Origin of the sequence: Pseudomonas sp. MF6751 (assembly GCF_016613265.1) — a bacterium.
Lineage (GTDB): Bacteria > Pseudomonadota > Gammaproteobacteria > Pseudomonadales > Pseudomonadaceae > Aquipseudomonas > Aquipseudomonas fluorescens_BV.
The window spans coordinates 1-55,831 of the sequence record NZ_JAENSV010000030.1 but is presented as its reverse complement, the minus strand read 5'-3'; the positions used below and the strand labels follow the sequence as shown (position 1 = coordinate 55,831).

The window sequence follows — 55,831 nt, the reverse complement described above, 5'->3', positions numbered from 1 at the left end:
GGCTGAAGCCTTGAGCTTGACTGAGTTGAATGATGGCGCGCTCTTCGACGCTGAGTTCGGAATAGGACATAGGGGCAGCACCGTACCGGAAAGGTCAGGTGTTGCACTCAGTTTTCGCGGCCGCCCTGAATTTCTTGGCTGACCTGAGGAAGTACCTGAACTCGGTCAGCGTTGTTTTAGCTAAAAAGGAAAGAAAAGGGAAGTCGCGGGTACCCGCTGACAAGGATCTGATTAGTCGTATCGAAAAAGCAGCTGTCGATAAAGTATGGACACATTTCGAAATGCTTGGGTATGCCCTTGCTTCTGTGGAGAAAGACAACAGAGGCTGGGATCTCGAAGCAGTCAAAGGAGATGAAATTTTGCACCTTGAAGTTAAGGGGCATATCGGGAATGTCGTTCAGTTTGAGCTTACGCCTAATGAATATTCGCAAATGAAGTCCAAGATGATGACTTATCGAGTCTGCATGGTAAGAACCTGTCTAGGAAGTCCCGAGTTATCGATACTGGTTCCCAAAGAGCACGAATGCGGTTGGATGCTGGAAAGTCAGGATCATGCAGTGAAAATAGCGCTAACCGAAAAGATAGCGGCGAAGGCTGGAGAGATAAGTGATGCCTCGCCGTCGATTGGGTGATCAGCCTTTGACGTAGGTCGGATAAAGGAGGGGGCGTGGAAAATATCTGTAATGAGTACGGTCAGTTTAAGTGTGTGGAGTGCGCGGATGCAGTCTGGCAAGAGTGTGAGGCTCTAGGGCTTGCGGCTGAATATCTAAAGATTGATACACCTGGAGAGAGAGGTAACGAAAAACCACTTAAGTTAAATTGGGGACTGTATGGGACATTGACTGATGTAACTCTCGCCTCATGGATGAAAACTGATCGTATCGACAGGTCTGTTTCGGAGGCCACGCTACATTATGGTGTGGATGTGAATGGCGTAGTATATGACAATGTCTTTCCCTGCGGTATCGCTAGATCCGCCTGGGAAAACATTTTTTGTAGTTTGCTTGAGCTCAATGTCGGTGTTGTAAAATCCACAGGGCGGTAGGTCGATTGTAAATTTCTGTACAAGTCGGAGACCTTGGGCGCTAGCGCCATACGCGGTTAATTAGTTTATCTATTTAAATAGATTCGCCCAGTGATTTCGGGGCCTGTAGATTAACGAATTACCCGAACGGGACACTAGGCTTGGGAGGATGCCACTTGAGGCAGCGTGAGATACAGAGCAGCGAACGATGAGAAAGAGCTACACGATCAATCAACCAGCCGATGCGGTTCCAGGCTTGTTGATACTGATTCAACTGGCAGCTTCATCCACACCTCGATCTCCTCCACGAATTGCGCGATCCGCTGAGCCAAGCCAGCTGCATAGAATATCAAGCCTTGCCTGTAAGCCACATACAAGTCATTGCTATCGTCCATTCCCCTACTTGGGTCTCCAAAGACATGCTCGGGCTCAAAGCAACCATCCATACCAACAGGCTCTTTGCCAAACAGATCATGGATTAATCGGGCTCTTTCAGCCAATTGCAGCCAGTGAAGGGCATGCTCTGGAGAGAGGTTTGCAGCTAATGGGAGAGCTAAGCGGATGTCATGGATTCGTGAATCAACACACCACAGCATCACCCTTAAGCGAGCAAAATCTTGAGCACTGAATTCTAGCTTTTCACACTTTCTTAGCAGCTCGTCAATTAGCTTTTTGGTGTTCTGGGACTCAAGCAGCGATAAATCATTATGGCTAATCAGATCTTCGTGGCCGAAAGTCCGGATATTTACATACGAGTCCACCACAGATGCCAGAATGTAATTCAAAGTGCGCAGTGAGTTTTTTTCCCGGTGATGCCTCGGAAAAATCTCAATGAAGATGTAGAAGATGTAGGCCGCAGCGATACCGGTCATAAGGTCGCCGACGATGTCCTCGAACGCTTTGGACTGGAGGGCCGAAATCAAGCATGCCCAATCAGGCGATGCCATGAAGGCAGGGACGGGAAACTTAATCTTTACTACCAAGAGCAATGTGACGCTTGCCAGAAACCCATAAAACAGCTTTCTTTCCCAGCGATCTTTCCACCACCACCTGAGCATTCCTTTCTCCAGAACGGGCCCAGTAGGGCTCATTTGCAATGAGACTGACATCGTGATGTCCGCCCTGCCCAGTCGGCCCGCTGGGCTACCCGGCAATTATATGTGCTCCAAGACCTAGCCGAGTAAATTGCTTTGGGTCGACGTCTGTCAGTCAGGGTTGCGAGAGTTTTAGTCATTCCAACGCGAACGAATAATAAATGTACTGCCGTGACATTGCGCTGAACTTCATTCAGGCTTCCACGGTAAAGGCACTGGACGGCGCATATGCCCCAGGCTAGGCGCTTACGATCGATCCAAGGATCAGAGGTAGGTCATCCTCATAGACTCTGCGCGCGCGAGACCAGAGCTGACTATCAGGCAGTGCGGTCATAGGATCCGATGTCGGGGTGTCAATATGAATAAATGGCAACATAGCCCCAAGCGCGCCCCGAACCCAAGGTGCTGCAGGCGTCCGGCAAACTCGTTCCGAAGTCCGACGCCAAGGACGATAATGTTCGCACATTTTTAGCAGTATGCGATCGCCCCGCCCATGAATCTCATACTCGAACGACGCATCTCGGAAACCTGTAAACCAATTTTTTAACGTGTTAATCGCAGGACTTTACAGTTCAAAAATTTGGTTTACAGGCCAGAGTTTTCAAAGTGCGTACAAGGTCAGCGAATGCGTTTCGCTAGAAATATGACGGTGGCGGACGCTGCAGACGCCTGTTGTCCGAGACGGATGGAATTTCAGACGGACTGATCCCAGCAAAAAAGCCCTATTGGTTTGACGTCAAAGCGTAAGCAGCAGCCTGCGGCTGCAAAGGAAAGCGATTTCTCCTTGGCCCCGGCCCATGGCACCTGGTAGAGCGCTCTATCTTTCAACGTTGGAAGGATCAGCCTGATCGGCGTTAGTCTGAGGTGTGACAGGGGAGGGATGTTGTCGAAAAACTTGGATGCCAGAAACGAGGAGGCCCCGCAGAGCGGGGCCATCACATAACCTAGTCTCGTCACCGCTTCGTGTAGCGCGGGAGTGGAGGTTCCTAGGGCTGCATATTCAGTGTAGCGAAACGGTATCGTTTTCGAAACCCCAGATTGGGATTTGAGAGCCAGAATTTTTCGGTGCTTTTCTATGCGGGCGAGCTCAAGCTTCGCGCCTGCGAGGCATGGTGGCGGGAGTGTAGGCGCATAGACAGGTATAGGGAAACGACACTGGCAAGAAACTCAAACGCCAGAAAAGAGGAGGCCCCGAAGAACGGGGCCGTCACATAACCTAGTCTCGTCACCGCTTCATGTAGCGCGGGAGTGGAGGTTCCTAGGGCTGCGGGGTTAGATTACCAGCCCCGGCGAGCACGTCAACCCCCAACATGGGAAATGAAAGCTCAGATCCTGACCTGGGAAACGACAGAACTTGGACGCGCCGGCACCAGGCCAACCTCCACAATTGCCTTTGAAATCGTCTCCGCTGGCCTGCGCGCCCCTGACTGGCTAATGTGTCGGCCACCCATGGCATTTTGCTTTCCGCTCGCGAATCCTGCCTGTACCATCGCACCCGCATGTGACATTTCACGGCGCTAAAGGGAGCTTGCGGGTAGATGGTCTGGCAAACGTTGGAGGCGAAGCTCTCCACTCCAAGAATGAGCCGCTACCTCAAGGGGCATCAGGGTAATCAAGATCACGCGGCTCAGGCCTATGTGCATAACATGAGGATCGCGGAGTCTCTGGTTTCGATCTTTCACGTGCTTGAAGTGGCGCTACGTAACGCAGTTCAGCGCGAAATGGTGCGTGAGTACCAGCGCGAAGACTGGTTTGAAGAATTTGATGGCAGTACAAACGGTGACCTCGCCTCCAGCTATGAGAAGGTGACAGAGGCACGGACATCTCTGAGGAAACGAGGGGTGACCGCCAATGCGGACGATATCACCGCCGAACTGAGCTTCGGCTTTTGGACATCATTGTTCAACCGGAAAGCCTTTCCGGACGTATCGAAACCTCTCATGCGGGTTTTTCACCACGCTCCCAAGAACTCTAAGAAGGCAGATGTCATCCGCAGCCGTCTGAACAATGCTAGAGATTTACGCAATCGATGCTTCCACCATGAGCCACTTTTGTGGCAACCGATCTACGAGCTGCATCGTGACATCACGGAGATTGTGCAGTGGATCGATCCTGGCCTATGCGCCTGGCTTAAAGCCCATGACCGATTGCCGTCAGCAGTAGTCGACTGGAACAATTGGAAGGAAGCCGCTAGGCGCGCGGCTGCCCACCCCGCTCCCGCCAAAGCAGCCGCCGCTACTGAACCTAAGGCTGAAGCTAACTCGGAGGTGGGTACAAAGGGTCAAAACGCTCAGGTCGAAAGTTCAGTAAAAGATGGTGAGAAAGCGCCGGCAGCCAAGCCTCAAAATGAGCCTCGGCACAATAAGCAAGTGGTGAAGATTTCCGTCAGAGTGAAAGCGGACGCTCAACAAAATTCAAGTGCAAACCTGGCGCCGTAGCGCGAGCCTGCCAAAGTTCGACGAGTAGGAATTTCGCCAGTAAATGAAGCTGCCAAAGATCCGCAGCCTCAGCCCACGGGCGAAGCCGGTGCACTGCCAGTTTTGCGGCTTAAACGCAATAAATCGGACGATTGACTGATGAGAGTGTTAATCAACAGGCCTCTGGGACAAGGTTGAGAATCTCCTGAACGCCTAAGATATCCGCAGCCGGGCCTTAAGGCTTGAAGTTATCGTGCTTGAGGGCCGCCCAGGCTGACCTGTGCCACTGACCATGCACACAAACAATACCCCACAGGGAAAATATGAATTTCACACCAACTCAATATGAGATATTGATACAAGAGCTACATCAAAGACTCATAGATGACGAAGGGTTTTCGGGAGTCCAAGTCAAACACAATGTTACGATTAAAGGAAAAAGTGGCGCAAATCATCAGATTGATGTTTGCTGGGAATTAATCATTGCTGGAGCAAAGCAGCTATTCTGCGTCGAATGCAAATATTGGAAAAGCCGTGTCAAAAAAGAGCACATCGCTAGCTTCCAAACAAAGCTGCAAGACCTAGGAGGCGCCAAGGGTATTTTCGTTACAACAGAAGGCTACCAAGAAGGTGCAAAGTTACTCGCCACAGAGTATGGAATAATACTAATAAGTACGAATATCGAAATGGCCACTGCCAATGCCACGCTCGAATTTCTGGCTAGGCAGCAGGAGGATATAATAGTTGATTTCGAAGATTGCGACGAAGAAGCTCACGCTCATATTGAAATCATCCAGCAACAAAGCCCGAATGAAGTTAGAATCTTTGACGAAAACACGGAAGACGCAGGAACATTCTCTGATTTATTAGAATATCTCTCCCGCGATGAAGAGGGCCACTATTCTGAGCGTATCAAAAACTTCTACATTCTTGCTGCAGGGAGACCAGTCAAAATACAAAACATACGATTTTATCAGAAGATCACTAGATTTCCGGGAATGGAACTACATGGAACCCATGAGTTCGCAAAGGTGGTAGCAAAATACATATTAGAGGATCGGGAGATTTCAGCATCACTGTCTTCCCACAGTGGAGCCTCAACTTGAGCAATCTCCTCATCAACAATAAAGACCTCTTGTAACTAATGGTTTTCAGGCGCAGGGCGTGAATGGCAGCACTGCTGCCCTAAGGCCGGGCGAACCAGCCGACACCATTGAGGACGATGAAGAACGCATAAGAGCCAAGAGGCGACTGATGCGTAATCGGCAAGCGGTCAAAGCCCCAGGTTAGCGTTAAGACGTTGGTCGCGGACTGATGCCAGGCCTTGCTCCATAGCAACGCTTCCGGCCCCGAACCTGAGCCACCGCCGACGGAGAGTTCCAAGTCTGCAACAGGCCCACCTGCTTAGGCATACATGCCGTGATCCATTCGCAGCAGCTCGCCATGGACATCCGCGTACCCTGTAGATGTACACAGCATCCTGCAGGGTGCCTGACGGCCTACCCCTACTGCAGATCTTGCAAGCCATCGATGCGCCTTTCTTCGGCTTCCAAACACTCCAAGCGCGATTGAGAAGACATGGTCGTAACGCGCCTGAAAACAGCAATGTCTAGCACTCCAGCAGCCGATTGGGGAGCGAACGCATCGTCCGACAATCCTAAGCTCATTCATGCTTCACCCTTTTGCGATACTGGTCTCGTCGCCTCTTGTACTCTGTGTCGGTAGCATCCCGGCGCCCTGTACAAAGGCTTCAACACATAGCGATGGTGCCGGACAGCCATGGTCTGCACGCATGCGGTCGATAGACACTCACTATCCTGGCTTGGCTGTTGGTTGAAGTCATAGTGGTGCGCATCGTAGCGGCCCTGATCCACGCCTGGGGCTACCAGCGCGCTTTCAAGCCTCGTTCTAGGCACTAAGCCTCCCAACCCACTGACCGTTGGCACGCATGGACAGGGCCACCTCCTAGCTCGGCCCATCAGCTCAGACGCAACGCTTACCATCGAATTGAAGATCTGCTCGCAGCTACCTATCACTCAGCACTGATCGTGCAAAATGGGAAAGATTGGAAGCCCCGTCTCCATTCCTGCGCAATAGGTAACCCTTGATACCGACCTGGCCAGGCCCATCCCGATCACACCTTTCTGAGTCGCCAATCATGACGATCTGTCTCTGACCGCTGAGCTCATTTTCTGGCCGGACATTAAGCAGATCGCAGGTGTGCTGATAGATGCCGGCTTGCGGTTTCATAACACCAATGCGATAGCTGAAAACATAGGCCCCAAGGTGGGGGAAAATCCTTTCCACTACGGGGCCGTAAGCCATTGCCAGGTTTGAACATACGGCCAGTCTCACCCCCGCAGCTTGCAGTAGCCCAACGGCCTCAACCGCGTCTGGATAAGGCTGAATGCTTGCCAGCTCTTCCTCCAAGCATTGATCAAGAAATGCGAGTTGGGAGGGCGAGATCTTGATACCAAAGGCCAGCGCAGCCTCGCTTAGAGAAAGGCAACGGGTCATGATCGTTCGAATGTCATCAGCGCGAGGCAAGCGGCCTTGGCGTCGCCCCTCTCGAAGCAACTGTCGAAACGGATGTGTCGGCTGCTGTATCTCGACCAGCGTTCCGAAGGCGTCAAAGATAACGGCATTGGTCTTCATCTGAGTTTCCTTCGCTGTTCAGCGTCCGCAAGACAGCCAGCCACTCTAACGAGAATCAAGTTCAACAACCAAAAAACCAAGCTACCGAAGAGTAACGCCAAATTTTGAAAATTCATCCACCAGCGTTTTTCGACCCAGCATTTTAGGAAGCTTGAAGACGTTCCTGTACCCATACCACAAAAACATAGGAATAATGACAAGCCCAACTCCAAAGGTCGCCGTTGCAGCAATAATCCCAGCTGGAACCGCTGCTAGCGAAATAACCACACCCTTTACCAAAGTCGACCTTGCAATAATTCGCAGATCATCCAAGTCGCACTCAACTTTCCCACCAGCCTTCTCAAAAGCGACAACAATTATCGATTTCTTTGAGGCATGCTTATAGTACCAAGTTCGCGGAACATCAGTCGCCAAAGCACCATGCTTCGCAAGGTACTTCAGCATCACAACCTCTTTGAAATAGAGCGTAGCGCCGTGCTCATCTTCATATCTAACACGTCGATAGAGAGCGTCTAGATCACCGCTCGCTTGAGCATCATAGTTCTTAACAGTCAATGTCAATTTCTTTAACTCGGACATGCTTCTTCCCTTAAACACACATTAACTATTAATGGATTAGATGACGGTGGGCCTAATGAAGCAGGCTGAGACAGCGGCCTCGACGACGCGGGGGCACTCAAGCGGCGGCACGCAATCGGCTGACCATGACGTAATGATCGTTGCCTGACACTGTCCGCAATAACGCCATGCCTTCAACCTCCGCTATCACCTCACTAGGTGGTGTGACAATTGTCATCCCATCAACCAGTTGCCCTGAAAGATCGCCATACACATACGCAACGAAACGATCGCCAACTTCAGCTGCATCTACCAGGTACGCGTCCACTAGTGCACCCCAATCATGGGCCTGCGCGATCGCCAACTTAGCTGACACCAGACTGGGCAGTCGTATTACGCCCTCAACCATCCAGTCTTGGGAATTCAGACAACTCATGGATTCTCCATCACGTTCGAATTTGAAACCTACTCACTTACTGAAAAAGCTAAACGGCGGCAGCCCAATCAGTCTTCATACACTGACAACTAGGTCTGGCCGAAAGCCAGTTTCTTCGGTGGGATAACCACGAGGATTACTCACAAACCGGACGCCATTAACAACCTCATCCACAGCTTCGTGGGTATGGCCAAAGATCCATAGATCGATCTTGAAATCCATCAGGCCATCCCAATTGTTTCCATAGGCTGCTCGCAAGTGAGGATCGGCTCCTTGGTCACTCACGAACTTCATAAGAGGCGGATGGTGAGTCACAACTACACGCTTACCGTTGAATGGCAGCGACAGCTGAGCCTCTAACCAATCCTTCGTCTCTCGATTTCTCGCGATCAGGTCGTCAGGGCGCAAACGCCGATACTGTTCACCGACACGGATAGCGCGAAAGTCATTCAGTGAGTCACGAGCACACCAAGAAGCAGCTACTGGGTCTCCGGTCGCGGCCAGGCTTGTCCAAGCCGTAGCACAGAGAAACTGCACATCACCGTACTCTAAAACCTGATTTTCCAAGACGTGGACGTGCGCCTCAGCAGCGTCAAGCAGCTTGCTGTGAGTTCGATCTATATTCCCGCTGTAGTGCTCATGATTGCCCATGGCGTAGACGACAGGCGTGCTGAAGGCCAGGCTGGCCCATCTGGCCCCCCTGGACTTCACGTGGATGTCGCCGGCTAATACGACCACGTCACAGTCCACCACAGGGGGGATGAAATCGGCGAACTCACAATGTAAATCAGACAGTATGTGAAGCTTCATCCCTAGCCTGCTGACGTCGACTTTCTAATAAATTGATCACTCCCTGGCCGGTCGCCCGGACGCGGCGAGGCTGTCATCTGTAGGCCCACGATAAACGATGATCGCCATTATTGCCAGCTTTCGATATTTATCGACGAATGGCGCTGTGGCCCTATTCTTCGTTTTGAGCGCTCAGCATGCAGAACGAGATAGCAGCAATAGTCCGAGCTCTGCGCGACCTTCGAGGATCGGCCCAGGAGGAGCTCGCCGAGATCAGTTCCCAAGCCAATCTGTCGCGATTGGAGCAAGGGAAAACGCAGGTCTCTTTGGTCAAGCTGAGCAAGATCGCGCTGACCCTAGATTTCGACCTCGTGGCTCTGGTCGCACTGTGTCAGGCCCTCCAAGATGGGTCATCACCTATCGATGTCATGGCGAAGGCTTCGAAGGATTTGGAGGGCTTCATAGCCGAGGGAGGCTTGCAGGGCCTGAAGAGGCACTGGGACGCTGGTGAAGGGTTGGTGAAGCGCACGCGAGGCAAACCCAGCAGTCCAGACCGAATCCGAGCTGTGCTAGAGCTCAAGGCCAGTGGCATGTCGAAGGCGGAGGTGAGTCGAGCGCTGGGTTTGCCTGAAGCGACTGTCAGGCGTTACTGGCTCAAAGAACTGCCTGGCTAGAAAGGGAGTTGTGGGGTACGAGCAGAGAAGCTCTCCACTTGTCCGATTCGATTTAGCGCGGCGGCAGATCAGTGAAGCGCAGCCTAGGATAGATCCGCCTTTCCTCAGCGCATTTGGAAATCTGGAAGAACGCTGACAGCAGTGCATCTTCCGAAGGGCAGTGGCGGGTCATGACCTCGAACTCGTTGTAATCGAACGCTAGGACGCGGACACCGACCTCATCCATGAACTTCAAAATCATGGTGCTGTATTCATCGTAGTTGTCGATAAAAAACTCTCTGACCACGACAACTCCCACTAGGGGGCGTGCAGCAAGATCAATGTCCAAGGGCGTGCCGTCCACAAGCGCCAAGGCTGGATTGCCTTCTCGCCTGATCGTTGAGATAGCACCGCGTAGTTGCTGAAGGCCGTTCTTCAACTGACCTGTAGCCTTCTTTCGCTTTCTCTCAAGCGTAGTGTTCAACGTCGCTGGGGTATTGGGACTGTCCTTCGCCTGCAGCAGTAAAGTCACTTCATCGCCCATCACCACTACGTCAGCCAGCTCTTCGCCATCGGAGACCTTCAAGGGGCCATGGATGATCCGCTCGGAGGTATATGCCCGCTGGAGCAGATAGATAATATCCAGCTCCTGAAACGTACCCGGCTCAGTGCGCTCCAACTGTGTATTGGAGAAGCCTTTGGAGCCTCGAAAGTCCTGGCGGGTAAGGTCGGTGATCAAATAGTCCGAAGGGAACAGATCCTCCTCTAGGAACACCGTTGTGGCATGAGCGTCGTCCTCATAGGTCGTGAGGCTGAACCATCTGTCCGCCTGCTCATACATCTTGGGCCAGTGATCTGCACCAATGGGGCTGAGTGTACCGAGCTCCTTGCGGAGCTGACCAAGCTTCGCCTGGGCCTTACAACTGAACAGCTCACGGTTGTGCTCGTCGAAAAAGCACACACTGAACTCGTCAGGGAGGCTCCGCAGTGCCTCGGTGAGAGGGTCACCAGGGATGAGTGGGGTTTTGATCAATAGCGGGCTTTGTGGGTCATCAAAGCAGGCTGTGAGAAGCGTAAGCCCCATCGTTTCGCCTGCCTTGTATGGCGCGAGATAAAGCTTCAATTCACGCCTTTGCTGAGCGGCCAGGATCAGCTCTTTCCCTGCCTTGATTACCAGAACGAAGCCTTCAGGGCCATCAACGATCCATAATCCACGGGCTAAAACAGCGATTTGCTGAAGCGCTTGTGGTTTCATGATCGTGAGGTACATGTGAACTCCTTGGCGGTTGCCTGATTGCGTCCTGCACAACCTGAAGCCTAAAGCGATGAGGCTAGGCCTAGACTTGCCATTCAACACCCGCATCCTGGCCAACCAAGAATGGCTAGCCAGGCATCGACTCAGTTAAATCGATACAGGAGCGGGAATATGAGGATGTGGGTCATAGCCTACAATCTCAAAGTCCTCAAAATTATAATCATAGATGCTCGTTGGCTTACGCTTGAACACCAACTTTGGCAGAGGGCGCGGCTCACGGGTCAGTTGCAGTTTTACTTGCTCAATATGATTCAAGTAAATATGCGCATCACCCATGGTAACTACAACTTCGCCAACTCCCAAATCGCACTGCTGTGCGAGCATATGTGTTAGAAAACTAACTCCAGCCAAATTATAGGGATTTCCGAGCAGTAGATCTGACGACCGAATATATAGATGCGCCGACAACTTATTGTTGGCTACATAGAATTGATAGAGCAAATGGCATGGTGGCAATGCCATCTTCCCGTTTCGCGCATTCTCTTGTGGGCTTACCGACTCATCCGGAAGGTACTCAACATTCCACCCGTGGAAAAGAATGCGACGACTGTTTGGGTTCGTTTTGAGCGTGTTGATGACGTAGTCAATCTGATTGATGGTCTTGCCGTCCTGGGTAGGCCAGGCCGTCCACTGCTTGCCGTAGATCGGGCCGAGGTCACCGTCTTCAGTCGCCCACTCATCCCAGATGCTGACACCGTGCTCCTTGAGCCATTTGGTGTTGGTGTCACCATTCAGGAACCAGATCATCTCGTTGATGATGCTCTTGAAATGCAGCTTCTTGGTGGTGAGCAGCGGGAAGCCATCTTCCAGGTTGTGGCGGAATTGGCGACCAAAGACACTCAGCGTGCCTGTGCCGGTGCGATCGCCTTTCTCGACGCCATTCTCTAGCACGTCGGCCAGCAAATCGTGGTACATCTTCATTTCGGTTCCTCAAGGTTCGCGCTGACCAAATCCAGCGCGTCACGCAATTTCAAAATTTCAGTCTCTTGCTCTTTGATCTTCTTACGCAGCTCATCCGCGACCTGGACGAAGTAGTCCCTAGATTCGCGGACAGTGTCCAATCTCTTATCGAGCGTTGCACAAGAGTTCTCAGATTCCTGATACCTATTGAACCAATAAAGCACTTCCACTCGACTCTTTTCAAGGCGTTGCATCAGAATCGTCTTGGGATCCTGCTTTTTCTCAGCCTTGACCCTCTGAGCGAGCACTGCAATGCGGCGGTTGTCCTTGATCGCCTCAAGCCGCTGCGCCGGGAAGTCGCGCTGCCGGATAGTGTTGCGATGAATGCCGGTGATACGGCTAAGCTCCGCCATCGTCGGCTTCAAATTCGGATCAGAGGCGATCTGCATAAGCCCCTGCGCTAGCAGCTCAGTGTTCCGGTCGTAGTCGAGCTTATTCTTGGCATCAAATGCCTGGCCTGTCATACCTCAACCTCCTCGCCCAGATGCTCCAACACCCCCTTGGCCTCCTCCATCGCCGCCCTCAACTCTTCCTCCGCACCTGCAGAGTTCGGAGAGCTCAACGCCAAGCTGTTCTGCACATAGATCTCCCGCCATTTAGGGGCATGAGCCTTGGTGACCACGGCGTTCTTGCACCGATTCGGATTGCAACGAAGTGATCCGATGCAGGGCAGAGACTCGTCAAATACCTCGCGCTGACCGCCATAGCAGAAGCCTTGCCCCACATTGATGATCGCCATGCGCTTCTTGGCCATCTGGGCGATGATTTGCTCTTTGGTGTAGCCAGCCGCCATGTACCCGCTGAACACCTTCTTCATCCGCGCCTTGTGGCTCTCCGCATTGGGGCCGGCGTAGTTCGCGTCAGGATCGCAGTAGCTCAGGATGTACTCCTCCTCTGCCATTTGCGTCGGCGTCTTGCTAGATGATCGCCCACCCTTGGACAAGATCTCAGCGATCGCTCCGTACCCAAGCGTCACGGCACTGAACGCCTTGTTCTGGCCAGCACCACCGATGAGGTCACCAAAGTGCTTCAACTGGTGAGAGATGAACGGAAGACCAAGCTCTGCCCTGGCCATCTGGTAAGCCAGCGTGTGTCGCAACGTGTAAGGCGAGAACTCCAGCGACTCGAATTCCTCATCCGTCAGAATCTCCTCGAAGAAAGCTCTGAACTGGTGAGTGATACCAAGCGAGGACATTGAGTTAGGTTCGGCGTCCTGCGCGACGGTATCCACACTGGAGAACAGGTAAGGATTCTGCTTCACCTTAGCGATGAGGCAAGCAGCACGAATAGCGTCACGCACGATGGGAATCGCGATCCACTTGTCGTCGAACAGCTTTGCTAAGCCTTGGCGATGTTTGATCACGTTGCTGATCAGCAACCAGTAATCGCTCTCCTGCTCCATGCATGACTCGACCAGGATCTCTGAAAGCTCTGAAGGCCGCATGCCTGTGTACTGCGCCACAAGATAGCAGGCACTGTACGAGACGAAATTGATGTACCGACGAAACTCATCGTCCAATTTCGCACTGGTGAGCTTGACCAAGGTTACAGGTGCCTTGAAATCATGCTGACCAATTTCCGACAGGTACTCAGATCGAACCTCATCTAACGCCTCAGCCATCGCGCCGGACTCGTAGCCTTTCCTGCGGAGCCGCAGAGCTACGTAGAGATCGAAGTTGTACCGCGACAGCTCCTGGGCCCTTGCCAACGAGTAACCACTAGCGTTCTGGCGAGTCAGGGCGACTAGGTCATCGACAGGCTCTCTGAGGGTGCTCAGGAAGTCGACAACCGCGAATGACGCCTCGCGAGAAGCTTTCTCGAATACATCGTTCGGCAGAATCCGGTACGTTCGCTCGGAAGCAGGGACATGCTTGAGTACCCTGGCCCAAGCCAGTGACTCCAGTTCGACGTGGGCTAATGGCTTATCGAAAATTTGCTCTTGGAAAAATGGCGACCTGACCAAGGTAAAGAACTTCTTGAGATCAGGGCCAAAGGCGTACGGATGAATGAGCGCTGCCTCCCGGTACATACCCGCGTCGAAGTACGTCAGACCATGGTGTCCAACCTCGAAGAACTCATCCGTCATCAACTGACGCGCCTGCCCTGACATCGTATCCAGGAAGCTCAATCCAGCCTTCATGCACGAAATGGCGGTGTTGGCCTTGATGTTCCTTGGCGAGGCAAACGAGCGCGTTGCCGCCGGCATCTTCAGCCAGCAATACAGGGTCACCTTGACCTCCAAGACCGCAGACTGATTGAGCAATGGATACGATTCAAAATTGAGCCGTAGTTTGGCTCCTTGGACGTTCCTGGCGGCGTTCGGATGATCTTCATTGAAGTCCCAGACGGCGTCGCCCAAGACCGATGTCTTACTGACAGGCAACGCCATCAGCGCTTGGTACCAAGAGAGTGCTTCCAGCGACACAGGAGTCGGATCGGCGATGCTCCTACGCAACTCAAGCAGCAGGGTGTGAGCAGCTGTACGCCACTGTTTGTACGCAGCGAGTTCAGGGATGAGAGCTTGGCTCATAGTGTTACTCCCTCGGTCAAAATACTGACCTGCAGGTTTTCAGAGAGGCGCTCAGCCTTCGTCAGCTCTTCTGCGGAAAAGTCGGATGTCTCAGGATCTAGAAGGTTGTTCAGCACATCAAGGTTGTCCAGGATGACGGTTCCGTAGGGCGTATCGAGCACTCGGTTGACCTCAATCATCCTTTGGTAGTCGCGCCGCATGGCGAAGAGCTCCGGCAGGTGCGATACCGTGATGATGCTGTTGCTGCATGAAAGGCACTTGTTAAACAGCGTGCAGGGCTTGCTGGGGTCGTAGCTTGCCAAGGCTTTAATGAAAGCCGGTGGGTCAAAGACGTTCATGCAGGTCGCCAAGCCAGACCGCAGCGGCATCGCTTCTGGCGCGGACTCGATAGTCCTGGTCGGGATAAGCTTCGGAGCGTCCTCCAACGTATCTTGCTGCATTTCGTGGAGAACCTTATTCAGCATCCGGCGCGCCATGGGGTTGAAGTCCATCTGATCCAGGTAGGCCATGGTGGTGCTGAGACTCTTATGGCCCAGGAGCACCTGAATCTCACGTGGAGAGACGCCGCGCTCGATCAGTTCGCTTACGAAGCTAGGTCGGAAACGTGACGGTGAGAGCTTGAGAGGATTGCCATCTTCGTCAATCAGCCCGTGATCCTGAGAGAGCTTATCCAAGGTCTTATTGAGCTGGTTGCCACCAGAGTTTTCAAAGGAATCTACAACCCCGTACTTCCTGGGAGAGCTTGAGCGGTAGATGAAGAGCTTGTTCTGATCCTCGACAGGCGCATTCAAGCGGATCTCGCGGGTCAGATGCTTCACATCGTCAAAGATTTTCTTGACTACACGGCCTTGAGAGGTGGTCAGCCAAGAGATCTCCGCATGGAAAATATCGAGATGAAGCATCTTCGCGCCTTCAGAACGCTCTTTCCAATACAGCAAGCAAGGACGATCGGTTAAATCGTGGCGCTCAATGAAATCATCCAGCTCCAGTCCCAGCAGCGAGTCAGCGTTCATCCCGGTAACTTGGGCAAGCCGAGCGATGTATGGCGCAATGACTCGACCATCAATCTGATACTGCACGCCCCAGCCTTTATAAACTTCGAAGATCGAAATTGACGAAGCCGAAATAATCGACATAAACGCCCGTTGATAGGGGTCGTTTCTATCTACGGATTCGAAGCTCAGGGGCTTGCAGTCGAGTTTGTTCTCAAAAATCCACCGAGCGTTATCCATGGTTTTGAGACCTCTGCGCATGCTCCCGTCAGGGCTTAGCGGGTCTTCCCCTACGCGACTTAAGACGTAAGGCTGGGCCAAGCGATTGGTTTCCTCAATCTCTTGCTCAATGACTTGCGAAATACGGTTTCGCACAGCCTGTGGGTAAGGCTTGTACTGGTCAGTCTCACGCTCAGTATCAAACCCTGCAGCGCCGACGAAACTGGTCAGCCCTAGGCCCTCAATCTGGACTGCGCGTGCCATCATTTTCCGAGCAGAGCTCATCAGGGTGCTGCTGTGGCTGGTCGACAGTGAACGCTCAAGAATCTTGTCTTGGAGATATCCCCTGAACTTGGGGAGGGAATACGGGGTTACGAGCTCCCGAATGTCCTCTAAGCCTGTGTAGTTGGCATCTATGAGATAGGCTCGGTAGTTTTTGAAAGCCTCGATGAAGTTCGACTGCCCTGACGCACTACTGCTCTTCATTGATGAAGCACTGAAGAGGTGCAGCAGGTGCTGGAAGGGGCGCTCCGGTTCCGGGCCTACGAGGTCTGACAGGCGATGGATGCGGACTGAGCGCAAAGCGCTGAAGGCGTTTCGCACAGATTCAGTGGGCCTGCTCTCTGGTTTAGAGGCAATCCGTTGCTCAACGGTTTGGTAGTCAGGATCGAGTACGCCGAGCTTTCGAAGGTCATCAAGGATCTCCCCAAATGTGATCCTCACGAGCTCATATTTCGTCCTCACCCCACTGAAGCCTGCTAACTCAGGAATCTCGCTAAGGTAGCCCCGATCCTTGATGTTATTACCAAACACCGGAATGGCCAGCTTCTCCTCCATAGACATACCTTCGTACCAGGCAAGGATCCGGCGACGCCATTCACAAGCGCCCGACGGATGACCTGAGATGATGATGCCTTCGGCTCGCATCGCATCGAAGATCGGCTCAAAGTATGAAGTGCGCTTAGAGATCGCCATTGGGCTGAGGTTGGTCTGCTCAATGACGTAGCTAGGGGTGATCGCCAAATCCTCCCCCTTGCTGAGGCAGACCCTGAGCAACGATTCACGATCATCAGTGACACGGGCCACAAACGATTCAATGACAGCATCTACCTGAGCGCTAGTCAGCCGACTCATTTCATATCTCCCGCATCAATTTTCAGGCGCGTCTGTTGGGAAAGCTCAGCCATCTCACCTGCTTTCGTCTTTGTTTCAGTTCCGGGGCGTACGAGCTTCTGATAGAGGTCGTAGGGGATCTGTGTATAGGTTTCCGACGTGCTGAGGCGCGAGTGACCCAGCGTCTTTTGCACGGTCACAAGCCGGTCAAGGTAATCACTACCAATGTCTGGCGTCCTCAACAAGGCATAGGCGTTCCCGTGCCTCAACTTGTGGGGAGAGATCATCCTGTCGATTTTCAGCAGGTTCAGCGCTCGCTCGGATGTGCGCTCCAAGAGCTTGGAGATCGAGCGAGGGGTGTACTCACCCCCCTCCGCATTCAAGAAAGCAGGAGTGTTCTCAGCCCCCTTGAATTGACGCTTAGTCATTTTGTACAGCGGCGAAGCATGGTACTTCTTGATGCGCAGCAGCGTGGCGCGGCTGACCAACGTCTGGCGGGGCTTGAAGGAGTCCGCAGGGCCCTTGCTTCCATCAATGTGCAGCGGGCAGTAGTCCGCGTTCACCGGTTCTGAGACACCAGGCGAGATGAACAACGTGTCCTGGAATCGAAGGGCATCATCGATGGCCTTGAGGGTCACTCGCGGGACTTCAGAGCGGCGCACGCCTGCGTCGTACATGAACTGGAGCAGGCAGCGTTCACGCTCACTCCGCGTAGCCAGGATCAGCTCTCTGAGATCATTCAGGGAACAGGCCACCACCAGGTTCTTGTTAGGACGGGGGGATAGGTACCCGGCAGTGTAGGGGTTAGGCGCGGTACGAGGCGCGGCTGAGTCATCCACTCCCCGGCATAGGGAATCGTTGAAAAACGCCATCAGAGACGAGTCCCGGTTGCGCACCGTCTTCTTGGAAAGACCTTCTACCTCGCGCAGGTGAGCGAAGTACTCCTCGATTACGTGGGTGCGGATTTCCAAGAACGCTGAGTCACGCTCGCAATCACGAAACTCACGGCGGTTCATCAGGTACTCACAGGTGTACCCGAGGTTGCGACCATAGGTGATGGCCGTCTGCTGGGATATATCGGCCTTCTGGAGCGCGTGGGATAGGTAACCCGACATCAAAGGCATGAGGCGCTCATCGTCATCAAAGACGGCTGTCCCTGTGACGTTCACGGCTTCCTGAATTGGGGATTCTTCGGATGGGTCGTCCCGCCTGGTTGGGGACTCTCTGAAATCTAGGGGTTTGCCCTTAATTGCGATGACCTTCACTGCTTCCGTTCTCCTCAGAGCGGCCCGTACTATACACAATGTGCGTTTCGTACCGGGGCACAATAAATGAGCTTGGAAGGTAAAGCCTTACTACGCAGCCATTGCGTACTGTGCTGGTTCTTCGAGGGGGTATAAAAGGAACACGTCGGAGCTGCGGATATACAGCTGCATCGACAGATGGCCGTCATGCACGAACGCCTGGTACAGCAAATGGCACGGCGGCAAGGCTTGCTTGCCATTACGCGCGTTTTCCTGCGGGCTCTGGGTTTCGTCCGGCAGGTATTCAACGTTCCAGCCGTGGAACAGGATGCGACGGCTGTTGGGGTTGGTCTTGAGCGTGTGCACCATGTAGTCGATCTGGTTGATCGTGCCGCCGTCCTTGGTCGGCCAGGCGGTCCACTGCTCGCCGTAGACCGGCCCCAGGTCGCCGTCTTCGGTGGCCCACTCGTCCCAAATCTTCACGCCATTTTCGTTGAGCCACTTGATGTTGGTGTTGCCGCTCAACATCCAGATCAGTTCGTTGGCGATGCTTTTGAAGTGCAGCTTCTTGGTGGTCAGCAGCGGGAAGCCGTCGGCCAGGTTATGCCGATACTGACGCGCAAACACAGCCTTGGTGCCGGTGCCCGTGCGGTCGCCCTTGGTCAGGCCATTGGTCACGACGTCCTGCAGCAGTTCGAGATATTGCTTCATGTTTTTACCCGTATCGTTGAAGCCAAGACCTCCTGGTCTTGGCATTCGAATTTAAAGCGCGGCGTTCTTCAGCGGCTGCGGGCGATTGTACGCCCACCACAGCATGCCCAGGCCCGCCAGGATCATCGGCAGGCTAAGCACCTGACCCATGGTCAGCCAGCCCCACGCCAGGTAGCCCAACTGCGCATCAGGTACCCGTACGAATTCGACGATAAAGCGGAAAATCCCGTAGAACAGCGCGAACATGCCCGACACGGCCATGGTTGGGCGTGGCTTGCGCGAGAAGATATAGAGAATAAGGAACAGCGCCACACCTTCCAGCGCGAACTGGTACAGCTGCGACGGGTGGCGCGGCAGTTGCGCCGGGTCGCTGAACGGCGGGAACACCATCGCCCAGGGTACGTCGGTCGGCTTGCCCCACAGCTCGGCGTTGATAAAGTTACCAATGCGCCCGGCGCCCAGGCCGATCGGCACGAAGGGTGCGACGAAGTCCATCAGCTGGAAGAACGACTTGCCATTGCGCCGGCCAAACCACCAGGCGGCAATCATCACGCCGATAAACCCACCGTGGAACGCCATGCCGCCCTTCCACACTTCAAAGATCAGGGTCGGGTTGGCGAGATACGCAGACAGGTCGTAGAACAGCACATACCCCAGGCGCCCGCCGACGATCACGCCCATCGACATCCAGAACACCATGTCGGAGAGCTTCTCCTTGGTCCAGGTCGGATCGAAACGGTTCAGGCGCCGGGAAGCCAGCAGCCAGGCACCGCCGATGCCGATCAGGTACATCAACCCGTACCAATGGATTTTCAGCGGACCGATGGCCAGGGCCACCGGGTCGATCTGCGGGTAAGGCAGCATTGCGACTCCTCGTTAAAACATTTAGTCATGACGCACCGGACCATGCCGATGTGCGATTAAGCCTGCGTTACAGCTGCGAGATCAAATTAAGAAGTTCACATACACACCAAACAGCCCGGCATGTTAACGGATCAGAGGTGCGCGGCCCAACTTCGAGACGATGGAACACCGGCGCGTCTGTGGGTAGAGTGGCAAAAACACAAAAGGGGTCACCCGATGTGCCTGATTGTTTTCGCCTGGCGACCGGGCCATGCCCAGCCACTGATCGTCGCGGCCAACCGCGATGAGTTCTACGCCCGCCCCAGCCTGCCGCTGACCCAGTGGGCGGATGCGCCCCAGGTCTATGCCGGTCGCGATCAGGAGGCCGGGGGCACCTGGCTGGGGGTGAACGCCGATGGGCGCTTTGCCGCCTTGACCAACATCCGCGACCCGCACCAGCCACCGGCACGCAAGTCTCGCGGCGAACTGGTTGCGCGGTTTCTCAGCGGTTCGCTGCCGATCGACGATTATTTGGCCGATGTAAATGGCCGCTCGATTGAATATGCCGGGTTCAACCTGCTGGTGGGCACGCGGGATGAGCTGTGGCACTACAACGCCAATGATACCGAGCCGACGCGATTGAAGGCTGGGGTGTACGGGTTATCCAATGCCGGGCTGGATACGCCATGGCCGAAGCTGGTGAAGGCCAAAGCAGCGTTCAGCGCCGTGCTGGAAAACCCCGAGCCTGAGGCACTGCTGGGAATTCTCAGCGACCCGCAGACTGCCCCGTTTTCTGAGTTGCCGGACACCGGCGTAGGCCTGGCGACTGAAAGCCTGCTGTCGAGCGTGTTTATCGCCAGCCCCAGTTATGGGACACGGGCAAGCACAGCGCTGATTGTGAATGCCGATGGGACGCGGCGGATGCTGGAGCGCAGCTTTGGCCCGCACGGTGGGCGGCTGGGTGAGGTGGACCTGATGTTTTAGCGCTGCTTGGACCACCGCTATCGCAGGCAAGCCAGCTCCCACTGGGGAATGCATTCCACAGGTGGGAGCCGGCTTGCCTGCGATGAAGGCGCCTCGGTCTAGAGGGTTTTGGCCGAGGCCGGGTTGATCATCCGGGTCAGCCCCAGGTTTTTCAGCGCCAATTGCAGCGAGCTGTGGATAACTTGCGGGTTGTCGATGGTCATCAACTCGGCGAGCAAATCCTTGGCCCTGCTCAATTCCACCTGGCGCAGCATCCACTTCACTTTCGGCAAGTTGGTGGCGTTCATCGACAGGCTGTCAAAGCCCATCGCCATCAACAGCACCGCCGCCGCCGGGTCACCGGCCATTTCGCCGCAGATACTCACCGGCTTGCCTTCGGCATGGGCGTCGCGCACTACGTGTTGCAGCGCTTGCAGCACCGCCGGGTGCAGGTAGTCGTAGAGGTCGGCCACCCGTGGGTTGTTACGGTCCACGGCCAGCAGGTACTGGGTCAGGTCGTTGGAGCCTACCGACAGGAAGTCCACCTGCCGCGCCAGTTCCTTGGCCTGGTACACCGCCGCAGGGATTTCGATCATCACGCCAATCGGCGGCATCGGCACATCGGCGCCTTCGTCGCGCACTTCGCCCCAGGCGCGGTGGATCAGGTGCAGGGCTTCTTCCAGTTCATGGGTGCCGGAGATCATCGGCAGCAGGATACGCAGGTTGTTCAAGCCCTCGCTGGCCTTGAGCATGGCGCGGGTCTGGACGAGGAAGATTTCGGGATGGTCGAGGGTAACGCGAATACCGCGCCAGCCAAGGAAGGGGTTGTCTTCCTTGATCGGGAAATAGGACAGTGACTTGTCGCCGCCAATATCCAGGCTGCGCATCGTCACCGGTAACGGGTGGAAGGCTTGCAGTTGCTCGCGATAAATCGCCAGCTGCTCCTTCTCGCTCGGGAAACGCTGGTTGATCATGAACGGCACTTCGGTGCGGTACAGACCCACCCCTTCGGCGCCGCGTTGTTGCGCACGGGCTACATCCGCCAGCAGGCCGGTGTTGACCAGCAGCGGTACGCGGTGGCCGTCGGGGGTGACACACGGCAGCTCGCGCAGCGAATCCAGGCCCTGGGCCAGTTGCTTCTCTTCTTCCACCACCTCGGCGTATTGCTTGCGCAGCACGTCGCTGGGGTTGGTGAATACCTCGCCGCGATGCCCGTCGACGATCATGTCGATGCCATCGACCTTGGAGTACGGCAGGTCCACCAGGCCCATCACCGTCGGGATACCCATGGCCCGGGCCAGGATCGCCACGTGGGAGTTACCCGAACCCAATACCGAGACCAGGCCTACCAGCTTGCCTTCAGGCACTTCGCCAAGCTGGGTGGCGGTCAATTCTTCACTGACCAGGATGGTGTTATCGGGGAAGACCATGTTGGTGCTGCGGTCTTCCTGCAGGTACGCCAACAGACGGCGACCCAGGTCGCGCACATCCGATGCCCGCTCGCGCAGGTAGGCGTCGTCCATCATTTCAAAGCGGTTAACGTGATCGGTGACCACCTGGCGCAACGCGCCCTGGGCCCACTGGCCGGTCTTGATCACGGTCTTGACTTCGTTACCCAGGGACGCGTCGTCGAGCATCATCTGGTACACGTCGAACAGCGCACGCTCTTCGGGGCGCAACTGGGTGGCCAGCTTGGTCGACAGGTTGCGCATGTCGGCGCGCACGCCTTCGAGGGCGGTCTTGAACAGTTTGATCTCGGCGTCGATATCACTGACGCTCTTGTCCGGCACCACATCGAGGTCGGCTGGCGGCAGCATGACCACCGCGGTACCCACCGCGGCGCCTGGCGAACCCGGTACGCCGACGAACTTGGCTTCCTGGATGCCCTTGCCCTGGCGCCCCAGGCCGCGAATCGAGCCGGTCGCTTCGGCGTGGGCGATAACCCCGGCCAGTTGCGCGCTCATGGTCACCAGGAAGGCTTCTTCGCCTTCGTCGAACTGGCGACGCTCTTTTTGCTGGATGACCAACACGCCGACAACACGGCGGTGGTGAATGATCGGTGCGCCAAGGAACGAGGCGTAGCGCTCTTCACCGGTTTCGGCAAAGTAGCGATAACGCGGGTGATCGGCCGCGTTCTCGAGGTTCAGGGGTTCTTCACGCGTCCCCACCAGGCCCACCAGACCTTCATTGGGCGCCATGCTGACCTTGCCGATGGAGCGCTTGTTCAAGCCCTCCGTGGCCATCAGCACAAAACGGTTGGTCTCGGGGTCCAGCAGGTAAACCGAGCAGACCTGGCTGCCCATGGCTTCCTTGACGCGCAACACAATAATCCCCAACGCCGCCTTGAGATCCTTGGCGGAGTTAACTTCCTGGACGATCTTGCGCAGCGTATTGAGCATGGCTCGGGGTCGAACTCCGTCGTCAGTCGCGCGCTAAAAGGCGCGGGGCAAGCTCTTTGAGAGCGCGACGATAAACCTCGCGCTTGAATGTCACCACCTGGCCCAACGGATACCAATAGCTGACCCAGCGCCAGCCATCGAACTCCGGTTTACCGGTCAAATCCATCCGCACCCGCTGCTCGTTGGAGATCAGGCGCAAAAGAAACCATTTCTGCTTCTGGCCGATGCACAGCGGTTGGCTGTGGGTACGCACCAGGCGTTGCGGCAAACGATAGCGCAACCAGCCACGGGTACAGGCCAGAATTTGCACATCTTCGCGCTCAAGGCCGACTTCTTCGTTCAACTCACGGTACAAGGCGTCTTCAGGGGTTTCGTCGGGGTTGATTCCACCTTGAGGAAACTGCCAGGCATCTTGGTTGATTCGGCGAGCCCATAGCACCTGTCCGGCATCATTCGTCAGAATAATGCCGACATTAGGACGGAAACCATCGGGGTCGATCACGGCAACAACCTCGCAAACGCATGTCGCCGCATTGTTCCACAAAGGTTGTTCCAGCGGCAACGAGGCTTCTTACCTTATGTGCACTCTTGTGAAAAGACCGTATTCTGGACGCCTTTTTACAGACTTTTCAGCGAGTAACTGCAATGCGCCTGGCTTTATTCGACTTGGACAATACCCTTCTGGGCGGTGACAGCGATCACGCCTGGGGCGATTACCTGTGTGAACGCGGGATTCTCGACGCGGTAGCCTACAAGGCCCGCAACGACGAGTTCTACCAGGACTACCTGGCCGGCCGGCTGGATAACGCCGCCTACTTGAACTTCTGCCTGGAAATCCTCGGCCGCACCGAGATGGCCCAGCTGGACGAGTGGCACAACGACTACATGCGCGACTGCATCGAGCCCATCATGCTTCCCAAGGCCGTTGAACTGCTGGCCAAGCACCGCGCCGCCGGTGACAAGCTGGTGATCATCACCGCCACCAACCGCTTCGTCACCGCGCCAATTGCCGCCCGCCTGGGCGTCGAGACTCTGATCGCCACCGAGTGCGAAATGGTGGATGGCCGTTATACCGGGCGCAGCACCGATGTGCCGTGCTTTCGCGAGGGCAAGGTGACACGCTTGAACCGCTGGTTGGAAGAAACCGGGCATAGCCTGGAAGACAGCTACTTCTACAGCGATTCGATGAATGATTTGCCGTTGCTGGAGCAGGTGACGCACCCGGTGGCAGTGGATCCGGATCCGAATCTTCGTGCTGAGGCCCAGAAACGGGGTTGGCCGGTGATTACGCTGCGCAGCTGACAACGCTATCGCAGGCAAGCCAGCTCCCACATTTTGACCCTGTTCTCATGTTGGAATCCGGTCAGTGTGGGAGCTGGCTTGCCTGCGATGAAGGCGACGCGGTTTCAAACAGGCTTGGTGCCCATGAGCCCTGCAATCGCCACAAACCCCACCAGGCTGACCACCGCCAGCACCAGGGTGAAATTCAGGCTCCCGCCCTCGCCCTTGCGCAGCCGATTGAGCCGCGCCACCAGCCAGAACCAGGCCAGCGCCGCCACGGTGTAGAGGATGCTGGAGCCCAAGATCCAGGTTTGCCCCAGTGGCCAGCCGAGCAGGTGCACCAGCCACCACCCGGTAAATGGCATGCTCACCAGGCAAATCCCCATCAGCAGCCATACAAATGCCCAGGGGCGCTGCACGGTCGCGGCCGGGCCGACGCTGCGTTTACGCCACGCCAATACGGCCAGGCCGAGGCCGCTGAGCAGCAGCAATACGGTGGCGGTGATGTGGATCACCTTGAGGGTGGTCAGCGTTTCCATGGTCTCTATTCCTTATAGGCCGCTCAGTCAGCGTAGTCGCTCAACCGAGGAACAGCTGGTAAGCCGGGTTTTCGCTTTCATCCCAGTACGGGTAACCGATTTGCGCCAACGCGGCAGGCACCAGGTGGCGCTCGTCCGCCGGTACTTGCAAGCCCGCCACCACTCGGCCGTCAGCCGCGCCGTGGTTGCGGTAGTGAAACATCGAGATGTTCCAGCGCCCGCCGAGCTTGTGGAGAAAGTTGAACAACGCCCCCGGCCGCTCCGGAAACTCGAAACGAAACACTAACTCGTCGCTGACTTTGGCCGCATGCCCGCCGACCATATGGCGAATGTGCAACTTGGCCAGTTCGTTCTCGGTAAGGTCCAGCACCGGGAAACCCTGGCTGGTCAAACTGGCTACCAACGCGCTGCGCGGGTCGTTCTCCGGGTGGGTCTGCACGCCGACGAAAATGTGCGCTTCGCTGCCGGAGTGGTAGCGGTAATTGAATTCGGTGATCTGGCGCTTGCCCACCGCTTCGCAGAAGGCCTTGAAGCTGCCCGGCCGCTCGGGGATGGTCACCGCGATGATGGCCTCACGGCCTTCACCGAGTTCGGCGCGCTCGGCCACATGGCGCAAACGGTCGAAGTTGACGTTGGCGCCCGAGTCGATGGCGACAAAGGTCTGGCCGCTGACACCGCGGGTCTCGACGTACTTTTTGATCCCGGCCACGCCCAGCGCACCCGCCGGCTCGGTGATGGAGCGGGTATCGTCGTAGATGTCCTTGATCGCCGCACAGATTTCATCGGTACTGACGGTGATCACTTCATCCACATAGTGCTTGCAGATATCGAAGGTGTGCTGGCCGATCTGCGCCACTGCCACGCCGTCGGCAAAGAGGCCGACGGTCGGCAATACCACGCGCTCGCCCGCCGCCATGGCGGCTTGCAGGCAGTTGGAATCGTCCGGCTCCACGCCGATGATCTTGATCTCCGGGCGCAGGTATTTCACGTACGCCGCAATCCCGGCGATCAGGCCGCCGCCGCCCACCGGTACGAAAATCGCGTCCAAAGGCCCTGGGTGCTGGCGCAGGATTTCCATCGCCACGGTGCCCTGCCCGGCAATGGTGTGCGGATCATCGTAGGGGTGGATGTAGACGTAGCCTTTTTCGTCGACCAACTTGAGCGAGTAGGCCAGGGCTTCCGGGAAGGAATCACCGTGCAACACCACTTTGCCGCCACGGGAGCGCACGCCTTCGACCTTGATCTCCGGGGTGGTCTTGGGCATCACGATGGTGGCTTTCACCCCCAGCACCTTGGCCGCCAGGGCCAGGCCCTGGGCATGGTTGCCGGCCGACGCGGTGACGACGCCGCGCGCACGTTCTTCGGCACTGAGCTGGGTCAGCTTGTTGTAGGCGCCGCGAATCTTGAACGAGAACACCGGCTGCAAGTCTTCGCGCTTGAGCCAAATCTTGTTACCCAGCCGCTCGGAGAGCTGGCGGGCAGTCTGCAAGGGGGTTTCGACAGCGATGTCGTAAACGCGCGAGGTGAGGATTTTTTTGACGTAGTGTTCAAGCATCGGCAGGCATCTACTTCACGGGTTGGGCAGGGCCAAGGAGTCTAACCCAGCGTTTGGCCGGGCGACCACACGAATCCCGAGGTTTTGTTGGGTTATACTCGCCGCCCTCGTTAATTCCCCGCCCGTTCCGGAGCCCGCATGACCCAGGATCAACTCAAACAGGCAGTGGCCCAGGCCGCTGTCGATTTAATCCTTCCTAAACTCGACGACAAGAGCATCGTCGGTGTCGGCACCGGCTCCACCGCCAACTGCTTTATCGACGCACTGGCCCAGCACAAGGGCGCGTTCGACGGCGCCGTGGCCAGTTCCGAAGCCACCGCTGCCCGCCTCAAGGGCCATGGCATTCCGGTGTACGAGCTCAACACCGTGAGCGACCTGGAGTTCTACGTCGACGGCGCGGATGAAAGCGACGAGCACCTGAACCTGATCAAAGGCGGCGGCGCGGCCCTGACCCGCGAGAAGATTGTCGCGGCCGTGGCCAAGACCTTCATTTGCATCGCCGACGCGAGCAAGCTGGTCCCCGTGCTGGGCACGTTCCCACTGCCGGTGGAAGTCATCCCCATGGCCCGCAGCCACGTGGCCCGCGAGCTGGTAAAACTGGGCGGCGACCCGGTGTACCGCGAAGGTGTGTTGACCGACAACGGCAACATCATCCTCGACGTGTTCAATATGCAGATCACCAACCCGGTGGAGCTGGAGACGCAGATCAACGCCATTGTGGGCGTGGTCACCAACGGCCTGTTCGCGGCGCGCCCGGCGGATGTATTGCTGCTGGGAACCCCGGAAGGCGTGAAAACCCTCAAGGCCTGACCTTGTGGGAGCCGGGTTTGCCCGCGATGCAGACGACTCGGTGTATCAATGGATACCGAGGCGATGCCATCGCAGGCAAGCCAGCTCCCACATGTGTTAGCGCTCGACTCTAGAGCGATGTAACAAAAACGCTACTTTTCGCAGCACTCCTCGCCAAAACCGTGCGCTCTGTCACGGCATCCCCTGCCCCGCCTGGTATCCAATCCGTTACAAATTACAGCCACGCGACCCACGCGTTTAACAATGCGCCAATTCGCAGCCGCCCATGGAATGAGGCGCGCATTGTGCAAAGGGTCTGGGCTTGAACGTCCCCCTCACCTCAAGGAAGACCTTGTGATAAAGCCTCTAGCCTTCGCCATCAGCGTTGCCGGTGCCCTGCTGTCCACGCATACCCAGGCCTACGATTACGGCCAGCACGCCAACACCACCCTGGAAAAACTGATCAACGACTACCCTGGCCGATATCGCGGCACGGCAAATTTTGCCGGAGCAGCCGACTGGATGCAGAGCCAGATGGGCACGGCCTATAGCTTCAGCCGCCAGGACTTCACCTGGAACAACGGCAGCCGGGCTTCGCAAAACGTGGTGGCCTCTGCCGCTGGTACCAAGGCCCAATACGTGGTGATTGGCGCGCACTTCGACACTTACTTCGGCCGCCCGACCCTGCAAGGCCTGGATGACAACGGTTCCGGCGCCAGCGTGTTGACCGAGGTGGCGAAGAACCTCGGCGGCCTGTCACTGGAAAATGGCCTGCAAATCGTTGGCTTCGGCGCCGAAGAAGAAGGCCTGCGCGGCTCCCGTGCCTTTGTCGACTCACTCAGCGCCAGCCAGCGCGCCAACATGCTCGCGATGATCAACCTCGACAGCCTGATCACCGGCGACATGATGTACGCCCACGCCGGCCAGAACAGCACCGCCAACCCGGCCTTGGCCTCCTTGCGCGAGCATACCTTCCAGATCGCCAGGGAATTGAACATCCCCTTGTTCAGCAACCCCGGCCTGGACCCGCAGTACCCAAAGGGCACCGGCTGCTGCAGCGATGGTGAGGCGTTCGAACCGCTGAATATCCCGATCCTTTATATAGAGGCCACCAACTGGGAACTGGGCGACCTGGACGGCTACACCCAGACCGACAACCCGAAAATCCCCGGCGGCTCGACCTGGCACGACCCGAACGAAGACAACAAAGCCGTGCTGACCGATGCATTCGGCCAGGCGCGCATCGACCAGCGCCTGCGTGACTATTCACGCCTGCTCAGCCGCCTGGTGTTGGAACTGACCAACGCCGACCTGATGGCCTCGACCGCTTCTGGCGGTGCCGTTGCGCGCAATATGCAAGACAACCTGCAGCGCCAGCATCAGGCCCTGGTGCGCCTGCATGATCGCCGCTGGCTGACCCTGCAAGCGGCCAGCCGCGAGGTCGCAAGCTTTGATGGCGAGATCGGTGTGGATGGCGAATACAACCCGGACAGCGGCTTCGACACGGCCCCCAACCCCGAAGCCCGGCGCGTGGGTCTGCATGCCCTCGGTGACTACCAACTGACTTCAAGCCTGAATATCGGCGCCAGCCTCAGCTACCTCAATGGGCGCGACAAATTGGAACATCGCGGCAAGCTCGACAGCGACACCTGGCAGGCAGCCGTCTATGCGCTGCTCAACGATGGCGGGCCAAGCTGGCTGGCCGGTGACCTGAGCCTGGGCCACACCCGCTTCGACTCCAAGCGCAACCTGGTCATCCAGGCCAATGGCGGGCCGATCCTGCTCAATCAGCAACTGACGGGCGACACCGATGCCCTGGCGTTGGGCGCACGGGTGCTGGGTGGCTATGACTTTGACTTTGGCGCGATCAAGAGCGGGCCGTTCGCCGGCCTGGACTACAGCCATTACCGCATCGACAAGTTCCACGAAAAGCAGAACCTGCGCACGGCCCTGGAGTACGAAGAGCAGTCTTTCGACTCGCTGGAAGCCAGCCTCGGCTGGCGCGTGCGCGGCGCTGTTGCCCTGCCCTTTGGCCTGAACCTGATGCCCTACGGCGACATCGCCTGGGTCAAGGAATTGGCCGACGGCCGCCTGGACGACCTGCAACTCACCGCACGCGCCGATGGCCAGGCCCGCACCGCCAGGCTGGGCTCAGTGGATAAGAGCTTCGCTCGCGCACAACTGGGCAGCCAACTGGCGATCACCCCACAGTTGGGCGTGTTTGCCGAGGTCAATGGCCGCCTCGGGCATGCTGAAGGCAGCCAGACCGGTTATTCGCTGGGTGTGCAATGGATGTTCTGATCAGGGTTTCTTGAACACGTAAAACAGGTTGGGCTCGCTGACCATGTACAGCGTGCCGTCGTCATCCATGGCGATCCCTTCGGCCTGGGGCACGCGCTTGCTCAGGCCATGGCGCCCTTTAAGCAACGACAGACTGCTTAGAGGGCGACCATCAATATCCAGCTCCAAGACCAGGAACGACTCATCCGACAGCGCCAACAGATGGCCACTGCGTTCGTCGTATTGCAGGCTCGACAGGTCGCGCACAAACAGCCCGGCATCGCGCTTGGGGTTGTTGATCACATGTACCGAATAGGTTTTTTCCGGCTTGAAATGGGGAAACCCGTGCACCTCGTAGATCAGCATGGGGTCGCGTTCCTTGGCCACGAACAAGCGCTTGCCCACCGAGTCGTAGGCCAACCCTTCAAAGCCCTTGTTGCCGCCAACGTGCACGCCCAGGGTCATTTGCTCCGCATCGGCAGCGTCGAGGAACGTGGTGTCATCGTCCACATGCACTTTGATCAAGCGCTGCTGGCGCTCATCGCTGATGACGTAGATGTTGTCGCTGATAAATTCCACCGCTTCGGCATCGCCAAAGCCCACCAGCGGAATGCGCCGCAGGATCTTGCCCTCCAGCGACAACTCGACCAGTTCGGCGTTTTTATTGGTGACGGTAAACAGGCTTTTGCGCACGGGGTCGTAGGTCAGGGCCGAGACATCGTCGTCGAGCCCTTCTATCACCTGGCCTTCGAGGGTGACACGGTAGTCCGCCAGGCCAATGGCGCGCTCATCCGCAGGCTGGTACCACACCTGCCAGTTGAACCAGGCGCGTTCGAACAGACGGAACTGCTGTGCCACCAGCCCGGCAGCGACCAAGGCGAGCAACAGCAGGATAAAAACAGCAGGTTTGGGGCGGGCAAGTCGACGCATCGGGGCGGGCTCAGAGAAAAAACTGGCGAATAGATATCAAGGTCACCTGAATTTAAACTTAAACGCACCGGACTGCCTGGCGAATGCCGTTTATAAAGAAAACTCTGACGTAATTCGTCAGTTATTTCTGCTTTTCAAAGCGATAGAACAGGTTTGGCTCACTGACCATGTACAGATTGCCGCTCTCGTCCATGGTCACGCCTTCGGCACGTGGGATCGTGTCTTTCAGGCCATTGAAGCCGCCAAGCAAGGTCATGAAGCTGACTTGCTCGCCCGTTTCATCCAGTTCCAGCAGCAGGTGGGAATCGGCCGACAACACCAGCAAATGCCCGGTACGGGGGTCGATGGACAGGGCCGACAGGTTGCGCACATCCAGTTCGGTGCTGGCCAGTTTTTGCTTGTCGCCGGTCAGCGTATTGCCATCGCTTTTCCAGGTGAACAAGGCCGGCGGACGCTCTTCGCCCAGCACCAACTGCTGGTTGCGCTTGTCCCAGGTGACGGCTTCAAAGGCTTTGTTCTGATCTTTGGACGGGCCCAGGTCATAACTGGGGAAATCGGCCTTGTTCAGCGCCGTAGTGCCGGCGTCGACCTTGACCACGGTCAGGCTGTGATCGCGTTCATCGACCACCGCCATCAAGCCGTTTTCCATCACCGCCACGCCTTCCGGGTTGTTCCAACCGTTGAGCGGCATTTTGCGCAACACATCGCCTTGCAGGCTCAGTTCGACCAGGAAGGGGTTCTTGCCCATCACCGAAAACAGGGTTTTGGTCTGAGGGTTGTAGGACAGGTCCGAAGCCTCATCCTTCTCCATACCGGGCAGCAACTTGGCGTCGATCACCGCGTGATAGTCGGGCAGCCACACACTCTCCCGGCGCTCAGCCGAACTTTCGAAACGCTCCAGCACCCACAGCAGACCGCGATCGTCCCAGTGCATGGCCCAGGCCACGCCATACAAAATGGCACCGGCCAAGAATACCCAGGAATACCAGCGCATGGACAAGCGAGAGCGGAGCGAGGTTTTCGAAGTAGGCAGAGGCACGACCATTGAGCGCTTTTCCGGAAAGTCAGCTGTAGGGGATAGCACAGGATTCAAGGCCCCGCGCGCAAGAGCAGGGAATTATCCGGATGGCGTGTGAAAAAAATGCAAAACGCCGGATCCTGCAGATGTACGCAAACAACTGTGGGAGCGGGCTTGCCCGCGATTGAGGGCGTTCAGTCAACTATTCATTGACTGTCACACCGCCATCGCGGGCAAGCCCGCTCCCACAGTTTGATCGCAGTTTGGCAGTGATTTAGCGCACAACGCTTTCGAAGCGATTGACACCCGCCAGCTCCAACACCACTTCATCCCCCACATTCAACGGGCCAACGCCCGCCGGGGTGCCGGTCAGGATCACGTCGCCCGCTTGCAGGGAGAAGCAACCTGCCATGTACTGAATCATCGGCACAATCGGGTTAAGCATCTGCGCGCTGTTGCCGTCCTGGCGCACTTCGCCGTTGATGCTCAGGCGAATGCCGATATCGGTCACGTCTGCAAAGGTACTGCTGACCACGAAGGGGGCAATCACCGCCGCGCCATCGAAAGACTTGGCGATTTCCCACGGCAGGCCCTTGGCTTTGAGCTCGGCCTGTTTGTCGCGCAGGGTCAGGTCCAGGGCCGGGGCGAAGCCCGAGATGGCGTCCAGCACTTCTTCCCGGCTCGGCTTGGCGGACAAAGGCTTACCGATCAACACGGCGATTTCCGCCTCGTAGTGCACCGAACCGCGTTCGGTCGGAATGGCAAAGCCGCCTTCCAACGGCACCACGCAACTGCCCGGCTTGATGAACAGCAGCGGCTCGGTGGGCACCGGGTTGTCCAGTTCCTTGGCGTGTTCGGCGTAGTTACGCCCGATGCACACCACTTTACCCACCGGGAAGTGGATGTTGGTGCCGTCGACATACTTGTGCTGGTAGCTCATGGAACGACTCCTTCAGGTGCGGTTAAACAGCGAAGATCTTGCCGGGGTTCATGATCCCGTTAGGGTCGAACACGGCTTTGACGGCCTTCATGTATTCGATTTCAACCGGTGAACGGCTGTAGGTCAGGTAATCGCGCTTGGTCATGCCCACCCCGTGCTCGGCGGAAATCGAGCCGTTGTACTTGGCGACGGTCTCGAATACCCATTTGTTCACGGTGGCGCACTTGGCGAAAAACTCATCCTTGCTCAGGTTTTCCGGCTTGAGGATGTTCAGGTGCAGGTTGCCGTCACCGATATGACCGAACCAGACAATTTCGAAGTCCGGGTAGTGTTCGCCGACGATCGCGTCAATTTCGCTCAGGAAGGCCGGCACTTTCGAAACGGTCACCGAGATGTCGTTCTTGTACGGCGTCCAGTGGGAAATGGTTTCGGAGATGTACTCGCGCAGCTTCCACAGGTTGTGCAGCTGGGTTTCGCTCTGGCTCATCACGCCATCCAGCACCCAGCCCTGCTCCACGCAATGTTCGAAAGTTTCCAGAGCGTGGTTGGCGACTTCTTCGGTGGTGGCTTCAAATTCCAGCAACGCGTAGAACGGGCACTCGGTTTCGAACGGCGCCGGCACGTCGCCACGGCCAAGGACTTTGGCCAGGGCTTTGTCGGAGAAGAATTCGAAGGCGGTCAGGTCCAGCTTGCTCTGGAAGGCGTGCAGCACCGGCATGATCGAGTCGAAATCAGTCGTGCCGAGCACCATCGCCGTGAGGTTCTTTGGCGCACGGTCCAGGCGCATGGTGGCTTCGACCACAAAGCCCAGGGTGCCCTCGGCGCCGATAAACAGCTGGCGCATGTCGTAGCCGGTGGCGTTCTTGATCAAGTCGCGGTTCAGCTCCAGCACATCGCCTTTGCCGGTGACGACCTTCATGCCGGCCACCCAGTTGCGGGTCATACCGTAACGAATCACCTTGATCCCGCCGGCATTGGTGCCGATATTGCCGCCAATCTGGCTGGAACCGGATGAGGCAAAATCCACCGGGTAGTACAGGCCGTTTTCTTCGGCGACGTTCTGCAATTGCTTGGTGACCACACCCGGCTGGCACACGGCGGTGCGGTCGGTGAGGTTCACGTCGAGGATCTGGTTCATATAGTCGAACGACACCACCACTTCGCCGTTGGCGGCAACGGCAGCAGCCGACAAGCCCGTGCGCCCGCCCGATGGCACCAGCGCCACCTTGTGCTCATTGGCCCAACGCACGATGGCCTGCACCTGCTCGGTGGTCTTCGGGAATACGATAGCGGTGGGTGCGGGGGCGAAGTGCTTGGTCCAATCCTTGCCGTAAGCCTCCAGGGAGTCGGCATCGGTCAGCACTTTGCCGGGCTCAACCAGGGTCTTTAGCTCATCAATCAGGGCAGGATGGGTCATCGACAGAACTCTCGAACAATTCATGGTCATCCTGAGAACGCTTCACGTCGCAGGAATAGGTGTTTAGCGGGGTGCGTATGCTAGCATACCGCCCCCGCAGGACAGACCCAAAGGGCGTTTCTGCGGTGACGGCTTTCCTGCCGTCCGGGTCAGCTTGCGCTGCTCGACTCCCTGCCAATTTTCTCCGGGATACAGGTTTACGCAGATGAGCAAGACTTCTCTCGATAAGAGCAAGATCAAGTTCCTTCTTCTGGAAGGCGTCCACCCATCGGCTGTCGACGTTCTGAAAGCCGCCGGGTACACCAGCATTGAGTACATCACCAGTTCTCTGCCGGAAGCCCAGCTCAAGGAAAAGATCGCCGACGCGCACTTTATCGGCATTCGCTCCCGCACTCAGCTGACCGAAGAGATCTTCGACCACGCCAAGAAACTCGTGGCTGTCGGCTGTTTCTGCATCGGCACCAACCAGGTCGACCTCAATGCAGCGCGCGAGCGCGGCATCGCGGTGTTCAATGCACCGTACTCCAACACCCGTTCCGTAGCGGAGCTGGTGCTGGCCGAGGCCATCCTGCTGCTGCGCGGTATCCCTGAGAAGAACGCTTCCTGCCACCGTGGCGGCTGGATCAAGAGCGCGGCCAACTCCTTCGAAATCCGCGGCAAGAAGCTGGGCATCGTCGGCTACGGCTCAATCGGCACGCAACTGTCGGTGTTGGCTGAAGGCCTGGGTATGCAGGTGTTCTTCTACGACACCCTGACCAAGCTGCCATTGGGCAACGCCACCCAAGTGGCCAGCCTGACCGAGCTGCTGGGCATGTCCGACATCGTCACCCTGCACGTTCCGGAAACGGCCGAGACCCAGTGGATGATCGGTGAGAAGGAAATCCGCGCGATCAAGAAAGGCGGGATCCTGATCAACGCCGCTCGCGGCACCGTGGTCGAGCTGGACGCCCTGGCCGACGCGATCAAGGACAAGCACCTGATCGGCGCTGCCATCGACGTGTTCCCGGTGGAGCCGCGCTCCAACGATGACATCTTCGAAAGCCCGCTGCGTGGCCTGGACAACGTGATCCTGACCCCGCACATCGGCGGCTCCACCGCTGAAGCCCAAGCCAACATCGGCCTGGAAGTCTCGGAAAAACTGGTCAAGTACAGCGACAACGGTACCTCGGTATCGTCGGTCAACTTCCCGGAAGTGGCCCTGCCGGCTCACCCGGGCAAGCACCGCCTGCTGCACATCCACCAGAACATCCCTGGCGTGATGATGGAGATCAACAAGGTCTTCGCGGAAAACGGCATCAACATCTCCGGTCAGTTCCTGCAGACCAACGAGAAGGTCGGCTACGTGGTGATCGACGTCGACGCCGAGTACTCGGACCTGGCGCAAGAGAAGCTGCAGCACATCAACGGCACTATTCGTAGCCGCGTGTTGTTCTAAGGCTTCAAGCGCTGGATAAAAAATGGGAGACCCGCAGGGGTCTCCCATTTTTTTGCCCGAATAACGCTTATTTGACGTTAACGGTGATCACTTTCGAAGCGACTGTGGGTTCGAACTGGCGATGCACGTTGTCGCCGGCCACCAGTTGCAGGGTGTGCTTGCCTGGCGTCAGGGTCAGCTCGGTTTCGGTCTGCGCCTTGCCGAAGTGAATCGAGGTAGGCGTGGCCGGGATCGCCTCATTGGCGTTGAGCGACTCCACCTTCTGGTCTACCAACAGGTGGTGGTGCCCGGCGTTAGGCACTTGCTTATCGATCGGTTCCAGGTCCAGCTTCTTGACGCCGAATTTGACGGTGAAGGTTTTATCAACGGTGGCGCCATCTTTCGGCGAGACGATGAACACTTCGGCACCTTCAGGCGCAGGCGTACGAGGAAGGTCTGCGGCACTGGCCAACATCGAGGTACCCAGCAAAAGGCTGGCAATCGTTGCACGGGACAAAAGGGCTTTCATTCGCTTCTCCAGTTTTTCTGTGAAATCTGTAGGGTTATGACAACTTCGCGATAAATTGCGGTCCAAGGCACCCGACACCATAACAAAACGTTGCTGAAAGGCGCCTCGCCTGTACGAATTCTTTAGGAGTGACCATGCGCTTTTCGCCTGGCCTGTTGCTGTTGCTTCCTCTTCTGAGCCCCTTGGCTCATGCCGAACTGATTGACGACGTCAACGATCGCGGTGAACTGCGCATCGCCCTGGAAGCCAATACCCCGCCGTACAATTTCAAAGAGGGCGACAAACTCGCCGGCTTTGAAGTGGAGCTGGGTGAACTGCTGGCCAAGGAAATGGAGGTGCGCTCCTCGTTTATCACCACCGATAACGCGGACCTGCTTTCCGGCGTGGAAACCGGCAAGTACGACGTGGCCATTAACCATATGGCTATGACTGCCGAGCTTGAGGATCGTTTCGATTTCAGTGAGCCTTATCACCAGAAGCCGGCATTGGCGATCCCGTTCCAGAAGGGCAACCCGGCGTTCAAGACCAGTTTGAACGGGGCGTTGAAGCGGGTTAAGGACGATGGCCGGTTGAAGGCGCTGTCGCAGAAATGGCTCAAGGCGCAATAAATGTGGGAGCTGGCAAGCTGCTCCCACATTTGATCTGTTTAAGCTTCTTAAAGCTGCGTGAGGGCGATCGCCGCCTCTGGCAACTGCAACTCACTGAACACCTGCACACCATGGCGCTTGAGCAGCGCTGCCGTGACGCCTTCGCCACTGACCTTCACCCCGCTGAAGGTGCCGTCATAGGTCAACAGATTGCCGCAGGATGGGCTGCTGGCCTTGAGAATAGCGATGCGGATGTGATGCCGTTGCACCAGCGCCAAGGCCTGGCGGGCACCGTCGAGAAAGGCGCTGGTGAAGTCTTCGCCCTCGGCCGTCAGCACCTGGGCGCGGCCTTCCCACACGTCGATGCCCTGCCCGCCTGGGATTTCGGCCGATGGCCGCGGCGTGGGCAAGCCGCCCGCCACTTCCGGGCAGATGGCAACCACGCGGCCTTCAGCTTGCCACGCTGCCAGTTGGTCGAATGGGCCGCTGGCCCCGCCGTCATAGCGCACCTTGTGCCCGAGCAGGCAGCGGCTGACCAGAATCTTTTCCATGTTTAAAACGGCTCGTTGCCCCGCCGGCGAAACCAGCCCGTCAAGGACAGGCGTTCGCGCGTAGCGGGCAGGACTTCGTGAGGCACCTCGCCCGACAGGAATACCACCAGGCAGCCCCCGGTGGGCACCACGTCGTATTCGACACCGCCCTTGAGGTACATGCGCAGTTGGCCGCCATGCTCGGGCAGCCAGGCGTCGTTCAAGTAGATCACCGCCGAGACCATGCGCCGGTCATCGTCGCGAAAACGGTCTACATGCTTGAGGTAAAACGCGCCCGGCGGATACATCGCGAAGTGGCTTTCGAAATCTTCCAGGCCCAGGAACAGGCTGCGATTCATCGCCAGGCGCAGGCCGTCCATCACGCCCATGTAGGTATCGCAGATAGGCGCGTCCCCCTCCTCCAACCACTGGATATGGTCACCGCGAATGCCTTCGCGAATCTCCTGGGCCGGCCCACGACCTACTGCTGCGGGCGCCAGTTCACCTTGCGCCGCACGTTTACGGCACTCAGCCGCCAGCTCCAGGGTCAGAGCCTGGGGCAGGAAGCCATTTTGCTGCGACCAGCCTTTTTCGGCCAGGTCGTCGACGATGCGTTGCAGCAGCGGGTGATCGAGGGGTATTTGCATGGCGCGCATAGTATCCATACGCCTGAAAATCCGACAGCGCCGTTGAGCGTCTGAATACACTTTAGTCAGGTGACTGATAGGACTTCTCGACAAATCCTACGCCCGACACGGACAATAGTGGCCGACTGACAGGAGTCCTTATGCGTCGTTTGTTTTTTTCTGTGTTGATGTTCTGCGTTTTGCCCGCCTGGGCAGACGGCCATGACCAGTTGTACAAGGTCGCCGGCTGGGCCGAACAACGTGCGCACTTCAATGACGCCCTCAGTGCCGCCCAGCAGCGCTACCGCAATAGCCTGCCGCCGGTGGTGTACCAGGCGCTGGTGGACAACAGCAATAAACGCTTTGCCGCCCAGGCCATGGACCAGCGTGCCGAGGCGCAATTGCGCAAGCACTTGCCCGACCCGAAACCTGCCCTGGCGTTTTTCCAATCGCCCCTGGGCCGCAAGATCGTCGCCGCCGAGTTGCTGGCCACGCGCCGCGACCAACTGGCAAAAAACGCCCAGGGTCTGCCTAAACTCGAAGCCGATGCCACCCGCAGCCTGATCATCGGCCACTTGGCCCAGGCCCTGCCCGCCCGCGAGGCCGGCGCCGAGGTCAGCCTGGCGATTGCGGGCGTGGCGGCCGACAGCTTGAGCCAGATGATCCCAGGCCTGCTCGGCGGCGGTCAGGCGCAAGGAATGTTGAATGGCCAGCGTGAGCGGTTGATGCAGCAGATCGACAAGGATTTGAACAATACCTTGCTGTATGTCTATCGGGATTTGTCCGCCCCGGAGCTGGAAGAGTTCGCCACCTTTGCCGAGTCGCCGGAGGGCAAGGCCTATTACCAGGCCGCCCTTGCAGCCATTCGCGCAGGGCTTGCCGTTGGTCAAAGCACCTCAAGCCTGACGCAGTAAACCCTGTCGGAGCTGGCTTGCCTGCGATTGCGCTGTGTCAGTGACACCGCTATCGCAGGCAAGCCAGCTCCCACATTTGGACTGCGTTATTTCAGGTGATCCGTGAGGAAGTTAAAATATGCTTCGCGAATCTGCGCAATTTCATTGGCCAAGTGATGCCGCCCCTGCTTGAGCATCAACACCTCAGGCCGGTCGAACTTACCCCGCAACACCTGCAAATTGTGCTGCCAGTCCACCGTCATATCTTCCTCACCCTGCACGATCACCGGGCGCCGGGGGCTGCGTGGTGCGGCTTCGATGCGTTTGATCCAGCGCGCCAGCGAACCCACCCAGGCGGTAGGCAGTTGGCGAGGCTGTAGCGGGTCGGCTTCCAGGAACGGCTTGAACGCAGGGTCGTTGGAGTTATCGCTGAAACGCCGGGCGATGCCTTTGACGAACGGGCGCAGCAGGTAATAGCTGACCTGCGACCAACCCCAGGCACGCGGCCGCACCAAAGGCGACAGCAGGAAAGTCTTGCCCTGGGCCGGGCTTTGGGCGCCGTGGTTGAGCAGGTGGTCCACCACGATGGCGCCGCCGGTGCTTTGCCCGAACAGGTGCCAGGGTTGCGGCAATTGCAGCGCCTTGGCCTCGACGAACAACGCCTGCACTACGCTCTGGTACACCGCAAAGTCATCAATGCTGGCGCGCACGCCGCTGGACAAGCCATGGCCAGGCAGGTCGCAGGCGATCACCACGAAGCCCTGGTCCAACGCCCAATCCACCACGTGGCGATACAGCCCCATGTGATCGTAGAAACCGTGGAACAGGAACATCGTCGCCACTGGCGCTGGCGGCCACCAGACCTGGGCCACCACCTCGAACCCATCCACCTGCAAGCGCCCCAGGCGGCTCACCGCCGGCACCTGGCGTGCGGCCAGGTCGAGCCCGTAGAAACGCTGGTAAACCCTCGCCTCGGCTGACAGCGGTTGCGCATCCACCAGGGGGCGCAAGCTTTCGCGCAGATGATCAGGGTCAAAGGTGACGGGCATAAAGGCTTCCAGACTTGCGGTGAAGATGAATATCGAGCTGCGATATTCATCTGTCAGGACAAGCATGGCAAGCTACGCGACCTGCGAGGATACATCCAATGCGACCGCACTACCGTAACGCCCTGTTCGCCAGCTTGATCCTGGTTATCTGCGCCGGTGTGCTGTGGGCGGCCTATGACTGGTTCCAGGGCCGCTACCTGCGCGCCTTCAGCGAACACACCGCGGTATTTTCCGGGGATGCGCTGCAACTGCCCGCCGCTCTCAGCGGCCCTGGCCCGATTCGCCTGGTGCACTTCTGGGACCCGGCCTGCCCGTGCAATGTCGGTAACCAGCAACACCTGGGCGAGTTGATCGAGCAGTACGCGCCCCAAGGGGTGGAGTTCTATGCCCTGCAAAAACCCGGCAGCCACGGCCAGTTGCCCGAGAACCTGCGCCATCTGAAAGTCCTCGATGCCCTGCCCGGCGCGGACCAGATCCCCGCCAGCCCGGCCGTGGGCATTTGGGACCGCACCGGCAAGCTGGCGTATTTCGGCCCCTACAGCGAAGGCCTGACGTGCAACGCCAGCAACAGTTTTATCGAGCCAATTCTCAAGGCCCTCGGAGCCGGACGCGAAGTGAATGCCACTCACACCCTCGCGGTAGGCTGCTATTGTTCGTGGCCTAAGGATCTGTAGTCCGTCCACTTTGGTAAGGAATGTTCATGAAGCGCGTCTTGCAGGTTTTTGCGGTGCTGATTGTGCTGGTCGCCCTGGGCGTCGGTTGGTACGTCTACAGCAAACAACCCACGCGCCAGGGCACGGTGACGCTGGCGCACCTGCAAGGTTCGGTCACGGTGCGCTACGACGACCGTGGCGTACCGCATATCCGCGCCGAAAACGAAGCCGACCTGTACCGCGCCCTGGGCTATGTGCATGCCCAGGACCGCCTGTTCCAGATGGAGATCATGCGGCGCCTGGCCCGTGGCGAACTGGCCGAGGTGCTGGGGCCCAAGCTGCTGGAGACCGACAAACTGTTTCGCAGCCTGCGCATTCGCGAGCGTGCCTTGAGCTATGTGGAGCACATGGACCCTGGCTCAGCCTCGTCCAAGGCCCTGCAAGCCTACCTGGACGGGATCAACCAGTATCAGGACAGCCACGCCAGCCCCATGGAATTCGATGTGCTGGGCATCGCCAAGCGCCCGTTTACCGCCGAAGACAGCATCAGCGTCGCCGGGTACATGGCCTACAGCTTTGCCGCAGCCTTTCGTACCGAGCCGGTACTGACCTACGTGCGCGACCGGCTGGGCAGCGCCTACTTGAACGTCTTCGATCTCGACTGGCAACCCAAGGGCGCCCTCAACCTGGCGGCCAGCGATTGGCAGACCCTTGGCGCCATCGCCGCCCTGAGCGAACAGGCCCTGGCCGACAACGGCCTGCCGCAGTTCGAAGGCAGCAATGCCTGGGCCGTCAGCGGCAGCCATACTCAAAGCGGCAAACCGTTGCTGGCGGGTGACCCACATATCCGTTTCTCGGTGCCTTCGGTCTGGTACGAGGCGCAGCTGTCGGCGCCAGGCTTCGAGTTGTACGGCTACCACAACGCGCTGGTACCGGTGGCGTTCCTGGGGCACAACCTGGACTTCGGCTGGAGCCTGACCATGTTCCAGAACGACGACCTCGACCTGGTCGCCGAGAAGGTCAACCCGGAGAACCCCAACCAGGTTTGGTATCACGGCCAATGGGTGGACATGAGCAGCAGCGAGCAGCAGATTCAGGTCAAGGGCCAGGCGCCGGTAACCCTCACCCTGCGCCGTTCGCCCCACGGCCCGATCATTAACGACGTGCTCGGTGAGAACGCCGGCAGCACACCGATTGCCATGTGGTGGGCGTTTCTGGACAGTGAAAACCCGATCCTCGATGGTTTCTACCAGCTCAACCGTGCCGACACCCTGCCCAAGGCACGTGCCGCAGCCGCCAAGGTTTCGGCGCCGGGCCTGAACATCGTGTGGGCCAATGCCAAAGGCGATATCGGCTGGTGGGCGGCAGCGCAGTTGCCGATCCGCCCGGCCGGCGTCAACCCGGCGTTCATCCTCGACGGCAGCACTGCCCAGGCCGACAAGCTGGGTTTCTACCCCTTCAGTGCCAACCCCCAGGAAGAAAACCCGCCGCGCGGCTATGTGGTGTCCGCCAATGCCCAGCCGGCATCGCCCACCGGCATGCCGATCCCCGGTTATTACAACCTGGCTGACCGCGGCCAGCAGTTGAACGCGCAGTTGAGCGACACAAGCGTGAAGTGGGATGTGACCAACAGCCAGGCCCTGCAACTGGGCACCACCACCGCCTACGGCCCACGCCTGCTGGCGCCGCTGTTGCCGGTGCTGCGCGAGGTGGTCAAGGACCCGGCGCAACTCAAACTGGTGGAACAGCTTGCCAACTGGAAGGGTGACTACCCGCTGGACTCCACCAATGCCACGCTGTTCAACCAGTTGCTGTTCAACCTCAGCGACGCAACCTTTCACCCCAAACTCGGCGATGCCTTGTTCAAGACCCTGCTCGGCACCCGCGTGATCGACGCCGCATTGCCCCGCCTGGCCGCGTCGGCAGACTCGCCCTGGTGGAACGGCAATCGGGCCGACACCGTCAAGCTCGCCTGGGACAATAGCCTGGCCCACCTCAAGGCTACGTTCGGCGATGACCCGGCACAGTGGCAGTGGGGCAAGGCGCACACCCTGACCCACGGCCACCCGCTGGGCCTGCAAAAACCGCTGGATAAAATCTTCAACGTCGGCCCGTTCCCGGCACCGGGCAGCCACGAAGTGCCGAACAACCAGACCGCCCCGATTGGCCCGGCGCCGTGGCCTGTGACCTACGGTCCGTCGACACGGCGCCTGATCGACTTCGCCGACCCGGCCCACGCCCTCACCATCAACCCGGTGGGGCAAAGCGGTGTGCCCTTTGATACGCACTATGGCGACCAGGCGCAGAGCTATATCGAGGGCAGGTATGAGCAGGCGCACTTCAGTGAGGAGGAAGTGACGGCCAATACCCGCGGCACCTTGAAACTGCTGCCCGCCCGATGATCGTTCCCACGCTCCGCGTCCGCCCTTAGAAGCGGGACGCAGAGCGTCCCAAGAGGCGTTACCACGCAGAGCGTGGGAACGATCACGCAGCCTACGACACGCTCAAACCGGCGCCGCAAAGTTAAGCCTGAACTGTTGCGGCGTGACGCCCAGCCGGCGGTTGAACACACTGCGCATGTGCTGGGCGTCGCGAAAGCCGCATTGATAGGCCACGGTTTTAAGCGGTGCGTGGCTGCTTTCAAGCATCACGCGCGCCGCATCCACCCGCGCCCTCTCGACAAATTCCGCCGGCGTAATCCGCGCTTCACGGGCAAACACCCGGGAGAAATTGCGCGCACTCATATTGGCCGCCTTGGCCAGGTCGGCAATGGTCAAGTCTCCCGTCAGGTTGGCCAGCACGTACAGCTGCACCAGCGCCACCGCCGACGTGGTTTCGGCATGGGGCGTGAGGAACGGGCTGAACTGCGATTGCCCGCCCGAGCGCTGGGTGAACACCACCAGGCGCTTGGCCACGCTCAGGGCCACTTCCGGCCCGTGATCCTGGGCCAGCAAGTACAACGACAGGTCGATACCTGCCGTGACCCCGGCGGAGGTGTAGAGCTTGCCGTCCTGCACATAGAGACGGTCGGCTTCGACCTGGGCCGAGGGGCACAGGCGCGCCAGGCTGGCGGCATCGTTCCAATGGGTAGTGACGGTCTTGCCGTCCAGCAGACCTGCACGGGCCAGCATGAAGGCGCCATTGCAGATCGAGCCAAAGCGCTGCGCCTTCGCGGCGGCCGCGCGCAGCCAAGCGTCAAACTCGGGGCCGAAATCTTCGAAGGGTAACTGCGGGCCACCGGCGACCAGCAACAGGTCATAGGGTTGCCGGGCTTCGCTGTAGTGCTTGTGCGCCTGCAGTGACAAACCGTTGGAGGCCGCCATGGCGCCGTGGCCAAAGCCGAGTACTTCCAGCCGATAGTGATCCTCGGGCGCCAGGAAGCGGTTGGCCTCGCAGAACACATCCATCGGCCCGCTCACGTCCAGCGACTGGACACCGGGGAAGATCAGGATGGCGACGGTTTTGCCCATGGTCACAAATACCTTTTTCCAACTGGATAAACGCGACCCCCTTGTGGGAGCTGGCTTGCCTGCGATGCAGACGGCTCGGTACCGCAGGTACACCGAGGTGATGCTATCGCAGGCAAGCCAGCTCCCACAGGGGATCGCCTACATGCTTGGCACGATGTGGCGGCACATTGGCCGGGATCGCCTCCCTGTCGCAATAGCCGCTTCAGGGTCATGGGGCCAGACTGGAGTCTTTCCAGAGGAGATCCACCATGAGCACCACCATAGCCGGTATCCAGATACCTGACAGCGCCTTGGCCAGGGCCACCACCGAATACATCCGCGACGTCGAATCGGACCTGCTCTACCACCATTCGCGCCGCGTCTTCCTGTTCGGCGCCTTGAGCGGTGAGCGCAAGCAATTGGCCTACAACCCGGAGTTGCTCTACGTCGGCGCGATGTTCCATGACCTGGGCCTGGTGGAAGGCCACCGCAGTGACGACGAGCGTTTTGAAGTGGACGGCGCCAACGCCGCCGCCGCATTTCTCAAGCCCTATGGGTTGAGCGATGACGATATCGAACAAGTGTGGCTGTCCATCGCCCTGCACACCACGCCGGGTGTGCCGCAACACCTGCGCCCCACCGTAGCACTGGTAACCGCCGGGGTGGAAATGGACGTGTTGGGCATGGACTACGCCGCGTTCAGCAGCGCGCAGCGCGAAGCGGTGGTGCACGCGCACCCACGGGGTGAAGGGTTCAAGGAGTGCATTATCTGCGCGTTCGCCGACGGCTTGCGCCATCGCCCGCAGACCACGTTTGGCAATGTTAAGACCGACGTGCTGGTGGACCAGGAGCCGGGGTTCAAGCCGATGAATTTTGTGCAGGTGATCCGCACGTCGCCATGGGCGATGTAATCAACCTGAAATGCAATCAAATGTGGGAGCTGGCTTGCCTGCGATGACGGTGAGTCAGCACCTTATAAGTGACTGATACACCGCCATCGCAGGCAAGCCAGCTCCCACATTTTCACCCTGTTCCGGCAGTTAGACCGGCGCTGGCGCCCGGCGCTTGTCCGGCTGCTGCCAGCCATCCGCTGCGGCTTCTTCAATCGCTTGCTGAATAGCCTTCTTGCGATGCTCTTCGGCCCGACGGCTGAAGAACCACACCAGGAAGGTCACCAGCGACACCGCCAACAGAATCAGGCTCGCCACGGCGTTGATCTCGGGTTTAACCCCCAGACGCACCGCCGAGAACACTTCCATCGGCAAGGTGGTGGAACCGGGGCCCGACACGAAGCTGGCCAGTACCAGGTCGTCCAGCGATAGCGCGAACGACATCATGCCGCCCGCTGCCAGCGATGGCGCGATCATCGGGATGGTGATCAGGAAGAACACCTTCCACGGCCGTGCGCCCAGGTCCATCGCCGCTTCTTCGATCGACAGGTCCAGCTCACGCAAGCGCGCCGACACCACCACCGCCACATACGCCGCACAGAAGGTGGTGTGGGCGATCCAGATGGTGACGATGCCACGCTCCTGGGGCCAGCCGATCATCTGCGCCATGGCCACGAACAGCAGCAACAGCGACAGACCGGTGATCACTTCGGGCATCACCAACGGCGCCGTCACCAGGCCACCGAACAGCGTGCGGCCCTTGAACTGGCTGATGCGCGTCAGCACGAAGGCGGCCAGGGTACCCAACGCCACCGCCGCCACCGCCGTGTAGCAGGCGATTTCCAGGGAGCGGGCCACCGAGCCCATCAACTGGGTGTTGTCCAACAGGCCCACGTACCACTTGATCGACCAACCGCCCCACACTGTCACCAGCTTGGATTCGTTGAACGAGTAGATCACCAGGATCAACATCGGCAGGTAGATGAACAACAAGCCTGCGACCAGCATGAAGCTGGAGAAACGAAAGCGCTTCATATCTTGCCCTCCAGCTCTTTGGCCTGGCTGCGGTTGAACAGGATGATCGGCACGATCAGGATCGCCAGCATCACCACCGCCAGGGCAGACGCCACCGGCCAGTCACGGTTGTTGAAGAATTCTTGCCACAACACCTTACCGATCATCAGGGTTTCCGGGCCGCCGAGCAGTTCAGGGATCACGAACTCGCCCACCACCGGAATAAACACCAGCATGCAACCGGCGATGATGCCGTTCTTGGACAGCGGCACGGTGATTTTCCAGAAGCTGTTGAAGGTGCTCGACCCCAGGTCGGAGGCGGCTTCCAGCAGGCTCTGGTCGTGCTTAACCAGGTTGGCGTACAGCGGCAGGATCATGAACGGCAGGTACGAATAGACCACGCCGATGTACACCGCGATGTTGGTGTTGAGGATCTGCAGCGGCTCGTTGATCAAGCCCATGGACATCAGGAAGCCATTGAGCAGGCCGTTGTTGCTGAGGATGCCCATCCACGCATACACCCGGATCAGGATCGCGGTCCAGGTGGGCATCATGATCAGCAGCACCAGCACGGTCTGCATCTCTTTGCGCGCGGTGGCAATGGCGTAGGCCATCGGGTAGCCGATCAGCAGGCACAGCAGCGTGCTGAAAAACGCCATCTTCAGCGAGCCCAGGTAAGCGGCGATGTACAACTCGTCGCCCGCCAGCAAGCTGTAGTTGGCCAGGTTCAGCACCACCTCCAGCTTTTGCTCAACGTAGGTATAGATCTCGGTATAGGGCGGGATCGCCACATCGGCTTCGGCAAAGCTGATTTTCAGCACGATGAAAAACGGCAGTGCGAAAAACAGGAACAGCCAGAGGAAGGGAATCCCGATGACCACCTGCTTGCCATTGGGCACGATGCGATCCAAGCGCCGCTTGAATTTCTTCATGTTCATGAGCGAAGTACCACGCCGCTGTCGTCTTCCCACCACACGTACACCTGGTCACCCCAGGTTGGGCGCTGGCCACGGCGTTCGGCGTTGGCGACGAAAGACTGCACTAGCTTGCCGCTCGGCAGCTCCACGTAGAACACCGAGTGGCCGCCCAGGTAGGCGATGTCGTGCACCTTGCCGCTGGACCAGTTGTGTTCGCAGGTCGGCATTTCGGTGGTGACCAGCAGTTTTTCCGGGCGAATCGCGTAGGTCACCGACTTGTCTTCCACCGAGGTGGCGATGCCGTAGCCCACGTAGATGTCGCGGTCCAGGTCCGGGCACTTGAGCACCGCGTGGCCTTCGGCGTCGTCCACCACTTGGGTGTCGAAGATGTTGACGTTGCCAATGAACTCGCACACCAGCCGGCTGGTGGGAGTTTCGTAGATATCGATGGGGCTGCCGATCTGGGCGATCCAGCCCAGGTGCATGATTGCGATGCGTTCGGCCATGGTCATGGCCTCTTCCTGATCGTGGGTCACCATCACGCAGGTCACCCCAACGCGCTCGATGATCTCCACCAACTCAAGTTGCATCTGCGAGCGCAGCTTCTTGTCCAGTGCGCCCATCGGCTCATCGAGCAGCAGCAGTTTCGGGCGCTTGGCCAAGGAGCGGGCCAAGGCCACACGCTGGCGCTGGCCGCCGGACAATTGGTGCGGCTTGCGCTTGGCGTACTGGCTCATCTGCACCAGCTTGAGCATCTCGGCCACGCGTGCGTCGACTTCAGCCTTGGGGATCTTGTCCTGTTGCAAGCCGAAGGCGATGTTCTGCGCCACGGTCATGTGCGGGAACAAGGCGTAGGACTGGAACATCATGTTGATTGGCCGCTCGTAGGGCGGCATGTCGGTGATGTCCACACCGTCGAGGTAGATGCGACCTTCGGTTGGGCGCTCGAAACCTGCAAGCATGCGCAGCAAGGTGGATTTGCCCGAACCCGAACCGCCGAGCAAGGCGAAGATCTCGCCTTTCTTGATTTCCAGGGACACATCGTCCACGGCAATCGTCTCGTCGAACTTCTTCGTGACCCGGTCGATTTTGACCAGCACCTTTTTCGGTGTCTGGTCGCCCTCGAGGGCTTTCTTATAGGCGCCGGAGGCAACTGCCATTTACGAAACTCCCAAAAAAAACTGTGCAGCCGGCCCAATGCGGGCCAGCCTTGGATAGTTTTAGCCTTACTTGCCCGTCTTGACCTTGGTCCAGCTACGGGTCATTAAACGCTGCACTTTCGGGGGTAGCTCAAAGTTGACGAATGTCCGCTCGAGAACCGCCTGCGGTGGGTAAACCGCTGCGTCGGTGCGTATCGATTGCTCCATCAGTTTGTCCGCCCCTGGGTTAGGGTTGGCGTAACCGACTTGATCGCTGACCTGAGCGATCACCTCAGGCTGCAGCAAATAGTTGATGAAGGCGTGGGCTTCCTTGACGTTGCTGGCATCCTTGGGAATCGCCAGCACGTCGAACCACAGGTTGCCGCCTTCTTTGGGAATCGTGTAGGCGATGTTCACGCCTTTGCCCGCCTCCGCCGCACGGGCCTTGGCCTGGAACACATCGCCGGAGAAACCGGCCGCCACGCAGATGTTGCCGTTGGCCAGGTCCGAGATGTATTTGGAGGAATGGAAGTAGGTCACGTAGGGCCGCACTTTCAGCAGTTTTTCCTCGGCTTTCTTGTAGTCGGCCGGGTTGGTGCTGTTGGGGTCCAGGCCCATATAGTTGAGTACCGCCGGTAGCATTTCATCGGCCGAGTCCATGAACGACACGCCGCAAGTGGCCAACTTCTTCATGTTTTCCGGTTCGAACAACACCGCCCAGGAGTCGATCTTGTCGACACCCAGCACTTCCTTGACCTTGTCGACGTTGTAGCCAATGCCGTTGGTGCCCCACAGGTACGGCACCGCGTACTGGTTGCCCGGGTCGTTCTTTTCCAGGCGCTTGAGCAGCACCGGGTCGAGGTTGGCGTAGTTTGTCAGCAGTGACTTGTCGAGCTTCTGGAACGCTCCAGCCTTGATCTGCTTGCCCAGGAAATGGTTGGACGGCACCACGACGTCGTAGCCGGTACGCCCGGCGAGCAACTTGCCTTCCAGGGTTTCGTTGGAGTCAAACACGTCATACACAGGCTTGATACCGCTGGCCTTTTCGAAGTTGGCCAGGGTGTCGGGGCCGATGTAGTCCGACCAGTTATAAATATGCACCGTCGGTGCGGCCTGTACGCTGGCAGCCAGCGTGATACCTGCACCCACCAGCATGGCTTTGCGAAATAAAGAAATTGGCAAGTGGAGGTCCTCTTGAATAGTTGGGGCCTTGAAGTTGTTGCCCGGCAACAAAACCGGCGCGCAACTTACCGTCGATAAACCGATCCGGCAAAACTTTCTGTCATTTATTTTCTGTACGGCTGCCACTGTTTGTAGGAGCGAGCTTGCTCGCGAAGAACTCATAGGCAACGCGGGCTATCAGAGGCCCCGCGTTATCGTTGACGATTTTCGCGAGCGAGCTCGCTCCTACAGGTTTCTGGCGTTATTTACCGGACTTGATCTTGGTCCAGCTACGGGTCATTTCACGCTGAGTTGCCGCCGGCATATCGGCAATGGCGTAGAGCTTGGATTGCACTTCGGCCGACGGATAAATACCCGGGTCGCTGGTGATGTCTTTATCGACCAGGGCAGTGGCTTTCTCGTTACCGTTCGGGAAACGCACACTGTTGGTGATCGCGGCCATGACGTCTGGCTTGAGCAGGTAGTTCATGAATGCGTAGGCAGCCTCGACGTTTTCGGCATCCTTGGGAATGGCGACCATGTCGAAGAAGCTGCCAGCACCTTCCTTGGGAATGTCATAGGCGATCTTGACCTTGCCACCGGCTTCAGCCGCGCGGGTTTTGGCCTGTTCGATGTCACCCGAGTAGCCCACAGCCACGCAGATGTTGCCGTTGGCCAGGTCGGAGATGTACTTGGAGGAGTGGAAGTAGCCGATCGAAGGACGGATTTTCATGAACAGGTCTTCGGCCTGTTTCAGATCAGCCTTCTTCGTAGTGTCGGTCGGCAGGCCCAGGTAATGCAGCGCTACCGGCAGCATTTCGGTTGGCGAATCGAGGAAGCTCACGCCGCAGCTTTTCAGCTTGGCGATGTTTTCCGGCTTCATCAGTACGTCCCAGGAGTCGATCTTGTCCACGCCCAGTGCGGCCTTTACCTTCTCCGGGTTGTAGCCGATGCCCATCGAGCCCCACATGTACGGGAAGGCGTGCTTGTTGTCCGGGTCGCTGACCGATACGGCCTTGAGCAGGGATTTGTTCAGGTTGTCGTAGTTGGACAGCTTGGACTTGTCCAGCTCCTGGTAGACACCGGCCTTGATCTGCTTGGCGAGGAAGCTGTTCGACGGCACAACGATGTCGTAGCCGGACTTGCCTGCCAGCAACTTGGCTTCCAGGGTTTCGTTGCTGTCAAAAACGTCGTACACCACTTTGATGCCCGACTCTTTTTCAAAGTTGGCGATGGTGTCCGGTGCAATGTAGTCGGACCAGTTGTAGACGTGCAGCACTTTATTGTCTGCCTGGGCCGCGCCCGCCATTGCACCCATCAGGGACAAGGCGAGGAGGGTCTTGCCAGCGTTCTTCAAACCTAATGCCTTCATTTGGTGATGCTCCAATTTTTTCTTTTTTGGGCCACAAGCGTTGTATGTTTTACGGCCCAACCGAAGGGCAACAAAACAGGGCGACAGTCTGGCAAGTTCAGGGGCCGGCTTTCAACCAAAGCCCCTGCATTTTTAACTGCCCGGTGCACCGCGCACTGAGCCTAGCACTTAGCCCTGCAAGGCAGCCAAAGTCAGGTCCAGGCAATGGCGGGCCTTGGTTACCAGCTCATCGATTTCAGCCTTGCTGATGACCAGTGGCGGCGAAATGATCATGGTGTCGCCCACGGCGCGCATGATCAGGCCATTTTCAAAGCAGAAGGTTCGGCAGATCATGCCCGCGCCTTTGCCTTCATGACGCTTGCGCGTCGCCTTGTCCTGCACCAGCTCGATCGCACCGAGCATACCGACGCCGCGGACTTCACCCACCAGCGGATGATCGCCCAGTTCCCTCAGACGCTTTTGCAAATACGGTGCCGTTTCGTCGTGCACACGGTTAACGATTTTTTCATCGCGCAGGATGCGGATGTTTTCCAGCGCCACGGCCGCGGCCACCGGGTGGCCGGAGTAGGTAAAGCCGTGGTTGAAATCGCCACCTTCGTTAAGCACCGCCACCACTTCGTCACGCACGATCAGGCCGCCCATGGGCACGTAGCCCGAGGTCAGGCCCTTGGCGATGGTCATCATGTGCGGCTTGAGGTCGTAGAAATCGCTACCGAACCACTCACCGGTACGGCCGAAGCCGCAGATTACTTCGTCGGCGACAAACAGGATGTCGTACTTGGCGAGGATTTCCTTGATGCGCGGCCAGTACGTGGCAGGCGGCACGATCACGCCACCGGCACCCTGGATCGGCTCGGCAATAAAGGCGCCGACGTTGTCCACGCCCAGCTCCAGGATTTTCTCTTCCAACTGGTTGGCGGCCCACACACCGAATTCCTCGGGGCTCATGTCGCCGCCTTCGCCAAACCAGTACGGCTGCGCGATGTGGGTAATGCCCGGGATCGGCAAGTCACCCTGCTCGTGCATATAGGTCATGCCGCCCAGGCTGGCGCCGGCCACGGTAGAGCCGTGGTAGCCATTTTTGCGGGCAATGATGGTTTTCTTGTTGGGCTGGCCCTTGATCGCCCAGTAGTGGCGGACCATGCGCAACATGGTGTCGTTGCCTTCGGAGCCAGAGCCGGTGAAGAACACGTGGTTCATGCCAGCCGGCGCGACATCGGAAATGACCTTGGCCAACTCCAATACCGGCGGGTGTGCGGTCTGGAAGAACAGGTTGTAGTACGGCAGTTCTTTCATCTGCTTGGCGGCGGCATCGGCCAGTTCATCGCGACCGTAACCGATCGCCACGCACCACAGGCCGGCCATACCGTCGAGGATCTTGTTGCCTTCGCTGTCCCACAGGTAAACGCCGTGGGCTTTGGTGATGATCCTTGGGCCTTTCTCTTTCAATTGCTTGAAGTCGCTGAACGGCGCCAGGTGGTGATCATTGCTCAAGGCTTGCCATTCACGGGTTTGCGGGTTGTTGCTGGACATACCAATCTCCTAGACTTTTCAGTGAAGGCGCGCCGTTTGAAGGACACGCCCGGCGCATCAGACGGCGAAGAGCAGGAATTCCCGCTCCCACGAACTGATCACGCGCTTGAAGTTTTCATGCTCGGCCCGCTTGACCGCGACGTAGCCTGTGATGAATTTTTGCCCCAGGTATTTCTCGATGGTCTTGCTGTTTTCCATGCGTTCCAGGGCGTCTTCGATGGTCAACGGCAGGCGCAGGTTGCGTCGCTCGTAACCGCGGCCCACCACCGGCGCGCTCGGGTTATGGCCTTCGACCATGCCGATGTAGCCGCACAACAGGCTGGCGGCAATCGCCAGGTACGGGTTGGCGTCGGCGCCCGGCAGGCGGTTTTCCACGCGGCGGTTCTGCGGGCCGGCATCCGGTACGCGCAGGCCGACGGTGCGGTTTTCTTCGCCCCATTCCACGTTCACCGGCGCCGAGGTGTCGGGCAGGAAGCGGCGGAACGAGTTCACGTTGGGGGCGAATAAAGGCAGCAATTCAGGGATGAACTTCTGCAGGCCGCCAATATGGTTGAGGAACAGTTGGCTCATGGTCCCGTCTTCATTGGAGAAGACGTTCTTGCCGGTGGCAATGTCGATGATGCTCTGGTGCAGGTGCATCGCGCTGCCGGGCTCGCCGGTCATGGGCTTGGCCATGAAGGTGGCGGCCACGTCGTGCTTGAGCGCGGCTTCGCGCATGGTGCGCTTGAACACCAGGATCTGGTCGGCCAGGGACAGGGCATCGCCGTGACGGAAGTTGATTTCCATCTGCGCGGTGCCGTCCTCGTGGATCAGGGTGTCGAGGTCCAGTTCCTGCAGTTCGCACCAGTCGTAGACGTCTTCGAACAGCGGGTCGAATTCGTTGGCTGCTTCTATAGAGAAGGACTGGCGACCGGTTTCCGGGCGGCCGGAGCGGCCAATCGGCGGTTGCAGCGGGAAGTCCGGGTCTTCGCAGCGCTTGGTCAGGTAGAACTCCATCTCCGGCGCCACGATGGGCTGCCAGCCGCGGTCGGAGTAGAGCTTGAGGACTTTCTTGAGCACGTTACGCGGCGACAGCTCGATAGGGTTGCCTTGCTTGTCGTAGGTGTCGTGGATCACCTGGGCAGTCGGCTCGATGGCCCAGGGCACCAGGAATACCGCGTTCTGGTCAGGGCGGCAGATCATGTCGATGTCGGCCGGGTCGAGCAATTCGTAATAGATGTCGTCTTCGACATAGTCGCCGGTCACGGTCTGCAACAGAACACTCTCGGGCAGGCGCATGCCTTTTTCGGCAATGAACTTGTTGGTCGGCGAGATCTTGCCCCGGGTAATACCGGTGAGGTCGCCAATCATGCATTCGACTTCTGTGATCTTGTGGTCTTTCAACCAATCGGTGAGCTGGTCGAGGTTGTTACTCATAAATGCCTCTGGGCTGGGTTTCCTGGCATCCATTAAAGGCCAGGCGTTGGTTGACGCAGCATCCGCGTCGTTTTTTCATTCAGGGTAGGAGCTTACCTGCCATTTGCCCATGGGTTGCATTCCTCAGGCCAAAGTTGTGCGCAATTATGATCGGCACGGCGGATGAGGGTCGCTCAGTGGCGTCGGAGATGGCAAAAAGGAGATCGGCCGGGCCGTCAAGAATATTGGCCGGTGCCTGGACATTCACGCGGGGCGAACGAGCTGCGGACAAAGCCTGGCTGGAGCAGGCAGAGACGCCGATTGGCGGCAGGTGAAACATGAAGCACCCCGGTATTATTGCTGTTATGGGTTTGAATCGAGCTTAGCCTTGTTCATTTTTTTACACAACACCCCCGTAAAAAATCCTACACGGCCCGCTCAAGCCTGCAGGTCCCAAGCCCCTCAAACCCAAAAAATCGCCCCAAAACCCCGCAAAAAAGGCTTCGTGGCGCTTTTTTAGGGCAAAAAATGCCTCGCTTGACTTCGGCAGGCCGTTCGGGTTGACTGAAACCAGAAAAGATCAATGATTGATATTTTTAACAACAAAGGTGTTGCATCATGTCGGTACCCCCGCGTGCCGTTCAGCTTAACGAAGCGAACGCGTTCCTTAAGGATCATCCTGAGGTTCTGTACGTAGACCTTCTAATTGCGGATATGAATGGTGTGGTGCGCGGTAAGCGCATCGAACGCACCAGCCTCCACAAGGTTTACGAGAAGGGCATTAACCTGCCTGCCTCTTTATTTGCCCTGGATATCAACGGCTCTACGGTGGAAAGCACCGGCCTGGGCCTGGACATCGGTGATGCTGACCGAATCTGTTATCCAATCCCCGACACCCTGTGCAATGAACCCTGGCAAAAGCGCCCTACCGCGCAACTGCTGATGACCATGCACGAACTCGAAGGTGAACCTTTCTTCGCCGATCCGCGCGAAGTGCTCCGCCAAGTTGTTACCAAGTTTGACGACCTCGGTCTGACCATCTGCGCCGCCTTCGAGCTTGAGTTCTACCTGATCGACCAGGAGAACGTGAACGGCCGCCCACAACCGCCCCGCTCGCCGATCTCCGGCAAACGCCCGCACTCGACACAGGTCTACCTGATCGACGACCTCGACGAATACGTCGACTGCCTCCAGGACATTCTGGAAGGTGCCAAGGAGCAAGGCATTCCGGCCGATGCCATCGTCAAGGAAAGTGCCCCGGCGCAGTTCGAAGTGAACCTGCACCACGTCGCCGACCCGATCAAGGCCTGCGATTACGCGGTACTGCTCAAGCGCCTGATCAAGAACATCGCCTACGACCATGAGATGGACACCACCTTCATGGCCAAGCCTTACCCAGGCCAGGCAGGCAACGGGCTGCACGTACACATTTCCATTCTGGACAAGGACGGCAAGAACATCTTTGCCAGCGAGGATCCCGAGCAGAACGCCGCATTGCGTCACGCGATCGGCGGTGTGCTGGAGACCCTACCCGCCCAAATGGCGTTCCTGTGCCCCAACGTCAACTCCTACCGTCGTTTCGGCGCACAGTTCTACGTGCCGAACTCGCCGTGCTGGGGCCTGGATAACCGCACCGTGGCGATTCGCGTACCCACCGGCTCGTCCGATGCCGTGCGTATCGAACACCGTGTGGCTGGCGCCGATGCCAACCCTTACCTGCTGATGGCCTCGGTATTGGCGGGCGTACACCACGGCCTGACCAACAAGATCGAGCCGAACGCTCCGGTGGAAGGCAACAGCTACGAGCAGAACGAGCAGAGCCTGCCGAACAACCTGCGCGATGCCCTGCGCGAGTTGGACGACAGCGAGGTGATGGCCAAGTACATCGATCCTAAATACATCGATATCTTCGTCGCCTGTAAGGAAAGTGAGCTGGAGGAGTTTGAACACTCCATCTCCGACCTTGAGTACAACTGGTACCTGCATACCGTGTAAGCGGTTGCTGCAATAAAAGAACGCCGCTGATTTTGGTCAGTGGCGTTTTTTTATGGGTTTATTTTGGGAAACCGGGTTGGCCTCATCGCAGGCAAGCCAGCTCCCACAGTGGATCGCATTTCAAGGTTTGAACTCGGTCAAATGTGGGAGCTGGCTTGTCGGGTCGCCGCATCGCTGCGATAGCGGCCTGGCAGACAACACACCTTCCTGCTCATACAATGCCTGCTGCCTTGTAGGAGACATCCATGACCACCCGCCCCGCCACTGTTCGCAAACCCCGCGCCCGCAGCCAGGCCCGGATCGACGCGATTCTGGACGCCGCCCGCACTTTGCTGGCCACCGAAGGTGTGGCGAGCTTGTCGATCTACAGCGTGGCCGAACGGGCACAGATTCCACCGTCATCGGTGTACCACTTTTTCGCCAGTGTGCCGGCGTTGCTTGAGGCGTTGACCGCTGACGTTCACGCAGCCTTTCGCGCTGCCATCCAGGCGCCCATCGAGCATGAATCGATCAAGCATTGGCGCGACCTGTCCTACATCGTTGAACAACGCATGCTCAGCATCTACAGCAACGACGCCGCGGCACGCCAGTTGATCCTGGCCCAGCACGGGTTGACCGAAGTGACCCAGGCTGATCGCCAGCATGATCTGGAACTAGGCGACTTGATGCTGGCGGTGTTCAATCGCCACTTTGAAGTGCCAACGCTACCGAGCGATGTGGATGTGTTTGCCCTGGCACTGGAGTTGAGCGACCGCGTGTACGCGCGCTCGGTGCATCAGCATGGGCTGATTACTCCGCGCATGGCGGAGGAAGGGATGCGGGTGTTTGATGCGTATGTGGGGCTTTATTTGCCGGCCTATCTGCCCAAGCGCTGAATGCTGTGTTGTCTGGGCCGGCCTCATCGCAGCATAGGTATCTACATAACTCTGTTAGCTCAACGGTAACCACGATGCGAAGCGAGCCGCTCTTGATCTTGATCTGCTTTTGATCTTAGGCGCCCCGTTAAACCACGCTGGCCGGA

General features: G+C 58.0%; 50 protein-coding genes and 1 pseudogene. 17 read left to right on the top strand and 34 right to left on the bottom strand.

Annotated elements, in window-relative coordinates:
* Positions 1-98: 98 nt before the first annotated feature.
* Positions 99-632 carry a protein NO VEIN domain-containing protein gene (locus tag JJD66_RS20790; RefSeq protein ID WP_200648908.1) on the top strand — a complete coding sequence of 178 codons (534 nt, stop codon included), beginning with the start codon at positions 99-101 and terminating at the stop codon, positions 630-632.
* A 35-nt stretch (positions 633-667) separates the two neighbouring features.
* Positions 668-1,045: a papain fold toxin domain-containing protein gene (locus JJD66_RS20785; protein WP_169855636.1), complete on the top strand. Its 378-nt coding sequence runs from the start codon at positions 668-670 to the stop codon at positions 1,043-1,045.
* A gap of 206 nt (positions 1,046-1,251) precedes the next feature.
* Here the strand turns inward: JJD66_RS20785 and JJD66_RS20780 are convergent, their stop codons facing one another.
* A complete protein-coding gene (locus JJD66_RS20780; RefSeq protein ID WP_169855637.1) occupies positions 1,252-2,082 on the bottom strand; it encodes a hypothetical protein in 831 nt (276 codons plus the stop codon).
* 1,574 nt (positions 2,083-3,656) lie between these two features.
* On the opposite strand from JJD66_RS20780, the gene JJD66_RS20775 reads away from it, so the two are divergent.
* Positions 3,657-4,556, top strand: a complete 900-nt coding sequence (locus tag JJD66_RS20775) for a hypothetical protein (RefSeq protein WP_234452286.1) — start codon at positions 3,657-3,659, stop codon at positions 4,554-4,556.
* Positions 4,557-4,858: 302 nt separating this feature from the next.
* Positions 4,859-5,641, top strand: a complete 783-nt coding sequence (locus tag JJD66_RS20770) for a restriction endonuclease (protein ID WP_169855638.1) — start codon at positions 4,859-4,861, stop codon at positions 5,639-5,641.
* A gap of 298 nt (positions 5,642-5,939) precedes the next feature.
* On the opposite strand, the gene JJD66_RS28520 is transcribed toward JJD66_RS20770, so the two are convergent.
* The 5 genes from JJD66_RS28520 to JJD66_RS20745 all read right to left on the bottom strand — a co-directional run bounded on the left by JJD66_RS28520 (position 5,940) and on the right by JJD66_RS20745 (position 8,994).
* Positions 5,940-6,206: an antitoxin Xre/MbcA/ParS toxin-binding domain-containing protein gene (locus JJD66_RS28520; protein ID WP_200648907.1), complete on the bottom strand. Its 267-nt coding sequence runs from the start codon at positions 6,204-6,206 to the stop codon at positions 5,940-5,942.
* A gap of 354 nt (positions 6,207-6,560) precedes the next feature.
* Positions 6,561-7,190: an HAD family hydrolase gene (locus tag JJD66_RS20760; protein WP_169855640.1), complete on the bottom strand. Its 630-nt coding sequence runs from the start codon at positions 7,188-7,190 to the stop codon at positions 6,561-6,563.
* Positions 7,191-7,271: 81 nt separating this feature from the next.
* A complete protein-coding gene (locus JJD66_RS20755; protein ID WP_175385222.1) occupies positions 7,272-7,769 on the bottom strand; it encodes a hypothetical protein in 498 nt (165 codons plus the stop codon).
* Between the two features lie 97 nt (positions 7,770-7,866).
* Positions 7,867-8,184: a hypothetical protein gene (locus JJD66_RS20750; RefSeq protein ID WP_169855642.1), complete on the bottom strand. Its 318-nt coding sequence runs from the start codon at positions 8,182-8,184 to the stop codon at positions 7,867-7,869.
* Between the two features lie 75 nt (positions 8,185-8,259).
* Positions 8,260-8,994: a metallophosphoesterase gene (locus JJD66_RS20745; protein ID WP_200648906.1), complete on the bottom strand. Its 735-nt coding sequence runs from the start codon at positions 8,992-8,994 to the stop codon at positions 8,260-8,262.
* Positions 8,995-9,170: 176 nt separating this feature from the next.
* Between JJD66_RS20745 and JJD66_RS20740 the strand changes: the two genes are divergently transcribed.
* Positions 9,171-9,647 (top strand): helix-turn-helix domain-containing protein, encoded by a 477-nt coding sequence (locus JJD66_RS20740; protein WP_122716536.1) that lies wholly within the window; start codon positions 9,171-9,173, stop codon positions 9,645-9,647.
* 52 nt (positions 9,648-9,699) lie between these two features.
* On the opposite strand, the gene JJD66_RS28150 is transcribed toward JJD66_RS20740, so the two are convergent.
* The 8 genes and pseudogenes from JJD66_RS28150 to lgt all read right to left on the bottom strand — a co-directional run bounded on the left by JJD66_RS28150 (position 9,700) and on the right by lgt (position 19,574).
* The gene (locus JJD66_RS28150) at positions 9,700-10,896 is read right to left on the bottom strand and encodes a hypothetical protein (protein WP_234452285.1); all 1,197 of its coding nucleotides are present in this window, start codon (positions 10,894-10,896) and stop codon (positions 9,700-9,702) included.
* 132 nt (positions 10,897-11,028) lie between these two features.
* The gene (locus JJD66_RS20730) at positions 11,029-11,862 is read right to left on the bottom strand and encodes a thymidylate synthase (protein WP_200648905.1); all 834 of its coding nucleotides are present in this window, start codon (positions 11,860-11,862) and stop codon (positions 11,029-11,031) included.
* A complete protein-coding gene (locus JJD66_RS20725; RefSeq protein ID WP_044310661.1) occupies positions 11,859-12,365 on the bottom strand; it encodes a hypothetical protein in 507 nt (168 codons plus the stop codon). The genes JJD66_RS20730 and JJD66_RS20725 overlap by 4 nt, the downstream gene beginning before the upstream one ends.
* Entirely contained in the window at positions 12,362-14,431 is a 2,070-nt protein-coding gene (locus tag JJD66_RS20720) for a tyrosine-type recombinase/integrase (RefSeq protein WP_200648904.1), read from the bottom strand. The genes JJD66_RS20725 and JJD66_RS20720 overlap by 4 nt, the downstream gene beginning before the upstream one ends.
* Entirely contained in the window at positions 14,428-16,776 is a 2,349-nt protein-coding gene (locus JJD66_RS20715; RefSeq protein WP_200648903.1) for a site-specific integrase, read from the bottom strand. The genes JJD66_RS20720 and JJD66_RS20715 overlap by 4 nt, the downstream gene beginning before the upstream one ends.
* Positions 16,773-18,020, bottom strand: coding sequence for a tyrosine-type recombinase/integrase (locus tag JJD66_RS28145; protein ID WP_325167111.1), 1,248 nt, complete (start codon positions 18,018-18,020; stop codon positions 16,773-16,775). The genes JJD66_RS20715 and JJD66_RS28145 overlap by 4 nt, the downstream gene beginning before the upstream one ends.
* A 111-nt stretch (positions 18,021-18,131) precedes the next feature.
* Positions 18,132-18,710, bottom strand: a pseudogene (gene thyA / locus JJD66_RS20705) (thymidylate synthase); the annotation flags it as partial.
* A 51-nt stretch (positions 18,711-18,761) separates the two neighbouring features.
* Positions 18,762-19,574: a prolipoprotein diacylglyceryl transferase gene (gene lgt, locus JJD66_RS20700; RefSeq protein WP_003195189.1), complete on the bottom strand. Its 813-nt coding sequence runs from the start codon at positions 19,572-19,574 to the stop codon at positions 18,762-18,764.
* A 216-nt stretch (positions 19,575-19,790) separates the two neighbouring features.
* Here lgt and JJD66_RS20695 point away from each other — a divergent pair, with 216 nt between their 5' ends.
* Entirely contained in the window at positions 19,791-20,537 is a 747-nt protein-coding gene (locus tag JJD66_RS20695) for an NRDE family protein (RefSeq protein WP_200648902.1), read from the top strand.
* Positions 20,538-20,635: 98 nt separating this feature from the next.
* Here the strand turns inward: JJD66_RS20695 and ptsP are convergent, their stop codons facing one another.
* Positions 20,636-22,915, bottom strand: coding sequence for a phosphoenolpyruvate--protein phosphotransferase (gene ptsP / locus JJD66_RS20690; RefSeq protein WP_003195193.1), 2,280 nt, complete (start codon positions 22,913-22,915; stop codon positions 20,636-20,638).
* A gap of 22 nt (positions 22,916-22,937) precedes the next feature.
* Entirely contained in the window at positions 22,938-23,417 is a 480-nt protein-coding gene (locus tag JJD66_RS20685) for an RNA pyrophosphohydrolase (protein WP_003176750.1), read from the bottom strand.
* Between the two features lie 143 nt (positions 23,418-23,560).
* Here JJD66_RS20685 and JJD66_RS20680 point away from each other — a divergent pair, with 143 nt between their 5' ends.
* The gene (locus JJD66_RS20680; protein ID WP_198716699.1) at positions 23,561-24,217 is read left to right on the top strand and encodes an HAD family hydrolase; all 657 of its coding nucleotides are present in this window, start codon (positions 23,561-23,563) and stop codon (positions 24,215-24,217) included.
* Positions 24,218-24,321: 104 nt separating this feature from the next.
* Here JJD66_RS20680 and JJD66_RS20675 read toward each other — a convergent pair whose 3' ends face one another.
* Together JJD66_RS20675 and ilvA are read right to left on the bottom strand one after the other, a co-directional pair.
* Positions 24,322-24,735 (bottom strand): DUF2269 family protein, encoded by a 414-nt coding sequence (locus tag JJD66_RS20675; protein ID WP_200648901.1) that lies wholly within the window; start codon positions 24,733-24,735, stop codon positions 24,322-24,324.
* A 40-nt stretch (positions 24,736-24,775) separates the two neighbouring features.
* Positions 24,776-26,290, bottom strand: coding sequence for a threonine ammonia-lyase, biosynthetic (gene ilvA, locus JJD66_RS20670; RefSeq protein ID WP_105228889.1), 1,515 nt, complete (start codon positions 26,288-26,290; stop codon positions 24,776-24,778).
* 138 nt (positions 26,291-26,428) lie between these two features.
* Between ilvA and rpiA the strand changes: the two genes are divergently transcribed.
* Complete coding sequence (gene rpiA, locus JJD66_RS20665; RefSeq protein ID WP_003195201.1) at positions 26,429-27,100, top strand: ribose-5-phosphate isomerase RpiA; 672 nt, start codon at positions 26,429-26,431, stop codon at positions 27,098-27,100.
* Positions 27,101-27,433: 333 nt separating this feature from the next.
* Positions 27,434-29,380, top strand: coding sequence for an autotransporter domain-containing protein (locus JJD66_RS20660; protein WP_200648900.1), 1,947 nt, complete (start codon positions 27,434-27,436; stop codon positions 29,378-29,380).
* On the opposite strand, the gene JJD66_RS20655 is transcribed toward JJD66_RS20660, so the two are convergent.
* The 4 genes from JJD66_RS20655 to JJD66_RS20640 form a co-directional block, all read right to left on the bottom strand.
* Positions 29,381-30,289 (bottom strand): SdiA-regulated domain-containing protein, encoded by a 909-nt coding sequence (locus tag JJD66_RS20655; RefSeq protein WP_034128981.1) that lies wholly within the window; start codon positions 30,287-30,289, stop codon positions 29,381-29,383.
* A gap of 121 nt (positions 30,290-30,410) precedes the next feature.
* Positions 30,411-31,334, bottom strand: a complete 924-nt coding sequence (locus JJD66_RS20650) for an SdiA-regulated domain-containing protein (RefSeq protein ID WP_094773941.1) — start codon at positions 31,332-31,334, stop codon at positions 30,411-30,413.
* A 247-nt stretch (positions 31,335-31,581) separates the two neighbouring features.
* A complete protein-coding gene (locus JJD66_RS20645) occupies positions 31,582-32,247 on the bottom strand; it encodes a fumarylacetoacetate hydrolase family protein (protein WP_034128983.1) in 666 nt (221 codons plus the stop codon).
* A 22-nt stretch (positions 32,248-32,269) separates the two neighbouring features.
* Entirely contained in the window at positions 32,270-33,664 is a 1,395-nt protein-coding gene (locus JJD66_RS20640; protein WP_003195210.1) for an FAD-binding oxidoreductase, read from the bottom strand.
* Positions 33,665-33,869: 205 nt separating this feature from the next.
* Between JJD66_RS20640 and serA the strand changes: the two genes are divergently transcribed.
* Complete coding sequence (serA, locus tag JJD66_RS20635) at positions 33,870-35,099, top strand: phosphoglycerate dehydrogenase (RefSeq protein WP_003195214.1); 1,230 nt, start codon at positions 33,870-33,872, stop codon at positions 35,097-35,099.
* Positions 35,100-35,166: 67 nt separating this feature from the next.
* Here the strand turns inward: serA and JJD66_RS20630 are convergent, their stop codons facing one another.
* The gene (locus JJD66_RS20630; protein ID WP_034128985.1) at positions 35,167-35,607 is read right to left on the bottom strand and encodes a DUF4399 domain-containing protein; all 441 of its coding nucleotides are present in this window, start codon (positions 35,605-35,607) and stop codon (positions 35,167-35,169) included.
* 134 nt (positions 35,608-35,741) lie between these two features.
* Between JJD66_RS20630 and JJD66_RS20625 the strand changes: the two genes are divergently transcribed.
* Positions 35,742-36,215, top strand: a complete 474-nt coding sequence (locus JJD66_RS20625) for a transporter substrate-binding domain-containing protein (RefSeq protein WP_020301833.1) — start codon at positions 35,742-35,744, stop codon at positions 36,213-36,215.
* A gap of 47 nt (positions 36,216-36,262) precedes the next feature.
* On the opposite strand, the gene JJD66_RS20620 is transcribed toward JJD66_RS20625, so the two are convergent.
* Positions 36,263-36,745, bottom strand: coding sequence for a DUF523 domain-containing protein (locus JJD66_RS20620; protein ID WP_200648899.1), 483 nt, complete (start codon positions 36,743-36,745; stop codon positions 36,263-36,265).
* A 2-nt stretch (positions 36,746-36,747) separates the two neighbouring features.
* On the bottom strand, positions 36,748-37,380 hold the full coding sequence (locus JJD66_RS20615; protein ID WP_003195222.1) for a 2OG-Fe(II) oxygenase: 633 nt from the start codon (positions 37,378-37,380) through the stop codon (positions 36,748-36,750).
* Positions 37,381-37,511: 131 nt separating this feature from the next.
* On the opposite strand from JJD66_RS20615, the gene JJD66_RS20610 reads away from it, so the two are divergent.
* Positions 37,512-38,264, top strand: coding sequence for a DUF2059 domain-containing protein (locus tag JJD66_RS20610; protein WP_200648898.1), 753 nt, complete (start codon positions 37,512-37,514; stop codon positions 38,262-38,264).
* Between the two features lie 86 nt (positions 38,265-38,350).
* Here JJD66_RS20610 and JJD66_RS20605 read toward each other — a convergent pair whose 3' ends face one another.
* Positions 38,351-39,292 (bottom strand): alpha/beta hydrolase, encoded by a 942-nt coding sequence (locus JJD66_RS20605; protein WP_200648897.1) that lies wholly within the window; start codon positions 39,290-39,292, stop codon positions 38,351-38,353.
* A gap of 98 nt (positions 39,293-39,390) precedes the next feature.
* Here JJD66_RS20605 and JJD66_RS20600 point away from each other — a divergent pair, with 98 nt between their 5' ends.
* Positions 39,391-39,966 carry a DUF6436 domain-containing protein gene (locus JJD66_RS20600; RefSeq protein ID WP_200648896.1) on the top strand — a complete coding sequence of 192 codons (576 nt, stop codon included), beginning with the start codon at positions 39,391-39,393 and terminating at the stop codon, positions 39,964-39,966.
* A 26-nt stretch (positions 39,967-39,992) separates the two neighbouring features.
* A complete protein-coding gene (locus tag JJD66_RS20595; protein WP_200648895.1) occupies positions 39,993-42,347 on the top strand; it encodes a penicillin acylase family protein in 2,355 nt (784 codons plus the stop codon).
* Positions 42,348-42,449: 102 nt separating this feature from the next.
* On the opposite strand, the gene JJD66_RS20590 is transcribed toward JJD66_RS20595, so the two are convergent.
* On the bottom strand, positions 42,450-43,415 hold the full coding sequence (locus JJD66_RS20590) for a GlxA family transcriptional regulator (RefSeq protein ID WP_105228897.1): 966 nt from the start codon (positions 43,413-43,415) through the stop codon (positions 42,450-42,452).
* Positions 43,416-43,663: 248 nt separating this feature from the next.
* Here JJD66_RS20590 and JJD66_RS20585 point away from each other — a divergent pair, with 248 nt between their 5' ends.
* On the top strand, positions 43,664-44,305 hold the full coding sequence (locus JJD66_RS20585) for an HD domain-containing protein (RefSeq protein ID WP_200648894.1): 642 nt from the start codon (positions 43,664-43,666) through the stop codon (positions 44,303-44,305).
* A gap of 129 nt (positions 44,306-44,434) precedes the next feature.
* On the opposite strand, the gene JJD66_RS20580 is transcribed toward JJD66_RS20585, so the two are convergent.
* From JJD66_RS20580 to JJD66_RS20550, 7 genes are all read right to left on the bottom strand, one after another.
* Complete coding sequence (locus JJD66_RS20580) at positions 44,435-45,319, bottom strand: ABC transporter permease subunit (RefSeq protein WP_003195236.1); 885 nt, start codon at positions 45,317-45,319, stop codon at positions 44,435-44,437.
* On the bottom strand, positions 45,316-46,236 hold the full coding sequence (locus JJD66_RS20575; protein WP_003195238.1) for an ABC transporter permease subunit: 921 nt from the start codon (positions 46,234-46,236) through the stop codon (positions 45,316-45,318). The genes JJD66_RS20580 and JJD66_RS20575 overlap by 4 nt, the downstream gene beginning before the upstream one ends.
* Complete coding sequence (locus JJD66_RS20570) at positions 46,233-47,375, bottom strand: ABC transporter ATP-binding protein (protein WP_003195240.1); 1,143 nt, start codon at positions 47,373-47,375, stop codon at positions 46,233-46,235. The genes JJD66_RS20575 and JJD66_RS20570 overlap by 4 nt, the downstream gene beginning before the upstream one ends.
* Before the next feature lie 66 nt (positions 47,376-47,441).
* Positions 47,442-48,536: a polyamine ABC transporter substrate-binding protein gene (locus tag JJD66_RS20565; RefSeq protein ID WP_014720384.1), complete on the bottom strand. Its 1,095-nt coding sequence runs from the start codon at positions 48,534-48,536 to the stop codon at positions 47,442-47,444.
* Between the two features lie 241 nt (positions 48,537-48,777).
* Positions 48,778-49,872 (bottom strand): polyamine ABC transporter substrate-binding protein, encoded by a 1,095-nt coding sequence (locus tag JJD66_RS20560; protein ID WP_034129075.1) that lies wholly within the window; start codon positions 49,870-49,872, stop codon positions 48,778-48,780.
* A gap of 183 nt (positions 49,873-50,055) precedes the next feature.
* Complete coding sequence (locus tag JJD66_RS20555; RefSeq protein WP_014720386.1) at positions 50,056-51,420, bottom strand: aspartate aminotransferase family protein; 1,365 nt, start codon at positions 51,418-51,420, stop codon at positions 50,056-50,058.
* Between the two features lie 57 nt (positions 51,421-51,477).
* Positions 51,478-52,836, bottom strand: a complete 1,359-nt coding sequence (locus tag JJD66_RS20550; RefSeq protein ID WP_003195249.1) for a glutamine synthetase family protein — start codon at positions 52,834-52,836, stop codon at positions 51,478-51,480.
* 597 nt (positions 52,837-53,433) lie between these two features.
* Between JJD66_RS20550 and JJD66_RS20545 the strand changes: the two genes are divergently transcribed.
* Positions 53,434-54,810 (top strand): glutamine synthetase family protein, encoded by a 1,377-nt coding sequence (locus tag JJD66_RS20545; RefSeq protein WP_003195252.1) that lies wholly within the window; start codon positions 53,434-53,436, stop codon positions 54,808-54,810.
* Positions 54,811-55,055: 245 nt separating this feature from the next.
* Positions 55,056-55,685 (top strand): TetR/AcrR family transcriptional regulator, encoded by a 630-nt coding sequence (locus JJD66_RS20540; protein WP_198715941.1) that lies wholly within the window; start codon positions 55,056-55,058, stop codon positions 55,683-55,685.
* Positions 55,686-55,831: the final 146 nt, after the last annotated feature.

Bases quoted from the DNA above. Each gene is read 5' to 3' on its own strand.
- JJD66_RS20780 (WP_169855637.1), bottom strand. From the start codon at position 2,082: ATGCTCAGGTGGTGGTGGAAAGATCGCTGGGAAAGAAAGCTGTTTTAT.
- JJD66_RS20775 (WP_234452286.1), top strand. From the start codon at position 3,657: ATGGTCTGGCAAACGTTGGAGGCGAAGCTCTCCACTCCAAGAATGAGC.
- JJD66_RS20770 (WP_169855638.1), top strand. From the start codon at position 4,859: ATGAATTTCACACCAACTCAATATGAGATATTGATACAAGAGCTACAT.
- JJD66_RS28520 (WP_200648907.1), bottom strand. From the start codon at position 6,206: ATGAATGAGCTTAGGATTGTCGGACGATGCGTTCGCTCCCCAATCGGC.
- JJD66_RS20760 (WP_169855640.1), bottom strand. From the start codon at position 7,190: ATGAAGACCAATGCCGTTATCTTTGACGCCTTCGGAACGCTGGTCGAG.
- JJD66_RS20755 (WP_175385222.1), bottom strand. From the start codon at position 7,769: ATGTCCGAGTTAAAGAAATTGACATTGACTGTTAAGAACTATGATGCT.
- JJD66_RS20750 (WP_169855642.1), bottom strand. From the start codon at position 8,184: ATGAGTTGTCTGAATTCCCAAGACTGGATGGTTGAGGGCGTAATACGA.
- JJD66_RS20745 (WP_200648906.1), bottom strand. From the start codon at position 8,994: ATGAAGCTTCACATACTGTCTGATTTACATTGTGAGTTCGCCGATTTC.
- JJD66_RS20740 (WP_122716536.1), top strand. From the start codon at position 9,171: ATGCAGAACGAGATAGCAGCAATAGTCCGAGCTCTGCGCGACCTTCGA.
- JJD66_RS28150 (WP_234452285.1), bottom strand. From the start codon at position 10,896: ATGTACCTCACGATCATGAAACCACAAGCGCTTCAGCAAATCGCTGTT.
- JJD66_RS20730 (WP_200648905.1), bottom strand. From the start codon at position 11,862: ATGAAGATGTACCACGATTTGCTGGCCGACGTGCTAGAGAATGGCGTC.
- JJD66_RS20725 (WP_044310661.1), bottom strand. From the start codon at position 12,365: ATGACAGGCCAGGCATTTGATGCCAAGAATAAGCTCGACTACGACCGG.
- JJD66_RS20720 (WP_200648904.1), bottom strand. From the start codon at position 14,431: ATGAGCCAAGCTCTCATCCCTGAACTCGCTGCGTACAAACAGTGGCGT.
- JJD66_RS20715 (WP_200648903.1), bottom strand. From the start codon at position 16,776: ATGAGTCGGCTGACTAGCGCTCAGGTAGATGCTGTCATTGAATCGTTT.
- lgt (WP_003195189.1), bottom strand. From the start codon at position 19,574: ATGCTGCCTTACCCGCAGATCGACCCGGTGGCCCTGGCCATCGGTCCG.
- JJD66_RS20695 (WP_200648902.1), top strand. From the start codon at position 19,791: ATGTGCCTGATTGTTTTCGCCTGGCGACCGGGCCATGCCCAGCCACTG.
- ptsP (WP_003195193.1), bottom strand. From the start codon at position 22,915: ATGCTCAATACGCTGCGCAAGATCGTCCAGGAAGTTAACTCCGCCAAG.
- JJD66_RS20680 (WP_198716699.1), top strand. From the start codon at position 23,561: ATGCGCCTGGCTTTATTCGACTTGGACAATACCCTTCTGGGCGGTGAC.
- JJD66_RS20675 (WP_200648901.1), bottom strand. From the start codon at position 24,735: ATGGAAACGCTGACCACCCTCAAGGTGATCCACATCACCGCCACCGTA.
- ilvA (WP_105228889.1), bottom strand. From the start codon at position 26,290: ATGCTTGAACACTACGTCAAAAAAATCCTCACCTCGCGCGTTTACGAC.
- rpiA (WP_003195201.1), top strand. From the start codon at position 26,429: ATGACCCAGGATCAACTCAAACAGGCAGTGGCCCAGGCCGCTGTCGAT.
- JJD66_RS20655 (WP_034128981.1), bottom strand. From the start codon at position 30,289: ATGCGTCGACTTGCCCGCCCCAAACCTGCTGTTTTTATCCTGCTGTTG.
- JJD66_RS20650 (WP_094773941.1), bottom strand. From the start codon at position 31,334: ATGGTCGTGCCTCTGCCTACTTCGAAAACCTCGCTCCGCTCTCGCTTG.
- JJD66_RS20645 (WP_034128983.1), bottom strand. From the start codon at position 32,247: ATGAGCTACCAGCACAAGTATGTCGACGGCACCAACATCCACTTCCCG.
- JJD66_RS20640 (WP_003195210.1), bottom strand. From the start codon at position 33,664: ATGACCCATCCTGCCCTGATTGATGAGCTAAAGACCCTGGTTGAGCCC.
- serA (WP_003195214.1), top strand. From the start codon at position 33,870: ATGAGCAAGACTTCTCTCGATAAGAGCAAGATCAAGTTCCTTCTTCTG.
- JJD66_RS20630 (WP_034128985.1), bottom strand. From the start codon at position 35,607: ATGAAAGCCCTTTTGTCCCGTGCAACGATTGCCAGCCTTTTGCTGGGT.
- JJD66_RS20625 (WP_020301833.1), top strand. From the start codon at position 35,742: ATGCGCTTTTCGCCTGGCCTGTTGCTGTTGCTTCCTCTTCTGAGCCCC.
- JJD66_RS20620 (WP_200648899.1), bottom strand. From the start codon at position 36,745: ATGGAAAAGATTCTGGTCAGCCGCTGCCTGCTCGGGCACAAGGTGCGC.
- JJD66_RS20615 (WP_003195222.1), bottom strand. From the start codon at position 37,380: ATGCGCGCCATGCAAATACCCCTCGATCACCCGCTGCTGCAACGCATC.
- JJD66_RS20610 (WP_200648898.1), top strand. From the start codon at position 37,512: ATGCGTCGTTTGTTTTTTTCTGTGTTGATGTTCTGCGTTTTGCCCGCC.
- JJD66_RS20605 (WP_200648897.1), bottom strand. From the start codon at position 39,292: ATGCCCGTCACCTTTGACCCTGATCATCTGCGCGAAAGCTTGCGCCCC.
- JJD66_RS20600 (WP_200648896.1), top strand. From the start codon at position 39,391: ATGCGACCGCACTACCGTAACGCCCTGTTCGCCAGCTTGATCCTGGTT.
- JJD66_RS20595 (WP_200648895.1), top strand. From the start codon at position 39,993: ATGAAGCGCGTCTTGCAGGTTTTTGCGGTGCTGATTGTGCTGGTCGCC.
- JJD66_RS20590 (WP_105228897.1), bottom strand. From the start codon at position 43,415: ATGGGCAAAACCGTCGCCATCCTGATCTTCCCCGGTGTCCAGTCGCTG.
- JJD66_RS20585 (WP_200648894.1), top strand. From the start codon at position 43,664: ATGAGCACCACCATAGCCGGTATCCAGATACCTGACAGCGCCTTGGCC.
- JJD66_RS20580 (WP_003195236.1), bottom strand. From the start codon at position 45,319: ATGAAGCGCTTTCGTTTCTCCAGCTTCATGCTGGTCGCAGGCTTGTTG.
- JJD66_RS20575 (WP_003195238.1), bottom strand. From the start codon at position 46,236: ATGAACATGAAGAAATTCAAGCGGCGCTTGGATCGCATCGTGCCCAAT.
- JJD66_RS20570 (WP_003195240.1), bottom strand. From the start codon at position 47,375: ATGGCAGTTGCCTCCGGCGCCTATAAGAAAGCCCTCGAGGGCGACCAG.
- JJD66_RS20555 (WP_014720386.1), bottom strand. From the start codon at position 51,420: ATGTCCAGCAACAACCCGCAAACCCGTGAATGGCAAGCCTTGAGCAAT.
- JJD66_RS20550 (WP_003195249.1), bottom strand. From the start codon at position 52,836: ATGAGTAACAACCTCGACCAGCTCACCGATTGGTTGAAAGACCACAAG.
- JJD66_RS20545 (WP_003195252.1), top strand. From the start codon at position 53,434: ATGTCGGTACCCCCGCGTGCCGTTCAGCTTAACGAAGCGAACGCGTTC.
- JJD66_RS20540 (WP_198715941.1), top strand. From the start codon at position 55,056: ATGACCACCCGCCCCGCCACTGTTCGCAAACCCCGCGCCCGCAGCCAG.